This is a genomic window from Acidimicrobiales bacterium (genome assembly GCA_035316325.1).
Taxonomy (GTDB): Bacteria; Actinomycetota; Acidimicrobiia; order Acidimicrobiales; family VFJN01; genus DASXTK01.
Genome location: DATHJB010000050.1, coordinates 1 through 57,671 on the forward strand (window position 1 = coordinate 1; position 57,671 = coordinate 57,671).

The 57,671-nt window shown below is 71.7% G+C and carries 53 protein-coding genes (1 of these 53 running past the window's edge); 42 read left to right on the plus strand and 11 right to left on the minus strand.

All coding sequences use genetic code 11. From position 1 onward, the window contains the following. Window positions 1-177: 177 nt before the first annotated feature. The 4 genes from VK611_06870 to lysA all read left to right on the plus strand — a co-directional run bounded on the left by VK611_06870 (window position 178) and on the right by lysA (window position 5,580). A complete protein-coding gene (locus tag VK611_06870; protein HMG41034.1) occupies window positions 178-2,022 on the plus strand; it encodes a protein kinase in 1,845 nt (614 codons plus the stop codon). 49 nt (window positions 2,023-2,071) lie between these two features. Beyond that, window positions 2,072-3,283, plus strand: coding sequence for an amidohydrolase family protein (locus tag VK611_06875; GenBank protein HMG41035.1), 1,212 nt, complete (start codon window positions 2,072-2,074; stop codon window positions 3,281-3,283). A gap of 86 nt (window positions 3,284-3,369) precedes the next feature. After that, a complete protein-coding gene (locus tag VK611_06880) occupies window positions 3,370-4,230 on the plus strand; it encodes a methyltransferase domain-containing protein (GenBank protein ID HMG41036.1) in 861 nt (286 codons plus the stop codon). 78 nt (window positions 4,231-4,308) lie between these two features. Continuing rightward, window positions 4,309-5,580, plus strand: coding sequence for a diaminopimelate decarboxylase (gene lysA, locus VK611_06885; protein HMG41037.1), 1,272 nt, complete (start codon window positions 4,309-4,311; stop codon window positions 5,578-5,580). Window positions 5,581-5,634: 54 nt separating this feature from the next. Here lysA and nadE read toward each other — a convergent pair whose 3' ends face one another. The 3 genes from nadE to VK611_06900 form a co-directional block, all read right to left on the minus strand. After that, window positions 5,635-6,639, minus strand: a complete 1,005-nt coding sequence (gene nadE, locus VK611_06890; protein ID HMG41038.1) for an NAD(+) synthase — start codon at window positions 6,637-6,639, stop codon at window positions 5,635-5,637. Next, window positions 6,636-8,663 (minus strand): asparagine synthase (glutamine-hydrolyzing), encoded by a 2,028-nt coding sequence (gene asnB / locus VK611_06895; protein HMG41039.1) that lies wholly within the window; start codon window positions 8,661-8,663, stop codon window positions 6,636-6,638. The genes nadE and asnB overlap by 4 nt, the downstream gene beginning before the upstream one ends. Before the next feature lie 177 nt (window positions 8,664-8,840). Beyond that, complete coding sequence (locus VK611_06900; GenBank protein HMG41040.1) at window positions 8,841-9,140, minus strand: acyl carrier protein; 300 nt, start codon at window positions 9,138-9,140, stop codon at window positions 8,841-8,843. Between the two features lie 166 nt (window positions 9,141-9,306). Between VK611_06900 and VK611_06905 the strand changes: the two genes are divergently transcribed. The 10 genes from VK611_06905 to VK611_06950 all read left to right on the plus strand — a co-directional run bounded on the left by VK611_06905 (window position 9,307) and on the right by VK611_06950 (window position 19,625). Beyond that, window positions 9,307-10,599, plus strand: coding sequence for a homoserine dehydrogenase (locus VK611_06905; protein ID HMG41041.1), 1,293 nt, complete (start codon window positions 9,307-9,309; stop codon window positions 10,597-10,599). An 8-nt stretch (window positions 10,600-10,607) separates the two neighbouring features. Beyond that, a complete protein-coding gene (thrC, locus tag VK611_06910) occupies window positions 10,608-11,972 on the plus strand; it encodes a threonine synthase (GenBank protein ID HMG41042.1) in 1,365 nt (454 codons plus the stop codon). Next, entirely contained in the window at window positions 11,965-12,477 is a 513-nt protein-coding gene (locus tag VK611_06915; protein HMG41043.1) for a hypothetical protein, read from the plus strand. The genes thrC and VK611_06915 overlap by 8 nt, the downstream gene beginning before the upstream one ends. A gap of 31 nt (window positions 12,478-12,508) precedes the next feature. Beyond that, window positions 12,509-13,669: a cofactor-independent phosphoglycerate mutase gene (locus VK611_06920; protein ID HMG41044.1), complete on the plus strand. Its 1,161-nt coding sequence runs from the start codon at window positions 12,509-12,511 to the stop codon at window positions 13,667-13,669. Between the two features lie 242 nt (window positions 13,670-13,911). After that, the gene (rho, locus tag VK611_06925) at window positions 13,912-15,834 is read left to right on the plus strand and encodes a transcription termination factor Rho (protein ID HMG41045.1); all 1,923 of its coding nucleotides are present in this window, start codon (window positions 13,912-13,914) and stop codon (window positions 15,832-15,834) included. A gap of 35 nt (window positions 15,835-15,869) precedes the next feature. Further along, on the plus strand, window positions 15,870-16,079 hold the full coding sequence (rpmE, locus tag VK611_06930) for a 50S ribosomal protein L31 (protein ID HMG41046.1): 210 nt from the start codon (window positions 15,870-15,872) through the stop codon (window positions 16,077-16,079). Window positions 16,080-16,272: 193 nt separating this feature from the next. After that, window positions 16,273-17,085, plus strand: coding sequence for a hypothetical protein (locus tag VK611_06935; protein ID HMG41047.1), 813 nt, complete (start codon window positions 16,273-16,275; stop codon window positions 17,083-17,085). Window positions 17,086-17,104: 19 nt separating this feature from the next. Beyond that, window positions 17,105-18,166, plus strand: coding sequence for a peptide chain release factor 1 (prfA, locus tag VK611_06940; GenBank protein ID HMG41048.1), 1,062 nt, complete (start codon window positions 17,105-17,107; stop codon window positions 18,164-18,166). Continuing rightward, window positions 18,163-19,026: a peptide chain release factor N(5)-glutamine methyltransferase gene (gene prmC / locus VK611_06945; GenBank protein ID HMG41049.1), complete on the plus strand. Its 864-nt coding sequence runs from the start codon at window positions 18,163-18,165 to the stop codon at window positions 19,024-19,026. The genes prfA and prmC overlap by 4 nt, the downstream gene beginning before the upstream one ends. Beyond that, on the plus strand, window positions 19,023-19,625 hold the full coding sequence (locus tag VK611_06950) for an L-threonylcarbamoyladenylate synthase (protein HMG41050.1): 603 nt from the start codon (window positions 19,023-19,025) through the stop codon (window positions 19,623-19,625). The genes prmC and VK611_06950 overlap by 4 nt, the downstream gene beginning before the upstream one ends. Here VK611_06950 and VK611_06955 read toward each other — a convergent pair. Then, the gene (locus tag VK611_06955; GenBank protein HMG41051.1) at window positions 19,603-21,024 is read right to left on the minus strand and encodes an acetyl-CoA acetyltransferase; all 1,422 of its coding nucleotides are present in this window, start codon (window positions 21,022-21,024) and stop codon (window positions 19,603-19,605) included. The two genes, VK611_06950 and VK611_06955, sit on opposite strands and share 23 nt — an antisense overlap. A gap of 132 nt (window positions 21,025-21,156) precedes the next feature. Between VK611_06955 and VK611_06960 the strand changes: the two genes are divergently transcribed. The 15 genes from VK611_06960 to VK611_07030 all read left to right on the plus strand — a co-directional run bounded on the left by VK611_06960 (window position 21,157) and on the right by VK611_07030 (window position 32,730). Beyond that, window positions 21,157-21,765 carry a hypothetical protein gene (locus VK611_06960; protein ID HMG41052.1) on the plus strand — a complete coding sequence of 203 codons (609 nt, stop codon included), beginning with the start codon at window positions 21,157-21,159 and terminating at the stop codon, window positions 21,763-21,765. Next, window positions 21,743-22,186: a ribose 5-phosphate isomerase B gene (gene rpiB, locus VK611_06965; protein ID HMG41053.1), complete on the plus strand. Its 444-nt coding sequence runs from the start codon at window positions 21,743-21,745 to the stop codon at window positions 22,184-22,186. Before VK611_06960 ends, rpiB begins: the two co-directional genes overlap by 23 nt. Window positions 22,187-22,236: 50 nt before the next feature. Then, entirely contained in the window at window positions 22,237-23,481 is a 1,245-nt protein-coding gene (glyA, locus tag VK611_06970) for a serine hydroxymethyltransferase (protein ID HMG41054.1), read from the plus strand. 25 nt (window positions 23,482-23,506) lie between these two features. Continuing rightward, entirely contained in the window at window positions 23,507-24,631 is a 1,125-nt protein-coding gene (locus tag VK611_06975) for an MraY family glycosyltransferase (GenBank protein HMG41055.1), read from the plus strand. A 151-nt stretch (window positions 24,632-24,782) separates the two neighbouring features. Then, window positions 24,783-25,070, plus strand: coding sequence for an AtpZ/AtpI family protein (locus tag VK611_06980; GenBank protein ID HMG41056.1), 288 nt, complete (start codon window positions 24,783-24,785; stop codon window positions 25,068-25,070). Further along, window positions 25,067-25,525 (plus strand): ATP synthase subunit I, encoded by a 459-nt coding sequence (locus tag VK611_06985; GenBank protein ID HMG41057.1) that lies wholly within the window; start codon window positions 25,067-25,069, stop codon window positions 25,523-25,525. Before VK611_06980 ends, VK611_06985 begins: the two co-directional genes overlap by 4 nt. After that, window positions 25,522-26,280: a F0F1 ATP synthase subunit A gene (gene atpB / locus VK611_06990; GenBank protein ID HMG41058.1), complete on the plus strand. Its 759-nt coding sequence runs from the start codon at window positions 25,522-25,524 to the stop codon at window positions 26,278-26,280. Before VK611_06985 ends, atpB begins: the two co-directional genes overlap by 4 nt. A 48-nt stretch (window positions 26,281-26,328) precedes the next feature. Further along, window positions 26,329-26,583 (plus strand): ATP synthase F0 subunit C, encoded by a 255-nt coding sequence (gene atpE, locus VK611_06995; protein ID HMG41059.1) that lies wholly within the window; start codon window positions 26,329-26,331, stop codon window positions 26,581-26,583. Between the two features lie 16 nt (window positions 26,584-26,599). Further along, on the plus strand, window positions 26,600-27,280 hold the full coding sequence (gene atpF / locus VK611_07000) for a F0F1 ATP synthase subunit B (protein ID HMG41060.1): 681 nt from the start codon (window positions 26,600-26,602) through the stop codon (window positions 27,278-27,280). Between the two features lie 12 nt (window positions 27,281-27,292). After that, window positions 27,293-27,820, plus strand: coding sequence for an ATP synthase F1 subunit delta (atpH, locus tag VK611_07005; protein HMG41061.1), 528 nt, complete (start codon window positions 27,293-27,295; stop codon window positions 27,818-27,820). Between the two features lie 19 nt (window positions 27,821-27,839). Then, window positions 27,840-29,381, plus strand: coding sequence for a F0F1 ATP synthase subunit alpha (atpA, locus tag VK611_07010; GenBank protein HMG41062.1), 1,542 nt, complete (start codon window positions 27,840-27,842; stop codon window positions 29,379-29,381). 14 nt (window positions 29,382-29,395) lie between these two features. Further along, on the plus strand, window positions 29,396-30,364 hold the full coding sequence (locus VK611_07015; GenBank protein HMG41063.1) for a F0F1 ATP synthase subunit gamma: 969 nt from the start codon (window positions 29,396-29,398) through the stop codon (window positions 30,362-30,364). 24 nt (window positions 30,365-30,388) lie between these two features. Continuing rightward, window positions 30,389-31,852 (plus strand): F0F1 ATP synthase subunit beta, encoded by a 1,464-nt coding sequence (atpD, locus tag VK611_07020; protein ID HMG41064.1) that lies wholly within the window; start codon window positions 30,389-30,391, stop codon window positions 31,850-31,852. A 10-nt stretch (window positions 31,853-31,862) separates the two neighbouring features. Next, entirely contained in the window at window positions 31,863-32,303 is a 441-nt protein-coding gene (atpC, locus tag VK611_07025; protein ID HMG41065.1) for an ATP synthase F1 subunit epsilon, read from the plus strand. A gap of 58 nt (window positions 32,304-32,361) precedes the next feature. Next, entirely contained in the window at window positions 32,362-32,730 is a 369-nt protein-coding gene (locus VK611_07030) for an RNA-binding S4 domain-containing protein (GenBank protein HMG41066.1), read from the plus strand. 64 nt (window positions 32,731-32,794) lie between these two features. On the opposite strand, the gene VK611_07035 is transcribed toward VK611_07030, so the two are convergent. Then, window positions 32,795-33,595, minus strand: a complete 801-nt coding sequence (locus VK611_07035; GenBank protein HMG41067.1) for an alpha/beta fold hydrolase — start codon at window positions 33,593-33,595, stop codon at window positions 32,795-32,797. Window positions 33,596-33,639: 44 nt separating this feature from the next. Here VK611_07035 and VK611_07040 point away from each other — a divergent pair, with 44 nt between their 5' ends. Next, window positions 33,640-34,443 (plus strand): SDR family oxidoreductase, encoded by an 804-nt coding sequence (locus VK611_07040; protein ID HMG41068.1) that lies wholly within the window; start codon window positions 33,640-33,642, stop codon window positions 34,441-34,443. Between the two features lie 57 nt (window positions 34,444-34,500). Here the strand turns inward: VK611_07040 and VK611_07045 are convergent, their stop codons facing one another. Together VK611_07045 and glpX are read right to left on the minus strand one after the other, a co-directional pair. Beyond that, complete coding sequence (locus VK611_07045) at window positions 34,501-35,766, minus strand: ATP-binding protein (protein HMG41069.1); 1,266 nt, start codon at window positions 35,764-35,766, stop codon at window positions 34,501-34,503. A gap of 138 nt (window positions 35,767-35,904) precedes the next feature. After that, a complete protein-coding gene (glpX, locus tag VK611_07050) occupies window positions 35,905-36,897 on the minus strand; it encodes a class II fructose-bisphosphatase (protein HMG41070.1) in 993 nt (330 codons plus the stop codon). A 67-nt stretch (window positions 36,898-36,964) separates the two neighbouring features. Between glpX and VK611_07055 the strand changes: the two genes are divergently transcribed. From VK611_07055 to VK611_07065, 3 genes are read left to right on the plus strand one after another with little or no spacing between them, the layout of a single operon-like run. Continuing rightward, on the plus strand, window positions 36,965-37,747 hold the full coding sequence (locus tag VK611_07055) for a hypothetical protein (GenBank protein ID HMG41071.1): 783 nt from the start codon (window positions 36,965-36,967) through the stop codon (window positions 37,745-37,747). 21 nt (window positions 37,748-37,768) lie between these two features. Next, window positions 37,769-38,470, plus strand: coding sequence for a J domain-containing protein (locus tag VK611_07060; protein ID HMG41072.1), 702 nt, complete (start codon window positions 37,769-37,771; stop codon window positions 38,468-38,470). A gap of 7 nt (window positions 38,471-38,477) precedes the next feature. Further along, entirely contained in the window at window positions 38,478-39,044 is a 567-nt protein-coding gene (locus VK611_07065) for an alpha/beta family hydrolase (GenBank protein ID HMG41073.1), read from the plus strand. A gap of 3 nt (window positions 39,045-39,047) precedes the next feature. On the opposite strand, the gene VK611_07070 is transcribed toward VK611_07065, so the two are convergent. Beyond that, window positions 39,048-39,827, minus strand: coding sequence for a L,D-transpeptidase (locus tag VK611_07070; protein HMG41074.1), 780 nt, complete (start codon window positions 39,825-39,827; stop codon window positions 39,048-39,050). A gap of 12 nt (window positions 39,828-39,839) precedes the next feature. Further along, complete coding sequence (locus VK611_07075) at window positions 39,840-41,405, minus strand: MFS transporter (protein ID HMG41075.1); 1,566 nt, start codon at window positions 41,403-41,405, stop codon at window positions 39,840-39,842. 203 nt (window positions 41,406-41,608) lie between these two features. Between VK611_07075 and VK611_07080 the strand changes: the two genes are divergently transcribed. Beyond that, window positions 41,609-41,887: a NifU family protein gene (locus tag VK611_07080; GenBank protein ID HMG41076.1), complete on the plus strand. Its 279-nt coding sequence runs from the start codon at window positions 41,609-41,611 to the stop codon at window positions 41,885-41,887. Then, the gene (meaB, locus tag VK611_07085) at window positions 41,887-42,846 is read left to right on the plus strand and encodes a methylmalonyl Co-A mutase-associated GTPase MeaB (GenBank protein ID HMG41077.1); all 960 of its coding nucleotides are present in this window, start codon (window positions 41,887-41,889) and stop codon (window positions 42,844-42,846) included. Before VK611_07080 ends, meaB begins: the two co-directional genes overlap by 1 nt. On the opposite strand, the gene VK611_07090 is transcribed toward meaB, so the two are convergent. Next, window positions 42,836-45,223, minus strand: coding sequence for a hypothetical protein (locus tag VK611_07090; protein ID HMG41078.1), 2,388 nt, complete (start codon window positions 45,221-45,223; stop codon window positions 42,836-42,838). The two genes, meaB and VK611_07090, sit on opposite strands and share 11 nt — an antisense overlap. Before the next feature lie 120 nt (window positions 45,224-45,343). Here VK611_07090 and VK611_07095 point away from each other — a divergent pair, with 120 nt between their 5' ends. Then, window positions 45,344-46,129 (plus strand): enoyl-CoA hydratase-related protein, encoded by a 786-nt coding sequence (locus VK611_07095; GenBank protein HMG41079.1) that lies wholly within the window; start codon window positions 45,344-45,346, stop codon window positions 46,127-46,129. 70 nt (window positions 46,130-46,199) lie between these two features. Here the strand turns inward: VK611_07095 and glgP are convergent, their stop codons facing one another. Beyond that, window positions 46,200-48,731 (minus strand): alpha-glucan family phosphorylase, encoded by a 2,532-nt coding sequence (gene glgP, locus VK611_07100; GenBank protein ID HMG41080.1) that lies wholly within the window; start codon window positions 48,729-48,731, stop codon window positions 46,200-46,202. A 121-nt stretch (window positions 48,732-48,852) separates the two neighbouring features. Between glgP and VK611_07105 the strand changes: the two genes are divergently transcribed. The 6 genes in view from VK611_07105 to glgB are tightly spaced (at most 48 nt apart) and all read left to right on the plus strand, a layout consistent with a single transcriptional unit that may run on beyond the window. Further along, window positions 48,853-49,665: an ABC transporter substrate-binding protein gene (locus VK611_07105; GenBank protein HMG41081.1), complete on the plus strand. Its 813-nt coding sequence runs from the start codon at window positions 48,853-48,855 to the stop codon at window positions 49,663-49,665. Continuing rightward, window positions 49,662-51,620: a cation:proton antiporter gene (locus VK611_07110; GenBank protein HMG41082.1), complete on the plus strand. Its 1,959-nt coding sequence runs from the start codon at window positions 49,662-49,664 to the stop codon at window positions 51,618-51,620. The genes VK611_07105 and VK611_07110 overlap by 4 nt, the downstream gene beginning before the upstream one ends. Window positions 51,621-51,643: 23 nt before the next feature. Beyond that, window positions 51,644-53,593 (plus strand): alpha-1,4-glucan--maltose-1-phosphate maltosyltransferase, encoded by a 1,950-nt coding sequence (locus VK611_07115; protein ID HMG41083.1) that lies wholly within the window; start codon window positions 51,644-51,646, stop codon window positions 53,591-53,593. A 39-nt stretch (window positions 53,594-53,632) separates the two neighbouring features. Continuing rightward, entirely contained in the window at window positions 53,633-55,327 is a 1,695-nt protein-coding gene (gene treS, locus VK611_07120; protein ID HMG41084.1) for a maltose alpha-D-glucosyltransferase, read from the plus strand. A 48-nt stretch (window positions 55,328-55,375) separates the two neighbouring features. After that, entirely contained in the window at window positions 55,376-56,695 is a 1,320-nt protein-coding gene (locus VK611_07125; GenBank protein ID HMG41085.1) for a hypothetical protein, read from the plus strand. A 10-nt stretch (window positions 56,696-56,705) separates the two neighbouring features. Beyond that, window positions 56,706-57,671: the 5' portion of a 1,4-alpha-glucan branching protein GlgB gene (glgB, locus tag VK611_07130; GenBank protein ID HMG41086.1), read on the plus strand. It continues 1,197 nt past the right edge of the window; the window shows 966 of its 2,163 coding nt (coding positions 1-966); its start codon is at window positions 56,706-56,708; its stop codon lies beyond the right edge, outside the window.

Sequence of the window (57,671 nt, forward strand, 5' to 3'; positions counted from 1 at the left end):
CGCTTCGCCTACGTGCACATCGTCGCCATCGACTACGAGGCGCAGACGATCACCCTCGACCTGATCGTCTGGGAGTGACCAGGAACACAGTGACTCCGCTTCGTAACCTCGCCACGACCCAACGGCTACGGTGGCCGGTGAGGCAGGCCGGCAGTTCCCGGCGACGAAGGTGGGGCATTGGGCGAGGCGGAACGGCTTGGCCCGTGGTTCTGCGGCCCGGCAGCGGACCGCCGGGCCTACGTGGTCGACGATGTGGAGGGTGTCGAGGGGGGAGAGGGGCTGGTCGTGCGGGCCCAGCGCCGCACGTTCGCCGGCGACCCCGTGGGCTACGAGGGCATCGTCTCCCTCAAGCTGCTGACCGGCACCTCGCCCCAGCGGGCCGGGGCCCTGCGGCGCCGTTGGGAGCGACTCGCTGCCATCGACCACCCCAACCTCGCCCGCCCGCTGGAGTCGTTCACCGGACCGGGTCTGTCGCGCCGCCCCGATCGGGCAGCACCGCCCGAGGCGAGCAACGACGTCTGCTACGTCGCCACCGTCTGGGTGGACGGCCGGGGCCTCCGCGAGGTCGTCCCCCTCGATCCTGCGACGACCTTCGCGTACGTCCTCGGCATCGCCCAGGGCTTGTCGGCGCTCCACGAGCGCGACCTCATGCACCGCGACCTGCACCCGGGCAACGTCGTCGTCGACGGGTCGGGCCAGGCGGTGCTGATCGACTTCGGCTCGACGCGGCCGGCCGACGGCCCGATGACCACCACGGTCTCGGGCGTCATGGGCTTCATCGCACCGGAGTGCCTGCACGGCCGGGAGAGCCCGGCCACCGACCGTTGGGGCCTCGGGACGCTCACCGTCCTGATGCTGCTGGGCCATCCGCAGGGGCAGGTCCGTGAGGACCAGCTCCGCTCCGAGCTGGACAACGCCTTGAAGGGCATCGGCCAGCGGCGTCGGGCCGTCGACCTCATCTGCCGGATGGTCGACGCCGACCCCGACGCGCGCCCGGAAGACGCCGTCGACTGGGCCCGCGAGCTCCAGGACTGCCTCGCCCGGCGGCAGCAGCGACGGCGACAGGTGATCGCTCTCGTGGCGGCCGGCGTCCTGCTGCTGGGCGCGGAGTTCGGCCTGCGTGCGCTCGGGGACGACCCGGACGGCGCCGACGACGACACCACGGCCGACGCCTCGGCTGCGCCGGCCCCCGCCGACCCCGACCCGGCAGCGGCCCCGTCCCCCACGCCTCCGCCGTGCGACCACAGCGTCGCCGGCCGCACGCCGATGGACGAAGCGGTGGCCCAGCTGGCGCCCGAGGCCTGCCTGTCCGGCGAGCCGGAGGCCGTCGGCGACGCCTCCTTCCAGGCGCTCCTCAGCTCCCAGGGCGACCCGGCGGGCGTCGTCGTCCTGCCCCCCAACGGCGAGGCGGTCCGGCTGACGCCGACGATGTGGACGTCGTTCCGGGAGATCTCCGGCCCCTCCGCCCCCGACAACGCGATCCGCTTCGGCGGCTATCCCGTGGGCGTGCGGCGCATCGGCGGATCGGTGATCGTCCAGCTCAGCGGCCCCGGCATCCTCGTCGGCCCGCGTGAGGACACGCAGCTGTTCTGGGTGCCCGGCCAGGTGATGCCGATGTGGATGGACGACGGCGGTGGCGCGAGCGAGATCGGGTTCCCCATGTCGAACCCCTACAGCGACGACCGTGGCCTCCACCAGGACTTCGAGCGTGGCTCCATGCACGCCTACGCCGACCCGGCCCAGGTCGCCGAGATCCTCGCCGGTGGGCCCTTCACCTCGGTGATCGAGCCCGAGGTCAGCAGCATCGACCCGACCGGCGACGGCGCCCCGGAGCTGGCCGGCCGCATCGTCCGGCAGTTCAACGGCACCGCCTGGTGGGTCGACGACGACGGGGTGCGGCACTGGCTCCCCGACGACGCCACCTGGCGCTGCCTGGGCGGCGACGACGAGCCGGCCCACGACGGCCTCCACGGGTGGGACGTCGCCGTCCTGCCACTCGGCCCGGTCGCCACCTGCCCCTGACCACGGTGCGCGCTGGTTTTTAGAACCTGTTCCAGTCACACTGGGGGGCATGGACGCCACCGGGGACAACGAGCGCTACACGATCATCTCCGCCGACTGCCACGCCGGCGGCAGCCACGCCCAGTACCGCGAGTACCTCGACCCCGCCTACCTCGACGACTTCGACGCCTGGCGCGGCAGGTACAAGAACCCGTTCAAGGACCTGGGCGACCAGCGGCGCTACCGCAACTGGGACAACGACATGCGCAACTCCCAGCAGGAGGCCGACGGCATCGTCGCCGAGGTGGTGTTCCCCAACACCGTGCCGCCGTTCTTCCCGAGCTTCGTGCTGTTCGCCCCGCCGGCCCGCCCCGAGGAGTACCCGCACCGCCTCGCCGGCATCCGGGCCCACAACCGCTGGCTGGTCGACTGGTGCGGCCAGTACCCCGAGCGCCGCGCCGGCATCGGGCAGATCTTCCTCAACGACGTGGACGACGCCATCGAGGACGTCCGCTGGATCAAGGAGCACGGGCTGCGGGGCGGGATCCTGCTGCCCAACGTCGGCCCCGACGTCGACTGGGTCAAGCCCCTCTACGACCCGATCTACGACCCGCTGTGGGCCGAGCTGGAGGCCCTCGAGGTGCCGGTCAACGTGCACGGCGGCACCGGTGCCCCGAACTACGGCCCCTACCCGTCGGCCATGCTGCTCTACATCACCGAGGTGAGCTTCTACTCGCAGCGCCCCTTCGTGCACCTGCTGCTCTCTGGCGTGTTCGAGCGCTTCCCCCGGCTGAAGTTCGTGATGACCGAGGCCGGCTGCTCCTGGGTCCCGCCGCTGCTGGAGCGCCTCGACGCCACCATCGCCCGCATCCGCGACACCGGGTCGACCGGCGAGATCCGCTACGGGCAGGAGAGCGTGCTGCCCAAGCTGGCCAGCGAGTACTTCGAGCAGAACTGCTGGATGGGCGTGAGCCAGCCCCGCCCCGCCGATGCCGCCGCCCGCCACAAGATCGGCCTCCACAAGTGGATGTGGGGCAGCGACTACCCCCACGACGAGGGCACCTACCCGTTCACCCGGGAGCACCTGCGGGCGCTGTTCCACGACGTCGACCGGGCCGAGATGCAGCAGCTCCTGGCCGGCAACGTCGCCGAGCTGTACGGCTTCGACCTGGCCGCTCTGGCCCCGGCCGCGGCGCAGCACGGCCCGACGGCCGCGGAGATCGCCACGCCGCTCGACGCCATGCCCGACGAGCCCAACGAGGCGTTGCTGGCGTCGGTCTGACCATACGGGCGCGGGTGGTACCTTCGTCCGATCACGTGGGGTGGTCGGACGGTCACCAGTGGGCACAGAGCGAAGCGAGGCCCACCATGCGACTCACCCCCAGCGCCGTCCTGGCGAGAGCCGGCCGGGCTGTCGGTCGGCCCCGCGCCGACGAGGCCGCGCCGGCGGGGACCGACATCCTCGACGCCTACGTGCGCGTCGCCCCCTCGCCGCAGGTGGCGGTCGACGTGTTCGCCGGCGAGTGGTCGTCGGTGCTGCCCGGGCAGCTCGGCGTCGACGCCGGCCACGTCCCCCTGTTCGCCGACCCCCGCATCTCCTGGCTGCTCGACCAGGTGGAGGACGTCGACGGCTACGACGTGCTGGAGCTCGGGCCCCTCGAGGGCGGCCACACCTTCCAGCTGACCGCGGCCGGCGCCAAGGTCACCGCCGTCGAGGCCAACACCCGCGCCTACCTCAAGTGCCTGGTCACCAAGGAGCTGCTCGGGATGACCGACTGCCGCTTCCTGCTGGGCGACTTCGGCGCCTTCCTGGCCGAGAACCCCGACGAACGCTACGACCTCGTGGTGGCCAGCGGCGTCCTCTACCACTCGAACGACCCGCTGCGGCTGCTGGAGCAGATCGCCCGGGCCGGCGACCGGCTCGCCCTCTGGACCCACTACTACGACGCCGCGGTGATCGAGGCGAACCCGACCCACGCCCGCCACTTCGCCGCCGAGCCCCGCACCGTCACCCACGGGGGCCGCGAGATCCGGCTGCACCGGCGTGACTACCTGGAGTCGCTGCAGAGCAACGGCTTCTGCGGCGGCCCCGAGGTCCACGCCCTGTGGATGGAGCGCGACGATCTGCTCGACGCCCTCCGCCGGGTCGGCTACACCGACGTCCGCGTCGGCGGCGACGACCCCGACCACGTCAACGGCCCCAGCATCCTCCTCTACGCCGAGCGCTGACCACCGACCACCGACACCGACCGCGCCGGGTAACCGGTTGAGGCGGCCGGCCGGGTGGTCACTACGCTGAGCGGCCGTATGAGCGTGCTGCCCCGCGACCTCCTGCCCGACAACGCTGCGTACCTGGCCGACGGGTCGCTGTCGATCGCCGGCTGCCGCCTGGACGAGCTGGCCGGCGAGTTCGGAACCCCGCTGTTCGTCTACGACGAGGCCCACCTGCGGGCCCGCTGCCGGGAGGCCGTCGAGGTGTTCGGCGACGGTGTGGCCTACGCCACCAAGGCCTTCCTGTGCCTGGCCATGGCCCGCCTGGCCCACGAGGAGGGCATGTGCCTCGACGTCGCCACCGGCGGCGAGCTGCACGTCGCCCTCGCCGCCGGGGTGCCGGCCGAGCGCCTGGTGCTGCACGGCAACAACAAGAGCGTCGACGAGCTGCACCACGCCCGCCAGGTCGGGGTCGGGCGCATCGTGGTCGACAGCTTCGACGAGCTCGACCGGCTCGACCGCCTCCACACGATCGACGGCATCGTCCCGAAGGTGCTGGTCAGGGCCACCCCTGGGGTCGAGGCGCACACCCACGAGTTCGTCCGCACCGGCCAGCTCGACTCCAAGTTCGGCTTCGGGGTCACGTCGGGCGACCTGGCCAAGGCCGTCGAGCGGGCCGCCGGCTCGCCCTCGGTCGACCTGGTGGGCGTGCACGTGCACATCGGCAGCCAGGTGTTCGTGGTCGACTTCTTCCACCAGGCCGTCGACGTGATCGCGCCCTGGGTGAACGACCTGGGCCTGCCCGAGCTGTCGATCGGCGGGGGGCTCGGCGTGGCCTACGTGGAGGGCGAGGAGGCGCCGACGATCTCCCAGTGGGGCCGTACGATCATCGACTCCTGTCGCTCGGCCGGCATCGAGACCCGCATCTCCGCCGAGCCCGGCCGGGCCGTCGCCGCCCAGGCCGCGGTCACCCTCTACACGGTCGGCACCATCAAGGAGGTGCCGGGGGTGCGCACCTACGTGTCGGTCGACGGTGGCATGAGCGACAACCCGCGCCCGGTCCTCTACGGCAGCGGCTACGAGGCGTTCCTACCCCGGGCCGCCGACGCCGACCGCCCCCGCACGGTCACGCTGGTGGGCAAGCACTGCGAGTCCGGCGACGTGCTGGTGCGCTCCGCCCAGGTGCCCGCCGACCTGCGGGTGGGCGACGTCCTGGCCACCCCGGTCACCGGTGCCTACGGCCACTCCATGGGCTCCAACTACAACAAGGTGCCCCGCCCGGCGGTGGTGTTCGTGCGCGACGGCGATGCCCGCCTGGTCGTCCGCCGCGAGACGCACGACGACCTCCTCCGCTGCGACGTCGGCTGACCCGTTCTGTCTTCGCTCAGCCGGCTATGCCGGGCTGAGCGAAGACAGAAGGCCCTACAGCCGGGCGTCGGCGAGGGGGACCTTCTCCACCGTCTCGGCGTCGCGGGCCAGGCGCTCGGCCATGCGGCGCTTGCCGACGATGTCGCGGTACACCCGCTCGATCTGCTCCGCCTCCAGGCCCATCACCGCGCCCGCTTCGGCGGCCGGCACGCCCTCGTGCCAGGCCCACAGCAGCAGGTCCATCTCGTGGTACGGGAGGGCGAAGTAGAACTCCTCCTGCGTCTGCGGGAGGGAGTAGGTGTCGGTGCTGGGCAGCTGCGACTGGATCGACTCCGGCAGCCCGAAGTGCTTCGCCAGCGCGTACACCTGGGTCTTGAAGATGTGGGCGATCGGCTTGAGGTCGGCCAGCCCGTCGCCGCCCCGCACGAAGAAGCCGAGCTCGTACTCCAGCCGGTTGGGCGTGCCGAGCACGGCGAAGTTCCGGGCCTCGGCGTGGAAGTACTCGACCAGCTTGCGGGTCCGCTGCTTCATGTTCGTGGCGGCGACCACCTCGAGGTACACGTCGGTGGGCATCCGCTTGGTCTGCAGCTCACCGTCGGGTGACGCCACCGTGAGGTTGAAGTAGCTCACCCGGTCGGTGTCGAGCAGGCCCTCGGCCAGCGTGATCTTCTGGCGCCAGTCCTCGCCGTACTCGGGGAACACCCGCCGGATCGCGGCGTCGCGACGCCGGTAGCACCCGGCCGCGGCCAGCGTCGGGGCGATGTCCTCGAACTCGTACTTGAGGCCGAGCTGGTCGCACAGCTCGCGGCCGCGGGTCGTGGAGTCGGGGTCGCTGTCGGCCTCGGGCATCAGCAGGGCGACGACGCGGTCGGGGCCCAGCGCCCGGGTGGCCAGGGCGGCGCACACCGCCGAGTCGATCCCGCCGCTCACACCGACGGCGATGCCGCGGCGCTTCAGCTCGCGGCCCACCAGGCGGGTCACGGCCGACTCGATGCTGGCGGCCAGCTCGTCGAGCTGCGCGCTGTCCAGGTCGAGCACGTCGCGCGTGAAGGTGGTCATCGGTCTCCTCCCACGGTCGCCGCGGCCGAGGCGATCCGGTCGACCTGTACGGTCGGTTCCACACCGTCGAGCCGGCGGCGGGCCGCCGTGGCCCGCTCCCGAAAGTCCACCAGGTACGCCTGGGCCAGGCCCTGCAACGTCAACGCGCCCACGAGCGCCATCTCCTCTCGTTCGCCTGCCATCTGTCCCTGCCGGTCGAACGCCCTGGCGGTGAGCACCCGGGTGGCCTTGGGGTCGAGCACGCCGAGGCGCTCGACCGCGGTCTCCGACAGCAGGTCACGTACGTAGTCGGGAGCCTTGGGGCCGAACAGCGCCGTGGCCATCGGGGCCCGGTACGGCTGCTTCGGCCGGTTCCAGATCTCCTCGGGGAGCGTGCGCGACGCCAGCCGCCGCAGCGTCACCTTGTCGCGCAGGCCCGGCATCTTCAGCCGGCCCGGCAGCCGCCCGCACCAGGCGATCATCTCGGGGTCGAGGAACGGGTACCGCACCTCGATGCCGTGCGCCATCGCCACCCGGTCGCCCTGGTAGGACAGCAGGTACGACGACATGAACGTGGCGATCTCGATCCACTGTGCCCGGGCGAGCGGCTCCCAGTCGGACCAGCCGGGGGGCATGCTCGCCGCCAGGTCGCCCTCGTCGGGCGCGACCCGCCAGTCGGGCGCCAGCATCCGCTGCGACCAGGCGGTGTTCTGCCAGCGGATCAGGTGTGAGTAGAAGGGGTTGTCGGTGGCCTCGAGGTCTCGCCCGAAGAACCGGGCCCACATGTCGGTGCCGCGGGTGCCCTCGGCGCCGGCGATCTCGGGGTGGAGCCTGCCGGCGAGCGCCGGTCGCCACGACGACTTCGGGTCGCGGGCCCAGAACCGCCGCAGGGCGTCCTCCTTGAACACCGAGTAGCCCGACAGGAGCTCGTCGGCGCCCTCGCCGGTGAGGACCACCTTCATCCCCGCCTCCCGGACCAGGCCCGACAGCAGGTACAGCGGCACCGGCCCGGTCCTGAGCTGGGGCGCCTCGCAGTGCCAGACGACGTCGAGCAGCGCGGCGGCGATCTCGTCGGGACCGCACACGATCTCGTGGTGCTGCGTGCCCAGCAGCCCGGCCATGCGGCGCTGCTCGGCGGTCTCGTCGAAGGTGGGGTCGGCGAAGCGGACGGCGAACGTCTCCAGGGGTGCGTCGCCCTGGTCGACCAGCGAGGCGATCACCGACGAGTCGAGCCCACCGCTGAGGTAGGCGCCCACGGGGACGTCGGCCCGCAGCCGCAGCCGGACGGCCTCGCCCAGGCGGTCGCCGAGGAGGTCGGCGGCGTCGTCGAGGGAGAGGTCGGCGAGCGTCGGGTCGACCGTGAAGTCCGGCTGCCACCAGACGTGCTCGACGCAGCGCAGGTTCTCGTCGACGTCGACCCGCACGGCCGTGCCGGGGCGGACCGAGCTCACGCCTGCGAACACCGTGCGGGGAGCGGCTGCCGACCAGCGGGTGAAGACCTCGCCGAGGCCGACGGCGTCGAAGCTCGGCGTCAGGTGTCCTGACGCGAACAGCGCCTTGGCCTCGGAGGCGAACAGCAGCCGACCGTCGGCGATGGCGTAGTGCAGGGGCAGGATGCCGACGCGGTCACGGGCCAGCCACAGGCGGCGCCGCCGACGGTCCCACAGGGCGACCGCGAACTGTCCGTTGAGCCGGGCCCAGGTCGCCTCGCCCCACTCCTCGTAGGCGTGGACGATGACCTCGGAGTCGCCCTGCGTGACGAAGCGGTGGCCCCGGTCGCTCAGCTCGCGGCGCAGCTCCAGGTAGTTGAAGATCTCGCCGTTGAACGTGAGCCAGACCGTGCCGTCCTCGTTGGTGAGGGGCTGGTCGCCGGTCGAGAGGTCGATGATGCTCAGACGGGCGTGGCCCAGGCCGACGTGCTCGTCGCGGTAGAAGCCGTAGCCGTCGGGGCCGCGGTGCTGCAGCAGCGCCACCATCGACCGCAGCTCGTCGAGCTCCACCGGCGCCCGCCCCGGGCCGTTCAGCACCCCTGTGATCCCGCACATGGGCTGCCCCGGGGTTAGGGCCTGTCCTGTGGATCATGGCGCACGTCTCTCCGGCCAGATGACGCCGCTCGCCGCACCGTGCCGACATTGAAACCCTGGTGGGTTCCTGCGTCGTCCCGGCACGCCGAGCGACGCCCCTGACTCGGAGATCCGTACACCTGACCCACAGGACAGGCCCTACGTGCGCTTACGGGCGACGAAGGCGGCGAGTCGCTCGACGGAGTCGAGGTTGTCGGCGACCAGCTCGTCGTCGTCGACGACGATGCCGAACGACTCCTCCAGGAACGCCACGACCTCCATCACCCCGGTCGAGTCGACGATGCCGCTGTCGAGCAGCGACACGTCGGTCGCGAAGCCGTCGTCGTCGCCGAGCAGGAAGGTGTCGACGAGGAATGCCCGCACCCGCTGTGCGATCTCGCCGGTCGTGCCGCCGGTCTGGGTTGTCGCCGTCTCGGTGGAACCCGAGATCGAGGTCATTTCCGCCCTCCGCCTGGTGGTTGTCGTATTCCGCCCGCCCAGCTCGCCGCCAAGTCTGCCACCCGGCCGAGGAGCTCTCCAACAGTGCGGAGGAAGGGCGCACGCACTGTAGTGCCTGCCCGAAAGTCGCGGGACCGCCTTCCGCCGGCTCGTAGCATGACCCTCTGTGACCTCCCCTGCTCCTGTCCGTGTCGGCGTTCTGGGCTGCGGCAACGTCGGCGCGGCGTTGGTGGAGCTGGTGCGCGGTCGTGCCGACGACGTCGCCGCCCGCACCGGCCTGCACCTCGAGGTCACCAAGGTGGCGGTGCGGAGCACGACCAAGGATCGGGGCGTCGACCTGGCGCCGGGCGTCCTCACCCACGACGCCGCCGGCCTGGTGGTCGACCCGGAGATCGACGTGGTGGTCGAGGTGATCGGCGGCATCGAGCCCGCCCGTGAGCTGATCCTGGCTGCCATGAAGGCCGGCAAGCCGGTGGTCACGGCCAACAAGGAGCTGCTGGCCAACGTGGGGGCCGAGCTGTTCGTCGCGGCCGAGGAAGCCGGGGTCGACCTGCTGTTCGAGGCCGCGGTCGGCGGGGGCATCCCGGTGATCCGGCCGCTGCGGGAGTCGCTCGTCGGCGAGGAGATCCGCCGGGTGATGGGGATCGTCAACGGCACCACCAACTACATCCTCACCCGCATGACCGAGGCGGGCGTGGCCTACGCCGACGCCCTCGCCGAGGCGCAGAGCCTGGGCTACGCCGAGCGTGACCCCACCGCCGATGTCGAGGGCTTCGACGCCGCCGCCAAGGCCGCCATCATCGCCTCGATCGCCTTCGGGTCGCGGGTCGTGGCCGGCGACGTCTACCACGAGGGCATCTCCGGCATCACCCCGACCGACGTCGCCTACGCCGCCAAGATGGGCTACGTCCTCAAGCTGCTCGCCATCGCCGAGCGGACGGCGGGCGGGGCGCTCGGCGTGCGGGTGCACCCGGCGATGGTGCCGGTGTCGCACCCCCTGGCCGCCGTGCGCGACAGCTTCAACGCCGTCTTCGTGGAGGGCGACGCCGTGGGCGAGCTGATGTTCTACGGGCGGGGCGCGGGCGGGTTCCCCACGGCGAGCGCCGTGCTGGGCGACCTGGTCGACGCCGCCGTCAACCGTCACAAGGGCAGCCACGCCAGCATCGGCGCCCTGGCCAAGGCGGTGATCAGCCCGATCGACGAGGTGGAGAGCGCCTACTACCTCAACCTCGACGTGGTCGACCGACCCGGTGTGCTGGCCGCAGTGGCGGGGGTGTTCGGCGAGCACGGCGTGTCGATCCGCTCGATGGAGCAGGAGGGCCTGGGCGGGGAGGCCCGCCTGGTGTTCATCACCCACCTGGCCCGGGAGGCCGCCGTGCAGGCCACCCTGCGTGACCTCCACCACCTCGACGCCGTCGACCGCATCACGTCGGTGCTGCGGGTCATCGGGACCGACTGAGGGGCGTGATGAAGTACGTCTCCACTCGTGGGCAGGCGCCGGCGCTCGACTTCGCCGACGTGCTGCTGGCGGGGCCGGCCGTCGACGGCGGCTTGTACGTGCCGGAGTCGTGGCCGTCGCTGCCGGCCGACTGGGCGACGCCGCGGCCGTATCCGGCGCTGGCGGCCGACGTGGTGTGGCCCTACGTCGAGGGCGCTTTCGGGCGGGCCGACTTCGACGCCATGGTCGACTCGGCCTACGCCACCTTCGCCCACCCCGACGTGGTGCCGCTGGTCGAGGTGGAGCCCGGACTGTTCCTGATGGAGCTGTTCCACGGGCCGACGCTGGCGTTCAAGGACGTGGCGCTGCAGCTCGTCGGCCGGATGTTCGACGCCGAGCTGTCCCGGCGGGGGGAGCGGGCCACGATCGTGGTGGCGACGTCGGGCGACACGGGCTCGGCTGCCATCGCCGCCTGCGCCGGCCGCTCGACCCTCGACATCGTGGTGCTGCACCCGGCCGGCCGGGTGTCGGAGGTGCAGCGGCGGCAGATGACCACGGTCGACGCCCCCAACGTGGTGAACATCGCCGTCGAGGGGACGTTCGACGACTGCCAGGACCTGGTGAAGGCCCTCTTCGCCGATGCGGGGTTGCGTGAGCGGCTGCGGCTGTCGGCGATGAACTCCATCAACTGGGCGCGCATCGCCGCCCAGATCCCCTACTACGTGGCCGCGGTGGCGGCGCTGGGGCCGTGCCGGGTGGCGGTGCCGAGCGGCAACTTCGGCAACATCCTGGCGGGCTGGATCGCCCGGCGGGGCGGAGCGCCGATCGAGCAGCTGATCGTGGGGTCGAACCGGAACGACATCCTGGCCCGGTGGGTGACGACCGGAGCCCTGGTGGCCGAGACCGTCGAGCCGACGCTCAGCCCGAGCATGGACATCCAGGTATCGTCGAACCACGAGCGCCTGCTGTTCGAGCTCTCGGGGCGTGACGGTGCGGCCACGGCCGAGTGGATGACCCGCTTCCGTCAACTGGGCTCGGTGGAGGTGCCGGTCGACCCGGTGTTCGCCGCCGCGTCGATCGACGACGCCGCCACCATCGCCGAGATGCGCGACCTCCACCGCCGCACCGGCTACCTGGCCGACCCCCACACGGCGGTCGGCGTGGCCGCGGCCCGCGCTGCTGGCGCCTACCCCGGCGACCTGCCGGTGGTCTGCATGGCCACCGCCCACCCCGCCAAGTTCCCCGACCCCGTCGAAGCCGCTACCGCCACCCGCCCCCGGTTACCCGACCACCTTGCCGACATCCTGACCCTCCCCGAGCGCTACGACGTCCTCCCCGCCGACCTCGAGGCGCTCAAGTCCTTCCTCGCGGCCCGCCTGACCCCCCGTGAGTGACCGGCTCACCGCCCGGCTGATGCCCACCTCATCGAGCCCGGACGAGCTGACGCGAGGGTGGGAGGCGGCATTCGACCTGGTGGTCGACCTCATGGCGTTCGCGCACATCGGCCTCGTCGGGAGCCGGAAGGTGGACGTCGACCTTCGAGCCGACTTCCGCCTGCTCCGGCAAGCTGCGGTGACGAGCGCTCCCGAGCAGCTACCGGCGCTCGACGGTCCCCGGCCGCTAGGGACCCATGTCGAGCTCGACGATGCGCAGGTCATCGCCGCTCTGCGTGGACTCGGACCCCACGTCCTGAACGTGTGCATCTACTCCGAGCCGGACCGAGCCCTCATCCAGGCCTCAGGCATCGCCGCAGCGTCACCGTTGGTCGACTTCGACGATTTCGGCGACGTCCTGCATCTCGACGTCCCCCGCGGCGTCGTCACTCGATCGCTCGGTGGTGAGTGGACCTCGCCGGCTCTCCAAGTGTGGCTCGACCGGGCTGCTGTCGGGACTGTCTGAGGTCGGCGTGCGAGCTGCGAGACTGCGGAGCGTGAAGTACGTGATCTGTGTGCCGGACGGGTGTGCGGACGAACCGATCGAGGAGCTGGGTGGGCGGACGCCGTTGGAGGCGGCGGCGATGCCGAACCTGGCGAAGCTGGCCGCCCGGGGGGAGGTCGGACGGGCCGCGGTGATCCCGGAGGGGATGCCGCCGGGGAGCGACGTGGGCAACATGTCGATCCTCGGGTACGACCCCGCCGGCTACCACACCGGCCGGGCGCCGATCGAGGCCGCCGCCATGGGCCTTCGACTGCGCCCCGACCAGGTCGCCTACCGCTGCAACCTCGCCACCGTCGACGCCGCCACGGGCACCATGGTCGACTTCGCCGGCGGCCACCCCTCCACCGAGGCCGCCGCCGAGGTGGTCCGGGCGCTCGACGCCGAGATCGGCCAGGGCGCCGGCGCCGAGGTCGCCTTCCACCCCGGCGTCCAGTACCGCCACATCATGGTGGCGCCCGCCGCGCTGGGCGACGCCGAGTGCGTCCCGCCCCACGACCTCACCGGCAAGCCGATCGTCCTCCCCCAGGGCCCCGCCGCCCCCCGCCTCACCGAGCTGATGGACGCCAGCCGCCCGGTCCTCGAGCGCTTCGACCTGGCCGCCAACCAGATCTGGCTCTGGGGCCAGGGCGCCCAGCCGCAGCTCCCGTCGTTCGCCGAGGCGAACAGGGGCCTGACCGGGGCGCTGTGCACCGCGGTCGACCTGATCCGGGGCCTCGGCGTGCTCACCGGCATGGAGGTGGTCGAGGTGCCGGGCGCCACCGGCTGGTTCGACACCGACTACGAGGGCAAGCGCGACGCTGCGCTCCGCACCCTGGCCGACGGCGCCGACGTGTTCCTCCTCCACGTCGAGGCCACCGACGAGGCCGGTCACGCCGGCAACCTCGAGGAGAAGGTGGCGGCGCTCGAGGCCTGGGATCGGCGCATCCTGGCGGGTCTCGTCGAGGGCCTCGACGACCTGGGGGAGTGGCGTCTCCTGCTCCTTCCCGACCATCCGACGCCCGTCCGGCTGCGCACCCACACGTCCGATTCCGTCCCGTATCTGTTGGTGGATCGCGACCTCGACGGCCCCGGCGGGGTGTATTCCGAGCCCGCCACGGCATCGGCGGAAACGGTCCCCGGTCACCACCTCCTGGGGCGGTTGCTGGCGCGCTGAGTGGGGTACCGAGGCTGATGCGAATGTTTCGACGTCGAGGTGGGTCGCGCTACAGTGCTGATGTTCTGCCGGGGGGCACCGCTCCTGACTCAATGATGAGCGGGTAACCGAGCGCTCGCCCTCGGACGTGGAGCAGCCCCTCTTCCGGACCCCCGTTAGCGGCTGCACAGGTTTCCCGTTCCCAGCAGCTCACCGGCGTCCGAAGTCGGTTCCCCACAAAGCCAAGTGAGGTACGTCCCCTGATGAGCGTGGAGTCCACGACGCTCGAACGGTCGGCCCTTGAGGGCAAAGACCGTGATGAGCTCACGACCATCGCCCAAGCGCTCGGTGGCCAGATCCGGCCGAGAGCGCGCAAAGCCGAGATCGTCCAGTTGATCCTCGAGCTGACCGGCGTCGAGTCCCGCGCCGCCGCGCCCGACGGAGGTACGCCTGTGCCCCAGGACACCGCTCCCGACAGCCCGGCCGAGGCGACACCCACCGAGGCGTCGACCACGGCCGACAGCGCCGAGACCTCGTCCCCGGCACCTCCCGAGGCGGCTGCACCGGCCGAGCCCGATGCCGCCGACGCGGAGACGCCGGACGCGGGCGACGAGAAGGCCAACGGCAAGACCGAGGTCGAGGCCGACAACCCCGCTCCCGCCGACGCCAACCTGTTCAGCGACGCCGGGGCGAGCGACAGCGACAGCGACACCGCCAATGAAGTCGACGCCGGCACCGCCAGCGAGGCCAAGCCCACCGAGCGGAAGCCCGAGGGGCGCAACGGAGGCCGGGCGGAGCGCAACGGCCAGGGCCAGAAGGCCGAGTCCCAGAAGCCCCAGGGCGCCCAGCCCCAGCCGCAGTCCCAGAGCCAGCCGCAAGGCCGAGGCCAGGGTCAGAGCCAGGGCGGCGACCAGGGTGGCGACCAGGGCGACGGGGATCAGGGCAACCGCCGTCGCCGTCGCCGGGGACGCAGCCGGGGTGAGACGGGTAGCGGTGGTGGCAGCGGCAGCCCGCAGGTGGAGGAGTACTCGGGCGAGCCGGTCGAGGTCGAGGGTCTGCTCGACCTGCGCGACGACGGCTACGGCTTCCTGCGGGTGAAGGGCTCGCTGCCCTCCAAGGACGACATCTACGTGTCGGTCAAGCAGGCCCGCCAGTTCGGCCTGCGCAAGGGCGACCAGCTCAAGGGCGCCAGCCGCCCGGCGCTGCGCAACGAGAAGAACCCGGCGCTGCTGCGGATCGACCAGGTGAACGGCGTCGATCCCGAGCAGGCCAAGAAGCGGCCCAAGTTCGAGGACCTCACGCCGCTGTTCCCCGACGAGAAGCTCAGCCTCGAGCTGTCCGACGACCCGGGCAACATGACCGCCCGCATCATCGACCTCATCTCGCCCATCGGGAAGGGCCAGCGCGGCCTCATCGTGTCGCCCCCCAAGGCCGGCAAGACGCACATCGTCAAGCAGATCGTCCGCTCGATCGAGGTGAACAACCCCGAGGTCAAGCTGATGGTGCTGCTGGTCGACGAGCGGCCCGAAGAGGTCACCGACATGCGTCGCTGGCTGCGCAACCCCACCAGCGAGGCCGTGGCGTCCACGTTCGACCGCCCGGCCGACGAGCACACCCAGATCGCCGAGCTGACCATCGAGCGGGCCAAGCGCCTGGTCGAGGACGGCAAGGACGTCGTCATCGTGCTCGACGGCATCACCCGCCTGGCCCGGGCCTACAACCTGGCGGCCCCGGCGACGGGCCGGATCATGTCCGGCGGCGTCGACTCGGGCGCCCTCTACCCGCCGAAGAAGTTCTTCGGTGCGGCCCGCAACGTGGAGGAGGGTGGCTCGCTCACCATCCTGGCCACGGCCCTGGTGGAGACCGGCTCGAAGATGGACGAGGTGATCTTCGAGGAGTTCAAGGGCACCGGCAACATGGAGCTGCGGCTCGACCGCCGGCTCGCCGAGCGACGGGTGTTCCCGGCCATCGACGTCGACGCCAGCTCCACCCGCCACGAGGAGCTGCTCTTCCAGCGCAACCAGCTCCAGCTGGTGTGGGCGCTGCGCCGGGTGCTGTCGGGGCTCGCCTCGAGCGACGGCGGGAATTCGGCGGCGTTGGAGCTGTTGAAGGACCGGATGAACACGTTCCGCACGAACGACGAGTTCCTCGCCGAGGTTGCGAAGAACCGCCTGGCAGCGGGATAACCTGCGAGACCCCTGTAGATCGAAAGACGGACATCATGAAGGCTGGCATCCATCCCAACTACGTGGTCGCAACCGTGAAGTGCTCCTGCGGCAACACGTTCGAGACCCGCTCCACCCAGGCCGACCTGCACGTCGAGCTGTGCAGCGAGTGCCATCCCTTCTACACCGGCAAGCAGAAGCTGGTCGACACCGGCGGTCGCATCGACCGCTTCGAGCGTCGCTACGGCAAGCGCAAGTCGGCATAGTCGTCAGTTCGTAGAAGTTCCTTCGCTGAACACCGAGCTGAAGCTCCAGGCGCTGGTTGCAGCGCGCTGGGGTGCGGGCAACCGGCGTAGCGAGTCGTTCCCCCTGGGTGCGGCCCTGCTGGAGCTCGCCGACGACGAGTACGAGACGGCCGCCTGGGTCTACCTCGCCGAGTCCCCCGACCGGGGGCTCGGCATGGCGCTGGCCTGGGCGGAGCGTCACGACATCGACGACCTGCACGTCGTCGCCGACGCCGAGGCCGGCCTCCTGGCCCGCCGCGCCGCGCTGTTCGCCGAGAGCGTGCCCGTCGTGTGGCAGGTCACGAAGACGGGCCTGGTCGAGGCCGAGCCGTCGCCACCCGAGCCGCGCAAGCCGTCGTCGGCCGCGCCCGAACTGGTCGACCTGCTGATCGACCAGGGACTGGAGCTGGTGGTCGAGCAGGGCATCGTGCGGGGCGAGGTGAACGGCCTCGAGCTCGCCCGCATCACCGGCGACCGGCTGGAGGTGGGCGTGGGCGCCGCCGACCGGGAGCTGACGTCGATGGTCCACGGCGACTCGCCGCTGTCCGACCAGCTGGAGCGGGTGGCGAAGCTCGTGCGCGACCTGCGGCGCCCCGACGCCGACCGGCACCCGCTCAACCAGCTGGTGCCCGAGCGCTGGCTGCGGGCCGAGCTGTGCCGCACCCCGAAGGCGATCGGGCTCACCAACCTGCGCCCTACCGAGAGCGCCCGTCCCCGCCGGGGGCTGCGGGAGCTCGACATCGCCGTCGCCGTGGGTGAGTCCGACGACGACGGCCGCCCGGTCGTGATCGCCTGCTCGGTCGGCATCGACCTCGACCTGGTCCCCGCCGCCGCCGACGCCCGCGCCGCCCTCGACCCCGACGCCGACCTGTGGCTGGTCCTCCCCGAACGCGACGACCACCCGTCGTCCCTGCGCATGGCGGCCCGCCTCCACGACCCCGCCCGCATCCTGAGCATCCCCGACACCTGGCGTTCCGGACTGGGTTGACCCGGTACCGTGGCGCGTTGTGCTTGAACGACTCGACGAGCTGGAACGGGAGTACGGCGACGTCGAGGCGCGCCTGGCCGACCCGGACCTGATCGCCGACCAGGCGCGGTACCGGCCGCTGGCGAAGCGCTTCCGGGAGCTGGAGGCGATGGTCACCCGCATCCGGGACCTGCGCCAGAGCGAGGACGACCTGGCGACCGCCCGGGAGATGCTGTCGAGCGCCTCGGGCGACGACCGGGAGACGATGCGGGCCGAGGTGGAGGAGGCCGAGGCCGCCATCGCCCGGCTCACCGACGAGATCCGCCTGCTGCTCCTCCCCAAGGACCCCAACGACGAGCGCAACGTGATCGTGGAGATCCGCGGCGCCGAGGGCGGCGAGGAGGCCAACCTCTTCGCCCGCGACCTGTTCGAGATGTACCGGGCGTTCGCCGGCCGCCAGGGCTGGAAGGTGGAGGTGCTGGGCACCGACGCCTCGGAGCGGGGCGGCTTCAACGAGGTCGTCTTCCTGCTGCGGGGCGACGGCGTGTGGTCGCGCATGCAGCACGAGGCCGGGCCCCACCGGGTGCAGCGGGTGCCGGTCACCGAGAGCCAGGGCCGCATCCACACGTCGTCGGCCACGGTGACCGTGCTGCCCGAGGCCGAGGAGGTCGACGTCGACCTCGACCCGAACGACCTGCGCATCGACGTGTATCGCTCGTCGGGTCCCGGTGGTCAGAGCGTGAACACCACGGATTCGGCGGTCCGGGTGACCCATGTGCCTACCGGTTTGGTCGTAGCGATGCAGGACGAGAAGAGCCAGATCCAGAACCGGGCCAAGGCACTGCAGGTGCTGCGCTCCCGGCTGCTCAAGCTGGCGCAGGACGAGCAGGCGGCCGAGGCGTCGGCGGCCCGCCGGGGCCAGGTGGGCGGCGGCGGGCGCTCCGAGAAGGTGCGCACCTACAACTTCAAGGAGAACCGGGTCACGGACCATCGCATCGGCCTCACCCTCCACAAGCTCGACAAGGTGCTCGCCGGGGAGCTCGACGACGTCAGCGACGCCCTCGTCGCCGACGACCAGGCCCATCGTCTGGCGGACGCATGAACGCAGTGACCACGTGGCGGCAGCTGCTGCGGGAGGTGACCGCCCAGCTGGCCGGCGGCGACAACGCCGACCAGGAGGCCCGCTGGATGCTCGAGCGGGCCACCGGGTTCGACGCCGGCGAGCTGCAGGTCGCCCTCGACCGGCCGGCGACCGTGCGGGGCGCCACCCACGTCAACCACATGCTGGAGCGCCGGGTGTCGGGCGAGCCGCTGCAGTACGTGCTCGGCCGCTGGGGGTTCCGCAGCCTCGACCTCTACGTCGACCGCCGGGTGCTGATCCCCCGCCCCGAGACCGAGGTGCTGGCCGAGCTGGCCCTGGCCGAGGTCGACCGGTTGGGCGCCCAGATGGCGATCGACCTGGGCACCGGCTCCGGCGCGATCGCCCTGGCCCTGGCCGTCGAGCGGCCCAAGCTCGACGTGTGGGGCACCGAGCTGTCGCCCGAGGCCCTGGCTGTCGCCCGGGCCAACCTGGCGGGGCTGGGTCGGGCCGCCGTCCGGGTGCGGCTGGCCGAGGGCGACTGGTTCCGGGCGCTGCCGACCGACCTCCGCGGCCGGGTCGACGTGATCGTGTCGAACCCGCCCTACGTCGCCCAGCACGAGGTGCCCGACCTGCCGCCCGACGTGCGGGAGTGGGAGCCGGAGCTGGCGCTGGTGTCGGGCGGGCCCGCGGGGCTCGACGACGTGGCGGCCATCGTCGCCGAGGCGCCGTCGTGGCTGACCCGGCCGGGCTCGCTGCTGGTGGAGATGGCCCCGCACCAGACCGACGCCGCCCGCGACCTGGCCCGGGCCGCCGGCTTCACGTCGGTGTCCGTCTGGCCCGACCTGACCGGCCGCGACCGCATCCTCCAGGCCCGCCTGTGACCCTCGCCTCTGTCGACGACGCCGTGGCGGCGTTGCTGGCCGGCGAGGTGGTGGTGCTGCCCACGGAGACCGTCTACGGCCTCGCGGCGCTCCCCACTGCCACCGAGCGGATCTTCGCACTGAAGGGGCGAGGCCCCGACGTCCCGCTCGCCGTCCTCTGCGCCGACGGCGACCAGGCGCTGGCGCTCGTGGACGACCCGAGCGACGCCGTGGCCCGGGTGGCCAAGGAGCTGTGGCCCGGGCCGTTGACGCTGGTCCTGCCCCGTCGACCCGGCCTCGGCTACGAGCTGGGCGAGCCGGCGACGACGATCGGTGTCCGCTGCCCCGACCACGCGTTGGTGCAGGCGATCACCGCCCAGGTCGGACCCATCGCCGCCAGCAGCGCCAACCTCCACGGCCAACCGACGCCCGACACCGCCGCCGAGGCCGCCCGGGTGTTCGGCGACGGCGTGGCCGCGGTGGTCGAAGGGGGCCCCTGCAAGGGCGAGCCGTCGACGGTGGTCGACGCCACCGACCCCGACCCGGCCCGCTGGCGGGTCCTGCGCCAGGGGGCCCTGACGATCGACGACGTCCTGGCTACAGGTCGAGACCGCCCGTAGGGGTGATCTTCACCGAGCGGCCGATCTGCTCGGCCCCGGAGACCAGCTCGGCCAAGGCCTCGGGCACCGTCGAGTCGGCCCAGGCGCGGCGGCCGTCGTCCAGCAGCACCGTGGCGATGGCCCGTTCGGGCGCCCCGGCTCGGTCGTGCGCCACCGACCACGACTCCACCAGGCCCGACACGCCCGACGGCCCCGGGTCCTCGCACAGCTCCCGGGCCGGGAGGGCGTCGACCTCGGCCTGCACCGACGACAAGCGGAACTCGCCCGCCGGCGGCGGCTCGGTGGAATAGAGCCCCACGGCGTGCTTCGTGAGGTAGCCGCCGTTGGCCGACACCAGCCCCAACGACCCCGGATCCGACCGCAGCACCCCCACCATCGCCGCCAGCGAGTGGCTCACGTAGTTGTTCCACGGGCCCCCGGCGAACGACAGCCCGCCGGTGACGGTCAGGTCACGACCGGTCGACAGCCCCAGCTCGGCGGCCGCCACCTCCACCGCCGAGGGGAAGCACGAGTACAGGTCGGCGTGGGCCACGTCGTCGGCGCTCCGTCCCGCCAGGCCGAACAGCGCCCGACCCGCCAGCCGTATCGCCGGCGACGACGCCAGGTCGGCCCGGTGCGAGACGGCGTAGTGGTCGTGGGCGTCGGTGACGGCCCACGGGAACACCCAGCGATCCGACGGCACCCCCAGCGCCCGGGCCCGCTCGACCGACGTGAGGATCAGCCCGGCGCCCTGGTCGACGGCGTTGTTGGCGTTCATCACCTTCGTGTACGGCCACGAGATCCAGCGGTTCGACTCCGACGGCGTGCGCACCTCGGAGGGCGTCAGCGCCTGCTGCACCCAGGCGTGCGGGTTGGCGGCGGCCACCTCCGAGAACCGGGACCACAGCCGGCCGACGTGGTCCAGGTGCTCGTCCACCGACCGTCCCAGCCGGTGCCGGAAGGCCTGCTCGAACAGCGGGTAGACCTGCGTCGGCATGACGACGCCCCGGGCCACCTCGCCCGGGTGGTTGAGCTGCATCTCGTCGGCCGTCCGCCGGGCCGGAGCGTCGTCGGCGGACCACGGCGTCCACCCCAGCTCCTTGCCGCCCCCGAACGCGGACCGCGACCGCCACGCCTCGGCACCCCCGATCAGCACGAGGTCGTGCGCCCCCGAGGCGATGTCGCGGCACGCCTGGGCCACCAGCGCCTGCGGCTCGTTACCGCCCATCGGGCTGAGCGCGGTGTCCCGCGGCGACGCCCCCAACCGGGCCGCCACCAGGGCCGCGGGGTCGGCGTAGCGCCACGACAGCAGCTGGACGACCCACACCGCGTCGGCCTCGGTCAGGAGCCGGTCGCCCGCCGCCCCCGAGTCCGTCGCGGCCCGTCGCAACGCCTCCGTGAGGAGGTCGACGGGTTCCACAGGTGACTCTCCGCGGTCGACCCGGTTGCTCCACTGACCCCCGCCGACGATGACGGGGAGACGGGGATCCAGTGCCACGCGGCCTCCCGAATGCTTGCGATCTGGTGAACTTGACCCGGCGGTCAACTGTAGGTGGGGCACTTCACCCCTACAATCCCGAGCATCAAGATCCTCCTGGTCTGCACGGCCAACCAGTGCCGCTCCCCCATGGCCGAAGGCCTCCTCCGCGCGCAGCTCGCCGCGGCGGGCATCGGCGCGCAGGTGGGCTCGGCCGGTCTGCTGCCCGGCGGATCCCCCGCCCAGCCCGAAGCGGTGGCGGTGATGGCGGAGCGTGGCATCGACATCACCCGCCACGTGAGCTGCCAGCTCACCCCCGAGATCGCCCGGTCGGCCAACCTGGTGCTGGGCATGGCGCGGCAGCACGTGCGGGAGGCCTGCGTCGGTTACGGCGCCCTCCTGCAGCGGGCGTTCACGCTCAAGGAGCTGGTGCGCCGGGGCGAGGACGTCGGCCCCCGCCGGGTGGACGAGACCCTCTACACGTGGCTCGGCCGCGCCGGCAGCGGCCGCCGCCCCAACGACCTGGTGGGCGATTCCGAGTTCGACGACATCGCCGACCCGATCGGCAAGTCGCGGGCCTTCTACGAGCAGACGGCCGAGGAGCTGGACGAGTTGCTGCGACGCTTCGTGGATCGGGTGGTGGGCGCGGAGAGGCGCAGCGGTGCGGGTCAGCATCGGTTCTGACCACGCCGGGTTCCTGCTCAAGCAGCATCTCGTCGAGACACTGACGCAGCTGGGGCACGAGGTGGTCGACATCGGCACCGACAGCGAGGCGTCGGTCGACTACCCGCCGATCTGCGCCGCGGTGGGCCGCATGGTCGCCAAGGGCGAGGTCGAGCGGGGCATCGTGCTCGGCGGCTCCGGTCAGGGCGAGCAGATCGCGGCCAACAAGGTGCACGGCGTGCGGGCGGCCCTGTGCAACGACCTGTACCTCGCCCGGATGTCGCGCCAGCACAACGACGCCAACGTCCTCTCGCTGGGCGGGCGCATCGTCGCCCCGGCCCTGGCCGACGAGATCGTGCAGCTCTGGCTGGACACGCCGTTCGACGGCGGACGCCACGAGCGTAGGATCGGCCAGATCGCCGACATCGAGCGCGAGTCCTGAGCCCTCCGGGCCACGCACCGCGCGCGACACGTACCACCGAGGAAGCCGCCATGCCCTGGCCCACCGTCAACGACGACGAGCTGTTCGGCTTGATCGACCGCGAGGTCGAGCGCCAGAACACCACGCTCCAGCTGATCGCCAGCGAGAACTTCACCTCGCCGGCCGTGCTGCGGGCCACCGGCTCGGTCCTCACCAACAAGTACAGCGAGGGCTACCCGTCGAAGCGCTACTACGGCGGCAACGAGGTGATCGACCAGGTGGAGGAGCTGGCCCGCACCCGGGCCCGCGAGCTCTTCGGCGCCGAGCACGCCAACGTGCAGCCCCACTCCGGCGCCAACGCCAACATGGCGGTGTACATGGCGCTGCTGGAGCCGGGCGACACCGTGCTGGGCCTGCGCCTCGACCAGGGCGGCCACCTCACGCACGGCTCCCCGGTGAACGCCAGCGGCCGGCTGTACCACTTCGTGTCGTACGGGGTGACCCCCAGCGACGAGCGCATCGACGTCGACCAGATCCGCGACCTGGCGCTCGAGCACCGGCCCAAGCTGATCGTCACGGGGGCCACGGCGTACCCCCGGATCATCGACCCCGAGCCCTTCCGGCAGATCGCCGACGAGGTGGGCGCGCTGTTCATGTTCGACGCGGCCCACATCGCCGGGCTGATCGCCGGCGGCGTCCACCCCAACCCGGTGCCGTTCGCCGACGTCGTCACGTTCACCACCCACAAGACGCTGCGGGGACCCCGTTCCGGGTGCATCCTGTCGACGGCGGCGCTGGGTACCCAGATCGACAAGGCCGTGTTCCCCGGCTTCCAGGGTGGTCCGCTCGACCACGTGATCGCCGCCAAGGCCGTGGCCTTCCACGAGGCCGTCCAGCCGGAGTTCAAGGTCTACGCGCAGCAGATCGTGGCCAACGCGGCGGCGCTGGCCGAGGCGCTGGCGGGCCAGGGGCTGCGGCTGGTGTCGGGCGGCACCGACAACCACCTGATGCTGGTCGACCTGCGCAGCTTCGACCCGGAGCTGTCGGGCAAGAAGGCCCGCCTGGTGCTCGACCGGGCCGGCATCAGCCTCAACGAGAACACCGTGCCCGACGATCCGCGGCCGCCCTACATCACCAGTGGCCTGCGCATCGGCACGCCGGCGGTCACCACCCAGGGCCTGCGCGAGGCCGAGATGGCGGACGTCGCAGCGCTCATCCACCGGGTGCTGACCCACCGGGACGACGATGCCGAGCTGGCCGCGGTGCGCGACGAGGTGCTGGCGCTCTGCTCCAAGTTCACGCCGTACCCCTCCTGAGCCTGAGTTCGAGTCCGAGTCGTAAGTGGAAGGGCTGACGGAGAGCGGGTACCTGCCTGTCGTCGGGATCGCGTTCGCCGTCTCGTTCCTGAGCATGCCGCTGTTGCGGGCGCTGTCGTTCCGCTGGGGCGTGGTCGTGAACCCCGACCCCCGCCGGGTCCACAAGCACCCGACGGCGCTGCTGGGCGGTGTCGGCATCCTGGGCGGCTTCCTGGCAGGGATGGTCGTGGCGTGGGCGGGCGGCGACTTCGACGCCACCTTCCAGACGATCACGCCGCCCCTGGGCGTGGCGCTGGCGGCGATCGCCATGTACCTGGTGGGCCAGCTCGACGACCTGCGCGACGTGTCGGCCCCCGCCAAGATGGCCGGGATGGTGCTCTCGGGCAGCATCCTGTCGCTGGCCGGCGTCACCATCCTGTTCTTCCGGGTGCCGTTCTTCGGCCTGTTCTCGCTGTCGCCCGACCTGTCGGCCTTCGTCACCGTGGTGTGGGTGGTGGGGATGGCCAACGCCATCAACCTGATCGACGGGCTCGACGGCCTGGCGGGCGGGATCGTGGCGATCGCCGCCGGCGCGTTCCTGCTCTACGGCGAGCGGCTCAACGACCAGGGGATCATCGACAGCGGCAACATCGGCCCGCTGATCGCCGCCTGCGTGCTGGGGACGTGCCTGGGCTACCTGCCCTGGAACGTCCACCCCGCCCGGATCTTCATGGGCGACGCCGGGGCGCTGCAGCTGGGCCTGCTGATGGCGGCGGCGACGATCGCGGTGGGCGGCAACACGCCTCCGGACGTGGAGTTCTCCGGTCAGGCCTTCTTCTTCTTCGCCCCGCTGTTCCTGCCGCTGGTGATCCTGGGCGTGCCCATCCTCGACACGCTGTGGGCGATCCTGCGCCGGGCGTCGAAGCGCTCGGGCGTGTCGGTCGCCGACAAGGGCCACCTGCACCACCGGCTGATGGCCCTGGGTCACGGCCAATGGCGCAGCGTGCTCATCCTGTGGACGTGGACCGCCCTCCTGTCGGCCCTGGTGCTGTACCCCGCCTACACGGGCCGGGGCAACGCGGCGGTCCCCATCGGGATCGCCGCCCTCGCGCTCCTCCTGTTCACCCTGTTCGCCCCCGGGATCCGGGCCCGGCGGACGAACGGGGAGTGACGGTCGGGTGGCGATCTTTCGCTGGGGAGAACTCTTGCTCGCGAGGTTGCTAACCTCCGGCGCCGACCGGTGACGACGGGGAATTTGCCCACGCACATTCCTGTTCCCTAGATTGGGAAACAGTTCACAAGCTCGCCAGACGGGGACAACGGTGTTCGATCTCACTGCGAGGCAGAAGCTGAATCGGGGTTACTCCGACGGACTGGCGCGGGCCCTGGAGATCGTGGTCACGCCCCTGCTCCTCGGCTTTCTCGGCCGGGTGGTCGACGGCTGGCTGGGTACGGAGCCCTTCCTGATGATCGCCTTCGGCTCCTTCGGTGCCGCCGGCATCGTCGTCAAGCTGTGGCTCGGCTACGACCGTGAGATGCGCAAGCACGAGGCCGCGCTGCCCGGCGCCCGCCCGCCGAAGGAAGGCAGCCTGAAGGAAGGCACGACATGAGCGCGGCCTACTTCACCGGCGGCCCTCCGGGCGACGCCGAGGCGCCCGAGCGTCAGGTGGCGCTCGACATGACGAAGCGGGCCCTGCCGTTCGCGCCGCTCCCCGTCGCCGTGTGCGCCCTCGTGTGGGGCACGGCCGGTGCCGCCTCGGCGCTGTTCGCCGTGGTGCTCGTGCTGGTGAACTTCGCGGCGGCGGCCTGGTCGCTCGGCGTCGCCGCCCGCATCAACTACGCCCTTTTGATGGGCGTGGCCCTCTTCGGTTATCTCTTGCGGCTCGCCCTGATCTTCGCCGCGGTCTTCGCGGTGAAGGATGCGTCCTGGGTCGAACCGACGGCGCTCGGCGTCACGCTGGTCGTCACCCACCTCGGGCTCCTGGTCTGGGAGACCCGCTACGTCTCTGCATCGCTCGCCTTCCCGGGCCTGAAGCCCGCCGCCAAGGAGAACGCATCCCGGTGATCCTCGGACTCGACTTCCCGCCGCTCAGCCACATCGTCAACTGGCCGGAGCTCTTCGGCGACGACACGTACGGGATCAACAAGGTCATCCTCGTCTACGCGGCCGCCGCCGCCCTGACGATGGCGATCTTCATCGTCGGCAACAAGAAGCAGCTCGTACCGAGCGGTGCTCAGAACCTCGCCGAGATGTCGGTGGAGTTCGTCGAGGAGCAGATCGTGCTCCCGACCATCGGCCCCAAGGGCCTGCGCTACGCGCCTCTGTTGACGTCGTTCTTCTTCTTCATCCTCTTCTGCAACATCTTCGAGATCGTGCCGTTCATCCAGATGCCGGCCACGGCCCGCATCGCCCTGCCGGCGTTCCTGGCGATCCTTGCCTACGTCATCTACCACGGCTCCGGGTTCAAGGAGCACGGGCTCGGCTACATCAAGCACGCCCTGGTGGTGCCCGACCTGCCGCTGCCGATGCACATCCTCGTGGTGCCGATCGAGTTCATCTCGAAGTTCCTGGTGCAGCCCTTCTCGCACGCCGTACGACTCTTCGCCAACCTGCTGGCGGGCCACATCCTGCTGGTCACCTTCGGCATCCTCAGCGCCTCGCTGTGGACGCTCGACTGGTATGCGATCTTCCTGCCGCTCCCGGTGATCGCGGTGGTCTTCTTCACCGCCTTCGAGATCCTCGTCTCGTTCCTCCAGGCCTACGTGTTCGCCCTGCTGGCCGGCGTGTACATCGGCTCCGCCATCAGCCACGAGCACTGATCCCAAGCTCTCCAATCCACGTCATCCGTAACAGGAGAAGAAACCACAATGCTCGCCACCTTGTCCCTCCTGGCTCAGGCCTCTGGAGGCATCGACAACACTGGCCTCGCCGCTCTGACCTACGGCCTGGGCGCCATCGGCCCCGGCATCGGCATCGGTTACCTCGTGGGCCAGTCGGTCCAGGCCATGGCCCGCCAACCTGAGGCCGCCGGCATGGTCCGCACAACCATGTTCCTGGGCATCGCGTTCGTCGAGGCGCTTGCGCTCATCGGCTTCGTGGTGTTCTTCCTTGGCCAGGGCTGAGAGGGAGACGCATCCCATGCGACGTAGACGACTTCGCCTGGTGCTGTTCGCCGCCCTCGCCGGGGCGCTGCTGTTCGGGCTCGCCCGTCCGGCCAGCGCTCAGGAGGGCGAGGAGGGTGGGGACTTCGCCGACCACGCCACCGAGGAGTGCGCGCACCTGCTGGAGGAGGGCGGCGCGATCGACGACTGCCAAGAGGCGCCGAACCCGCTGCTCCCCGAGACCAACGAGATCATCTGGGGCGCCATCGGCTTCGGTGTGGTGTTCTTCTTCCTCGCCAAGTTCGGCATGCCCGCCATCAAGTCGACGATGGACGCTCGCACCGAGCGCATCCGCAGTGACCTGGCGTCGGCCGAGGAGCAGCGCGGCGAGGCCGAGCACATCCTCGCCGAGTACCGGGCGCAGCTGAACGACGCCAAGTCCGAGGCCGGGCGCATCATCGAGGAGAGCCGCCAGGCGGCCGACCAGATCAAGCGCGACCAGGAGGTCCGCCTCCAGGAGGAGCTGGCCGACCTGCGGACCCGGGCGGTCGCCGACATCGACGCCGCCAAGAACCAGGCGATGTCCGACCTGCGGGGCGAAGTCGCCCAGCTGGCCATCGGCGCCGCCGAGGCGATCGTGCAGCGCAACCTCGATGCGTCGACGCAGCAGCAGCTCGTCGACCAGTACATCGACCAGATCGCGACCCGACGGTCGTAAGGGGAGATCGCCATGGCAGACGATCGCATCGAGGCCTACGCCGAGGCTCTCTTCGGCGTGGCGCGGGCCGAGGGCTCGCTGGGCGAGGTCGAGGACGAGCTGTTCCGCTTCTCCCAGACGCTGCAGGGCTCCGACGAGCTGCGGGGTGCGCTCACCGACGAGCACATCCCCGCGGCGCGCCGCCAGCAGATCGTGGAGGACCTGCTCGACGGCAAGGCGTCGCGGGTCACCACCGCGCTGGTGTCGCTCGTGGTCGGCACGGGCCGGGCGCGTGACCTGCCGGCGATCATCCGCCAGCTGGTCGAGCGCAGCGCAGCCGAGGCCAACAAGGAGGTGGCCGAGGTGCGCACCGCGGTCAACCTCACCGCGGCGCAGCGCAAGAAGCTCACCGCGGCCCTCAACCAGGCCACCGGCAAGCAGGTCGAGCTGAAGGTCGTGGTCGACCCCTCGGTCCTGGGCGGCATCGTCGCCCAGGTCGGCGACACGGTGATCGACGGTTCGGTGCGCTCGCAGCTCGAACAGCTCAAGCAGGCTCTCTAAGGACGACTGAGGAACCGACATGGCAGAGCTGACCATCAACACCGCCGACATCACGGCGGCGCTCCGCAAGAACCTCGACGACTTCAAGCCCGGCATCGAGACCGCCCAGGTCGGCCGGGTCAAGGAGGTCGGCGACGGCATCGCCACCGTCGTCGGGCTGCCCGAGGCGGCCGTCAACGAGCTGCTCGAGTTCGAGTCGGGCGTGCTCGGCCTGGCCCTCAACCTGGACGAGGAGTCGATCGGCGCCGTGGTGCTGGGCGAGGCGTCCGAGGTCCGCGAGGGCGAGGCCGTCAAGGCCACCCACCGCATCCTCGAGGTGCCGGTGGGCGACGGCCTGCTCGGACGGGTCGTCGACGGCCTCGGCCAACCGGTCGACGGGAAGGGTCCGCTCGCCAACACCCAGCCGCGCCGCATGGAGATCCAGGCGCCCGGCATCATGGGTCGCAAGCCGGTGCACGAGCCGTTGCAGACCGGCATCAAGGCCATCGACTCGATGACCCCCATCGGCCGGGGCCAGCGCGAGCTGATCATCGGCGACCGCAAGACCGGCAAGACCACGATCGCCATCGACACGATCCTCAACCAGCGTGGCCTGGGCGTGAAGTGCATCTACGTGGCGGTGGGCCTCAAGGAGTCGACCGTCGCCAACACGGTCGCCACCCTCGAGGAGCACGGCGCCCTGGAGTACACGGTGGTCGTCGTGGCCGGTGCGTCCGACCCGTCGCCGTTCAAGTACCTGGCGCCCTACGCCGGCTGCGCCATGGGTCAGCACTGGATGGAGAACGCCGAGCACGCCCTGGTCGTGTACGACGACCTGTCCAAGCAGGCCGAGGCCTACCGCCAGATCTCGCTGCTGCTGCGCCGCCCGCCGGGCCGCGAGGCCTACCCGGGCGACGTGTTCTACCTGCACAGCCGGCTGCTGGAGCGGGCCGCCAAGCTGAGCGACGAGCTGGGCGCCGGCTCGCTCACCGCGCTGCCGATCATCGAGACCAAGGCCGGCGACATCTCGGCCTACATCCCGACCAACGTGATCTCGATCACCGACGGCCAGGTCTTCCTGCAGGACGACCTGTTCAAGTCGGGTGTGCGCCCGGCCTTCGACACCGGCCAGTCGGTGTCCCGCGTGGGTGGCGCCGCCCAGATCAAGGCCATGAAGAAGGCCGTCGGCACGCTCAAGGGCGACCTGTCCCAGTTCCGTGAGCTGGAGTCGTTCGCGGCGTTCGGCTCCGAGCTCGACAAGGTGTCGCAGGCCCAGCTCGACCGCGGCTATCGCCTGGTCGAGCTGCTCAAGCAGCCGCTCAACAGCCCGATGCCGGTCGAGGAGCAGGTGGTGTCGCTGTACGCGGCCACCAACGGCTACCTCGACCCGGTGCCGGTCGACGAGGTGAAGCGCTTCGAGGCCGAGCTCATCGACTGGTTCCGCGGCCGTCACCGCGGTCTGCTCGACGGCATCAAGTCGTCCGGCGACATCGCCGACATCCCCGCCTTCGAGGCCGCGATCAAGGAGTTCGGCGAGTCGTTCTCCTGGGAAGAGACCGCTGACGCCGAGGCACAGGGCTAGGGAGGGATCGTCCCGTGGCTGGAGGTCAGGAGAGGACGCTGCGCCGGCGGATCAAGTCGGTGCAGTCGACCAAGAAGATCACCAAGGCGATGGAGCTGATCGCCGCGAGCCGGATCGTGAAGGCCCAGCAGCGGGTGGCCGCGGCGCGGCCCTACAGCGAGCGCATCACCGCGGTGATCCGCAACCTCGCGGCTGCCGGCGCCGGTGGCGGTTCGCCGCTGCTGGTCGAGCGGGAGACCGTGTCGACCATCGCCTACGTGGTCGTGTCGGCCGACCGGGGTCTGTGCGGCGCCTACAACTCGTCGGTGATCCGGGAGGCCGAGCGCGAGATGCTGGCCCGCCGGGCCGAGGGCGTCGAGACCCGGCTGATCACGGTCGGCAAGAAGGCCGCCGGCTACTTCCGGTTCCGGGGCTGGCACATCGACGAGGGCTTCCAGGGCTTCGCCGACCAGCCCGCCTACGAGGACGCCCGCCGCATCGCCGAGTTCGTCGTCGAGCGGTTCGAGGCCGGCGAGTACGACCAGGTCCAGCTCGTCTACACCCAGTTCCTCTCCGCGGCGTCGCAGCGGGTGGTCACCCGGCGGTTCGTGCCGCTCGACCCCTCGATGCTGGAGCAGGCCTCCGACGGGCCGGCCGCCGACTACGAGTTCGAGCCGAGCCCGCAGGAGATCCTCGACAGCCTGCTGCCCCGCTACGCCGAGGCCCGCCTGTACGCGGCGCTCCTCGACGGTGCGGCGTCGTTCCTGGCCGCCCAGCAGCGGGCCATGAAGTCGGCCACCGACAACGCCGAAGATCTGATCACCAAGTACACCCGGGCGATGAACCGGGCCCGGCAGGACGCCATCACCACCGAGATCATGGAGATCGTCGGTGGTGCCGAGGCGCTGCGGGCCGCCCAGAGCGGTCGCGGCGACCTGCTCATCGACCACGCCCTGACGTCCGCCGACGTCCTGTCCGCCAACCTCGACCCCGCGCGCCGGTAGCGGCTGCCCCCTGAGGAGAGAACCATGACCGTCACCGAGACCCCCTCGACCAACCACGAGGAGACGTTGAAGGACGGCCGCGTCGTCGCCATCGCCGGCCCGGTCGTCGACGTGGAGTTCCCGCCCGACGCCGTGCCCGCCATCAACATGGCCATCGAGATGACCCTCCAGGTCGACGGCGAGGACCTCGTCGTCCGCGCCGAGGTCGCCCAGCAGATCGGCGACAGCCGGGTGCGGGCCATCTGCCTGCGGCCCACCGACGGCCTGACCCGGGGCGCCACGGTGCGCAACCTGGGCATCGGCCTCACCATGCCGGTGGGCGACGGCGTGCTCGGCCACGTCATCAACGTGATGGGCCAGCCGCTCGACGTCCCCGAGCTGGACCAGTCGAAGATCGACGGCTACTGGCCGATCCACCGCCAGGCGCCGGCGTTCGACACGCTCGAGCCCAAGAAGGAGATGTTCGAGACCGGCATCAAGGTCATCGACCTCCTCACGCCTTACCTGCAGGGCGGCAAGATCGGCCTGTTCGGCGGCGCCGGCGTGGGCAAGACCGTGCTGATCACCGAGATGATCCGCCGCGTCGCCCAGAACCACGGTGGCGTGTCGGTGTTCGCCGGCGTCGGCGAGCGCACCCGTGAGGGCACCGACCTGTTCCTGGAGATGGACGAGTCGGGCGTGCTCGACAAGGCCGCGCTGATCTTCGGCCAGATGGACGAGCCCCCCGGCGTGCGCCTGCGGGTCGCCCTGGCGGCACTGACCGTCGCCGAGTACTTCCGCGACGAGCGCGGCCAGGACGTGCTGCTGTTCGTCGACAACATCTTCCGGTTCGTGCAGGCCGGCTCCGAGGTGTCGACCCTGCTGGGCCGCATGCCCTCGGCCGTGGGCTACCAGCCCACGCTGGCCGACGAGATGGGCGAGCTGCAGGAGCGCATCACCTCCACCCGGGGGCGGTCGATCACCTCGCTGCAGGCCGTGTACGTGCCCGCCGACGACTACACCGACCCGGCGCCGTTCACCACCTTCACCCACCTCGACGCCACCACCGAGCTGTCGCGTGACATCGCGTCGCTGGGCATCTACCCGGCGGTCGACCCGCTGGCGTCCACGTCGACCATCCTCCAGCCCGACGTGGTCGGCGACCGGCACTACGCCGTGGCCCGCCGCGTGCAGGAGATCCTGCAGCGCTACAAGGAGCTGCAGGACATCATCGCCATCCTCGGCCTCGACGAGCTGTCCGAGGAGGACAAGGTCACGGTGTCCCGGGCCCGCAAGATCCAGCGGTTCCTGTCGCAGCCGATGTACGTGGCCAAGGCCTTCACCGGCCTCGACGGCGTCACCACCCCGGTCGACGAGACGGTCGAGTCGTTCGAGGCGCTGTGCCAGGGCGAGCTGGACGACCTGCCCGAGCAGGCGTTCCTCAACGTCGGCGGCGCCGAGGATGCCAAGCGCAAGGCCAAGCAGCTCACCGAGCAGGCCGGCAGCTGAGGTCGTTGCGATGACTCTGCAGGTCGAGCTGGTGTCGCCCGAGCGGATCCTGTACTCGGGCGAGGCCGAGTCCGTGCTGTGCCGGACGGTGGGCGGTGGCGACATCGCCTTCTACGGCGGCCACTCCCCGTTCGTGGGGGCGCTCGACGTGGGCGTCGTGGTGGTCCGCACGCCGGAGGGCGCCGCCGACGAGACCGTCGCCGTCCACGGTGGGTTCGTGGAGGTGTCGTCCTCCGCCGGTTCGGGCGACGAGGGCCCTGCCACCACGGTGACGATCCTGTCGGACGTGGCCGAGCTGCGCAGCCAGATCGACGTCGACCGGGCCCAGGCCGCCAAGGAGCGGGCCGAGGCCGCCCTGCGCGACGGCGACGACGCCGAGGTGCGGGCGGCGCTCAAGCGGGCCGAGGTACGCCTGTCGGTGGCCGAGGCCGGCACCGCCGTCACCCACTGATCTCCCACCCTCCCGACCTCCCGACCTCCCGACCTCCCGACCCTGGCACGATGGTGCCGTGGAGGTGACGAGGGTCGACCGGTGGCTGTGGGCGGTCCGGGTGTACAAGACCCGGTCGGCGGCCACCGACGCCTGCCGGGGTGGGCACGTGCGGGTGAACGGGTCGTCGGCCAAGCCGGCGACGTCGGTGCGGGTCGGCGACCGGGTCGACGCCACCGTCCCCGGTGGCCGGCTGCGGATGCTGGAGGTCGCCCGGGTGATCGACAAGCGGGTCGGCGCCCCGGTGGCGGCCGCGTGCCTGGTCGACCACAGCCCGCCGCCGGAGCGTGAGGACGGCCCCCGGCTCGTCCCGTTCGCCCGTGATGCGGGCACAGGACGTCCGACCAAGCGCGACCGCCGCCGCCTCGACCGCTTCCGCTCGAACTAGAGCGACCGACCGAAACTTCGACGGAGATGGCGCCATAGCGACGCGCTCTGTCGAGGTTTCGGGATCAGGCGAGGCCCATGAAGCCGCTGACCAGGCGGGGCCAGTCGCGGATCTGGCGCAGGGTGCGGGCGACGTGGAGGTCGGCGCGGGGGAGGATCTCGGCCAGCGCCTCGGCGGTGCCCAGCGGGTGGGCGGGGTCGGTGTCCCAGGCGAGGATCAGCGCCGGCTGCTGCAGCTGGGCCAGCTGGTCGGCCGACGGCAGGTCCGACGCCGCCGCGCCCCGCAGCACCGCCGGCAACAGGTCCGGGTGGACCGCCGGGAGGTTCGAGCCGCTGTTGGGCATGCTCATCAGGATCGGCGGGCGGACGTCGACGCCCACCGCCAGCAGGCCCTCGTCGTCGCCCTGGGAGCGGACGTAGGCGGCGTTGGTGCGGTAGTGCTCGGCCACGGCGGCGTGGTTCTCCCAGGCGGCCGGGGGTGTGACCAGCACGAGCCGGTCGATGCGGTCGGGGGCGGCGAGCGCGGCCTCGATCACGGTGGCGCAGCCCATCGAGGCGCCCCCGGCGGCGAAGCGGGGGATGCCGAGGGCGTCGGCCAGGCCCACCAGGTCGCGCCCCAGCTCGCCCCACGAGTACGCCGCCACGTTGTTGGTGCCGCGCGACTCGCCGTGGCCCCGGGCGTCGTAGCGGACCCAGCGCCAGCGCTGCTCGACCACCGCGCTCCAGTCGAACAGCCCGTCCTGGTCCTCATGGGCGCGGCTGCTCATCAGCCCGTGGCACCACACGAAAGCGGGACCGTCTGCGCCGATGATCTCGACCATCAGGTCCGCGCCCCGCACGGCGACTCGCCCAGCATGAGCGGACATGCTGCTCCCCGCGGCAGCCATAGCCGGGAGTTTATGCTCACGCAATGCCCAGGACGTGGTCTTCTGCGTTGGTGACCGGAGCTTCGTCGGGGATCGGGCGGGCGATGGCACGTCAGCTCGCCGCCGAGGGCACCGGGCTCGTGGTGGTGGCGCGCGACACGGCGCGGCTGGAGGAGCTGGCCAAGGAGATCGCCGGCGCCTCCACGACAGCGCCGTCGGTCGACGTCGAGGTCGAGGTCCTGACCGCCGATCTGGCCGACCCCACCCAGCTGGCGGACGTCGAGGCCCGGCTGCGTGACGCCGGCCGTCCCGTCGATCTGCTGGTGAACAACGCCGGCTTCGGCACCTACGGCCCGTTCGCCGACCTGTCGATCGACGGGGAGGAGCGGGAGATCCGGGTGAACGTGCTGGCCGTGGTGCGGCTGGCCCACGCCGCCTTGGGTGCGATGCGGGAACGGGGGAGCGGCACGATCCTCAACGTCTCGTCGGTGGCGGGCCTGCAGGCGACGCCGGGCAATGCCACCTACGGCGCCACCAAGGCGTTCGTCGCCAGCTTCAGCGAGGCGCTGCACGAGGAGACGTTGGGCTCCGGCGTGCAGGTGAGCATGGTGCTGCCGGGCTTCACCCGCACCGAGTTCCAGGAGCGGGCCGGCATCGGGGGCCGGAAGATCCCGTCGTTCGCCTGGCAGGACGCGGAGACCTGCGCCCGCCAGGCCCTCGACGCGGCCCGCTCCAACAAGCCCTTCTTCGTCCCCGGCCTCCTCAACCGCACCGCCGCCGCCACGCTCGACCTGCTCCCCCGCGGCCTCACCCGCCGCGCCGCCGCCCGCTTCGCCCAACGCCTCTAACCCGAAACTTCGACAGAAACGGTCGCTATAGCGCTGTTTCTGTCGAAGTTTCGTCGTCTAGGCGAGCTCCCAAAGAGCGCTCACCGGCATCGCCCGGAGACGGGGGCCGAAGGAGAGGGTTTCGGGCCCGGTGTAGAGGACGACGCCGACGACGAGATCGTCCCCGATGCGGTCGGCGAGGTGGCGGAGGCCGGCGAAGTCGTCGGAGCGAACGGTGGATGACGCCTTGACCTCGATGCCGACGACCTGCCCTCGCCGGTTCTCCAGCACGGCGTCGACCTCGACCTTGTCCTTGGTGCGGTAGTGGAACAGCTCGGCCCGCTCCTCCGACCACGTCAGCTGGCGCGCCAGCTCCATCAGGACGAATCCTTCGAGGAGCGGGCCGAACTGACCTCCTGGTCGGACGAGGGCGCGATCGTCGGCGCCGAGGAGGTTCGTCGCGACGCCCGAGTCGACGAAGGCGACCTTCGGGGTCGCAACGGAGCGACGACTCACGTTGCGCGACCACGCCGGGATCCGCTTGATGAGGAAGACCTCCTCCAGGAGGCTCAGATAGCGACGCACCGTGCTGGCGGAAAGCCCGATGTCGCTGCCCAGAGGATGCTCCACCAACAGTTGGCCGGAGCGTGCCGCGACCAGGCGCAGCAGTGCCTGCATCTCCCGGGTCCGCTCGATCTCCGACAGCTGGCTCACGTCACGGGCGATGAGGTCCGTCGTGTAGGCGTCGAAGAACCGCTCCCGCCGCCGGGCGTTCGTTCGTGCCACGGCCTCGGGGAAGCCACCGCGCACGACACGCTCCGCATACTCGTGCCGCGTCACCGACGACGAGTGCCGGAGCTTCTCGCCGTCGGAGAACAGGGCGTCGACGAACCTCTCCGGCCGACCGTCGATCTCACCCTGGGAGAAGGGCCAGAGCTCGATCGTCTCCATGCGGCCCGGTAGAGCGTCGGGGAGGGCTCGCAGGCCGAGGACGCGTGCCGAGCCGGTCAGGAGGAAGCGCCCGGGCCGTATGTCGGTGTCGACCTGCTCCTTGATCGCCAGCAGTAGCTCCGGCGCCCGCTGGATCTCGTCGATCACCATGAGGTCGGAGAAGGCGACGAACCCGGCTGGGTCCGATTGGGCGGACTGGAGCGTCGCCGACCGGTCGAGGTTGCGCCACTCGGCGTCGTCCCCCTTGGCGACCTGGCGGACCAAGGTGCTCTTGCCGGACTGCCGTGCCCCGGCCACCAGCACCACGCGCGTGTCGGCCATGGCGTCGGCGACGAGCTGCTCGGCGCGTCGAGGGACGACCCTGCCGAGCGGGGTGGTGGCGTCCGGCTTCACCTCGTCAGGATGGCACGGGACCGTGATGTGGTGGTGAATTGGTCGCCATGTCGCTGACGAATTGGTCGCTGGTCCGTCGGCGACTTGGACGCCGAGTTGGCGTCTGCGCTGCGGCGGCGTTGCGGTAGGGGTTCTCTGTCAGGCGAAGTCGATGGAGGAGAAGTTGGCGAGCTTCGCGAGGCGGTGGGTGGCGCTCACGAGGCGGACGGTGCCGGACTTCGAGCGCATGACCAGCGACTGCGTGGTGGCGCTGTCGGCGGCGTAGTGCACGCCCTTGAGCACCTCGCCGTCGGTGATGCCGGTGACGGCGAAGAAGCAGTTGTCGCCCGCCACCAGCACGTCGGTGGTGAGCACCTGCTCGAGGTCGTAGCCGGCGTCGAGGGCGGCCCGGCGCTCGCCGTCGTTGCGGGGCCACAGCCGCCCCTGGATCTCGCCGCCCATGCACTTCAGCGCCGCCGCGGCGATGACGCCCTCGGGGGTGCCGCCGATGCCGAAGAGGACGTCGGCGCCGGTGTCGGGCCAGGCGGTGGACACGGCGCCGATCACGTCGCCGTCCTGGATCAACCGGATCCGGGCCCCGGCGGCCCGTACCTCCTCGATGAGCGGCTGGTGGCGCTCGCGGTCGAGGATCACGGCGGTGACGTCGCGCACCGACTCGCCCTTGGCCTTGGCCACCGCGTGCAGGTTCTCGGTGGGCGTCTTGGCGATGTCGACGGAACCCACGGCCTCGGGCCCGACGGCGATCTTCTCCATGTAGACGCACGGGCCGGGGTTGAACATCGTGCCCCGCTCCGACACGGCGATCACCGAGATGGCGTTGCCGCGCCCCAGCGCGGTGAGCGTGGTGCCCTCCACCGGATCGACGGCGATGTCGGTGGCCGGGCCGGTGCCTCCACCCACCTGCTCGCCGTTGAACAGCATCGGGGCCTCGTCCTTCTCGCCCTCGCCGATCACGACGATCCCGTCCATCGGCACGCTGTCGAGCACGATGCGCATCGCGTCGACGGCGGCCCCGTCGGCCCCGTTCTTGTCGCCCCGCCCCATCCAGCGTGAGGCGGCGAGCGCGGCTGCCTCCGTCACCCGGACGAGCTCGAGGGCGAGGTTCCGGTCCGGGCGCTGCTTGTCGGTCATGCCCTCGGACCCTAGTTGCGGGCGCGATGCTCTCCCCAGTGGTCCGAGGCTGCTTGAATGAACCCCCGTGGGCCAACTCTCCGACCCGTACGACGAAGACGCCGAGAACAACCTCGGCATCTCCATCTCCGGCCTGCCCGACGAGCCCGAGGAGCCGGACGACGTCGTGCAGACCGGCCCCGAGGAGCCCGAGGGTGACTTCGACGCCGAGGCGGTGGAGCTGGCCGCCGGCGACATCGTCCCGGTGGAGGGCACCGGGCTCGACACCGAGGAGACCGACGAGACCGACCTCGATGTCGACGACTCCGACGCCGACGACCCCGACCTCGACGACGAGGACGACGAGGACGCCGACGACGAGGGCGGCGAGTCACCCGGCGACGAGGTCGCCTACGACCTCACCGAGTGGGACGACGACCAGCTGTCGAGCCTGTTCGACAAGCTGACCGACGGCGGCATCGACTACCTGTGGGACGGCGAGGAGCTGTTCGTCCGGGCCGAGGACGAGGTGGCCGCCGACGTGGTGATCGAGCAGGTCACCTTCCCCGACCAGCTCGACGAGGAGGACGACGACGGCGACGCCGGAGCGACCCTCCTGGGCGACCTCTACATCGCCGCCGACCGCCTGCAGCACGACCCGGAGGAGCACGAGGCCGTGGCGTCGCTGCTCACGCTGGCCGACACGGCCGACGACGCCTCGGTGCCGTACGGCCTGTCCGACGAGGAGTGGAAGCACCTCCACGAGAAGGTCGACGTCCTCGCCGTCCTGCTCGAGGCCGAGAACATCGCGATCGACGAGTCGATCGAGGCGGCGCGGGACCTCCGCAACGCGATCAGGCCCTACGTCTGACCCGGCGTTAGCCTGACGGCGATGATCCTGGCCGAGCTGGAGCTGTTCCATTCTCGGCCGATCGCACCCACCCGGCGGGTGGCGCTGGGGCACCTCGACCTCCCGGTCGACTCGGCTCCCGGCTTCGGTGGGCTGCTGCTGGGAGGGGTCGTCGCCGCCAAGGTGGGCGACCTCGACCCGGACCTGTTCGACGACCTGCACACCCTCACCGTGCAGCTCGAGCGGGGCCAGCGGGTGCCGCAGCCCCGGCTGCGCCACCGCCTGCAGTCCGACCGGGTGGGCCTGCAGCGCAGCGTCCACCGGCTCGTCGGCGAGGGCGAGCGGCTGTCGTTCGAGCTGGAGGACGAGAGGGGCTCGGCGGCCCAGCACATCCTCGCCGCCGTGTACGCCGCCTCGCTGCTGCCCCACGGCCCCCGGAGCCCGGTGATGGCCGTGATCCGCAAGGCGATGCGGTGGGCCGGCGCCATGGACCACAGCCTGGTCACCTACCTGTCGGGGCTGACGCACGACCAGGCGTGGTCGGTGCAGGCCCACCAGGACCCCGTCGGCTGGGCGCTCCGGGTGCTGGAGCTCGAGGCTCGGTGCAGTCGCCGCACGGTCCAGCGCCGCTTCCGCGACCTGGTGCGCCGGGCCCATCCCGACCACGGCGGCGAGACGGTGGGCGCCGCGGCCCGCATCGCCGAGCTGACCGAGGCCCGCCGGGTCCTCCTCCAGAGCCGATGAGCGGCCGATGACGTCGCCGCAGGCCGTGCTGCTGTTCCCCGGGGCGGGGAGCGACCGGAACCAGAAGTCGTTGGTGCTCCTGGAGGAGACGTTGGCGCCGCTGCCGGTGGCCCGGGCCGACTTCTACTACCGGCGGGAGGGCCGGCGAGCGCCGGACCGGCCGCCGAAGCTGGTCGCCGCGGTGGAGGAGGAGGCGGCGGCACTGGTCGAGCGGACCGGGGTCGACCCGGCGAGCGTCGTCCTCGGCGGTCGGTCGATGGGCGGGCGCATCTGCTCGATCGTGGTGGCCGACGGACTGCCGGCGGCGGGCCTGGTGCTGATCGCCTATCCGCTGCACCCGCCGGGCAGGCCGGAGAAGCTGCGCATCGAGCACCTGCCCCGCATCGAGGTGCCGTGCCTGTTCATCTCGGGCACCCGCGACCCGTTCGGCTCGCCCGACGAGCTGGAGGCCCACACCGAGGTCATCCCCGGCCCGGTCACCCACGTGTGGGTCGACAAGGTGGGCCACGAGCTCAAGAACTCCGACCAGCTCATCGCCGAGACCGTCAAGAGCTGGCTCGCCGACCTGGGCTAGCGGTCAGTCGACGATGTCGACCGGGGTGCCCAGGGGCAGGGTCATGCCGGAGGTCAGGCGGGCCAGGATGGCCGGGTCGATGCCGATCGAACCGGCCAGCGCCGGCTTGCCCAGGGTCGTCACGTCGACCGGGTGGATCGCGACCACGCCCTTGCCGGCCTTGAAGTCCTCGGCCTTGTTGGCCGCACCCGCCAGCCCGTAGACGGGGCTCCCGTAGAGGTTCATGAACTCGGGCGCCCGCAGCTCCTTGATGAACGTCGCCGTGCCGGCCGGCGGGGCGTCGGGGCCGAGCGCCACCGGCGCCCTCAGCGCTTCCAGCGGGCCGGCGTAGACGGTCATCTCGTGCTTCGAGAGGGACACCTCGATCCGGAAGCGGTGCCGGCTGAGGAACACGTCCTCCGTGTGGACGAAGCCGGTGCTGCCCGCGGGAGCGGTCGGCAGCAGGACCTCCAGCCAGCCGTCGTCCCGGCGGTCGATCACCAGGAAGGTGAGCAGCTCGCTGCCCTCGTCGGTCGACGACAGGGTGGTCGACTCCGAGCTGTTCGCGTGCTGCCAGACCTTCACGTCGCCGCGCACCTGGGCCACGTACGACGTGCGGGGTGGTGGTGCGCCGTCGGCGCCCGTCGTGGTGCTGGTCGTCTCGGCCGAATCGGGGGCGATGGTCGGCCCCGTCCCGGGCGACTCGTCGTCCGAGCAGGCAGCAACAGCGCCGCCGCCGATCACCACGACGAGCGCCACGAGGAACGCAGCAGGGAAGGGACGCCTGACCCCCCAGGAGAACATGGCGGCGCGACCTTAGCCAGAATCCCGCACGGGACTCGTCTTCTCCTGTGGCGAAGCTGTTGCGATCGCAGGACTTTTGTCGTCCGGGTTCAGGTCCTCCAGCTCGCGCCGGGCCGTCTCGGGGAACCGCAGGGCGATCAGCAGCGCCATCGCCAGGGGGGCGATCGCCAGGAGCGTCATCGTGGTGCCGAACGAGTCGTACCGGTCGACCAGCACCCCGGCTGTCACCAGCCCGACCACGCTGCCGGCCATGGCGGTGATGCTGACGATCCCGTTGGCCCGCCCCCGCAGCGACGTGGGGAACAGCTCGGGGCCGTAGACGGTGACCGACGGGACGTGCGCGGCGAAGATGATCGCCCCGACCGTCGCCGCCACCCACATCCACAGGCCGGTCACGTCGAACTGGAGGGCGATCAGCGCCGTCCCGGCCGCCGTGGCCACCGCGCCCACGACGCGCCGGCCCACCGTGTCGGCCAGGCGGCCGCCGGCGATGATGCCGAGGCCCGCCGGCGTCGACGTGAGCACCGCGAACAGCGACAGGCCCGCGGCCGAGAAGCCCCGGTCGTCACGCAGGAACTCGGCCCGGAGCTGGGTGACCGGCCCGATGAAGATGTTGAGCAGGAACGCGCTGCCGGCCAGCAGGGCGAGCCGGCGGTAGTGCCCCCGCATCGACAGCGCCGCGTGGGCCCGCTCGAAGCGGCGGCTCTCGGGCAGCCGCCGGCAGCACCGCACCACCAGCGGCAGCATCAGCAGCGGCACCGCGTAGAGGATCCGCCAGGCCCGCAGGCCGGTGTCGGCGACGGGGAGGACCCACAGGGCCATGCCGGCACCCAGGGCCCCCGTCATAGACAGCAGGCTGATGGCGTAGGCCCGGGCGCCGGCCGGCATCTCCTCGGCGACCACGATGCCCAGCAGGATGGCCGCCGCCGCCCACGCCCCCCGGTTGACGACCTGGCTCAGCGTGAGGCCCAACAGGTTCGGGGTCACCGCGGCGAGCGCGTCGGACCCGATGCAGATCAGCAGCGTGAGGCGCAGGAGCTTGCGGCGGCCCCGCCGGTCGGCGAGCGCCGTGAGGGCGATCGACAGGATGCCGCCCACCCGGGCGGTGGCCAGCACGTTGCTCTGGGTGGCGTCGCTGATGCCGAACTCGTCGGCGGCGAAGGTCATCGTCTGGCTGAGCAGGGTGCCGACGTAGCCGGTCACCATCGCCAGGGCGGCGCAGAGGCCCAGCACCTGGGCGGCCCGCGGGTCGGGGCGCTGCGACGGCGCCCACCAGGGCATCCGGCCGCCGGCCCGGGGTGGGCGCCGCAGGGTGGAGCGCACCGCGGCGTTGAGCAGGAGTCGCCAGGTGCCGGGCGGGAGGAGGAAGTCGACGGACTCGCGCACGGTCCCGTCGGCGAGGGGGACGACCCGGCGCTCGTAGTGCTCGAAGGGGCCCTCGACCTGGACGAACTGCCGCTCGTCCTCGTGCTCGCCGTTGGTCGACTCGAGGTGTTCGAGGACGATGTCGTTCCGGGGTGTGAGCAGGACGGCCAGCTCGTCGGCGTCGAGTGATCTCGTGCGTGTGAACCCCGCCATCGCCGCCGCGGCCTCAGCGCCGGTTGGCGAAGGCGAGGAGCGCTGCGAACGCGGCCACCGGCACGAGCACGAACAGCGCCTCGTCCCAACCGCCCTGGTGTGCCAGCAGCATCATGGGTGGGAAGGTTACGTCGGTGGCTGTTGTTGCCCTGAGAGCGGCTGGTCCGCGAGCATGCCCTGATGTGCCACGAGCGAGGAGTCACGTGGTCGAGACAGTGAAGGTCGAGATCGAGAAGGTCGAGCAGGTCATCGAGGTCATCCGTCCGGCCATCCAGGCCGACAACGGTGACATCCACCTGCGGGGCGTCGACGTCGACACCGGCGTCGTGAGCGTCGAGCTGGTGGGGGCCTGTGTGTCGTGCCCGGCGTCGACCGTCACCCTCAAGGCCGGCATCGAGCGGATCCTCAAGGACCGGGTTCCGGGCGTGACCGAGGTGGTCGACGCGAGCGCGGGCGTCGAGACAGCCGTCTCGCTGGGGTAGTGGCCGTCGCCAGCCGCCGTTCGCCGTCGGAGCTCCTGGAGGCGGCGCGGGACGGCGACCGGGCGTCGCTGGCGCGGGTGCTGTCGCTGGTCGAGCGGGGTGGCGAGCCCGCCCGTGAGATCGGCCGGCTGGTGGTGCGGTCGCCGGGCGACGCCGCCACCGTGGGCATCACCGGCGCTCCGGGGGCGGGGAAGTCGACGCTGACCAACGCCCTGCTCGACGTCATCCGGGCGCAGGGCCAGCGGGTGGCGGTGCTGGCGGTCGACCCGTCGTCGCCGTTCACCGGCGGCGCCATCCTGGGCGACCGGGTGCGCATGGGCGACCACGCCCTCGACGACGACGTGTTCGTCCGCTCGATGGCCACCCGCGGCCACCTGGGCGGCCTGGCCGTCGCCGCTCCCGAGGCGGTGCGGGTGCTGGGCGCGGTGGGCTTCGACTGGGTGCTGGTGGAGACCGTGGGTGTCGGGCAGGTGGAGGTCGAGGTCGCCGGTCAGGCCGACTGCACGGTCGTGGTGGTGAACCCGGGCTGGGGCGATGCGGTGCAGGCCGCCAAGGCCGGACTGATGGAGATCGCCGACGTGTTCGTGGTCAACAAGGCCGATCGTCCGGGCGCCTCGGAGACCCGTGGCGACCTGGAGCGGATCCTCGACCTGTCGGTCACGTCGCACGACGAGGCGGCGCGGCCGCCGGTGCGGCTGTCGGTCGGGACGACCGGCGAGGGCGTGGCCGACGTGTGGACCGCGGTCGGCGCTCGCCTCGACCACCTGCGGACGTCGGGCGAGCTGGACGAGCGCCGCCGACGCCGGGCGTCCGAGGAGATCACCCGCCTCGTGGCCGTGCGCCTCATGGAGCAGGCGCACGCCACCACGTCGGGCCCCCGGGCCGCGGCGCTGGCCGCCGACGTCGCCGCCGGCAAGATCGACCCCTGGACCGCGGCCGACGACCTGCTCAGCTCGTAGTGGCCAGCTCCGGGACGGCGTCGGGCTCGTCGGGCTCGTCGGTGTCGCCGGGCGGCTCAGCCTCCACCGACTCCGACCAGCGGCCGGTGGCGGAGTGGACCAGGGCGAACACGTAGCAGGCGGCGGCCACCAGCGAGGCGACCACGTAGCCGAAGTTGAGGGCGATCGTGACGCCCAGCACCGACGCCAGCACCGAGGCGATGCCGTTGACGCCCCAGGCGTAGGGGATCGACGACGGGTACAGCGCCGAGAACCGGGTGAGCCCGATCGGCATCGGCATGCCCAGGATCAGCCCGGTCGGCGCCAGCAGCACGATCGTCAGCAGCACCCGCACCGAGAACGGCTGGTCGATCAGCACGCGCACCAGCGGCTGCAGGGCGAAGGCGCTCACCACGATCAACGCCACCGCCCCGCCCAGCACCGCGGTCAGCGACCGCCGGGTGTGGGCCAGCCGGCCGGAGATGGCCGAGCCGATGCCGGTGAAGATCAGCAGGGCGAACAGCACCACCGACAGGGCGTAGGTCGGGAAGCCGAGGAACAGCACGAACCGCTGGATGAGCACGGTCTCCAGCAGCATGAAGCCCATGCCGATCGCCGCGAAGTAGAAGAGGCTGGGCAGGCGGGGCCGCTCGGTGCCCCGGGCCAGCCACAGCGGCAGCATGAACCCCACCACCGACAGCACGGCCAGGATCAGCAGCGTGACCATCAGCAGCTGGTAGGGATCGACGCCGTAGTGGTAGCCGCTGTTCTCGCCGACGATGTCGCCCGGGCGCCGCATGTTGAAGAAGAACGGCTTGTTGTCGGTGGGCGGGCAGACGTCCAGCTCGTAGCCCTCGCAGAAGGACTTCCAGCCGTCGGCGTCGGCGAGGTCCTGCCAGGCGGAGTAGTAGGGGCCGCCGGGGGCGTAGGCCACGCCGTCGCCCCGCTCGTCGGCCAGCCGGCGGATGTCGTCCAGCTCGGCGTCGGTCCAGGGCTCCAGCCGGGCCAGCACCGTGGCGTAGGGCGCCGCGATCGCGGCCGCCGGGTCGATGCCCCGGATCACCACCACGTTGCGGTACGGGTCCTCCACGCCGTGGTTCTCCAGGGCCGCCATCGTCAGGACCGTCGCCCGGATGGCCTCGTCGCCCACCAGCCGCTCCAGGCGCGACACGTTGAGGACGCCGCCCGGCTCCAGGTGGTCGAGGTACTCCTCGAACGCCTCCAGCGTGTACAGGTTGTTCTCGGTGAGGGCGAAGCCCTGGGCCGAGTTGGCGCTCAGCGTGTCGGTGAACCCGATGTGGATCTGGTCGTAGGTCGTGTCGCGGCTCGCCAGGATCGCCCGGCCGTCGCCGATGGTGGTCGACACGCCCTCGCGGCTGTACGGCGACCCGGACAGCTCGCCCAGGCCGTCGTCGACCACGTCGCGGATGGCGGAGTTCAGCTCGATCACGTCGACGGTCTGGTCCGACGTGAGGGCGTTGTAGATGTCGCGGCCGCCGCCCCCGCCGATCACCAGGGCGTGGCCGGGGCCGGTCATCTCGTAGCCGATCGACGCCGGGCCGAGGCTGAGCTGCTCCCAGGTCGGCAGGTCGTCGCCGTCGGCGACGGCGGGCACCGGGGCGTACACCCGGTCGTAGAACAGGAGGCCCTGGCCGCCGCCCGCGGTGAAGCCCTGCACCCGGCTGAGGGGGTGCCAGGTGTCGGCGACCTGGCCGTCGTGGATCTCGTAGCCGGAGGGCAGGTACAGCAGCGACGAGAGCGAGGCGACCGCCAGCAGCGCCACGGCGCCCCCGGTCAGGATCGCGCCCACGCGACGGACGCCGGCGTCGGACCAGGCGAACAGCACCGCGGCGAACAACGCCAGCACGCCCAGGCCCACGAGGAGCTCGGGCGCCGGGAAGCGCAGCAGCGGGACGACGGCGAGCGCTCCGATGCCGGCGCCGACCAGGTCCCAGGCGTAGACCCGGCCGACCCAGGGGGCGTAGCCGCGGATCGCCAGGGCGACCACGGCACCGGCGGCCAGCGACGGCGCCGCCGCCAGGATGCAGACGGCCGTGAGGCTCAGGGCGAAGTGGAGCGTGATGCCCCGGTCGATCGAGTAGTCGAGCTGCACCAGGCCGAAGGGGCTGGCCACCAGTAGCACGCCGTAGGCCGCGGCCCAGCGGGCCAGGTTGACCTCCAGCGGCCGGCCGTCGAACCACTGCGGGCGCACGTAGATCAGCAGGGCGCCCGCCCCCGTGCCCAGCAGCGCCAGCGATACCGCCAGGAAGCTGAAGTGGTACGCCATCACCGAGGAGATCAGGCGCGTGAAGATGACCTGGAACCCCAGCGTGCACGCAGTTACGAGGCCCAGCGCGAGCAAAACACGCGAGGCCGGCGGTCTGTCCACCCCCAGCATGGAAGGGAACCGTAGTCCGTGGACTATTGCGCCTGCCCGGCCGCCGGATACCCCATGCCAACCACCCCGCCGCCGCCCCAAGCGGTCTCGGGCTTCGCCGAGCCGATACTTTCTCTGACGATGACCTCTGACGAGAGCGCCCTGGTCCACCTCGAACGTCGTGACGACGGTGTCGCCGTGCTGCGACTCGACAACGGGAAGGTCAACGCCCTGTCGACGGCGCTCCTGGCGGAGCTGGAGGGTGCGGCGACGGCGCTGCACGACGACCCGCCGGGCGCCGTGGTGCTCACCGGCGGCGACCGGATCTTCGCCGCCGGCGCCGACATCAAGGAGTTCGGTGGCCGGGAGGAGGCCCGCCGCGTCGGCCGGGCGTTCAGCCAGGCCCTCGACGCCGTGAGCGCCATCCCCCGGGCGGTGATCGCGGCGATCACGGGGGCGGCCCTCGGCGGTGGCTGCGAGCTGGCCATGGCCTGCGACCTGCGGATCGCCTCCGACCGGGCCAAGCTCGGTCAGCCCGAGATCCTCCTGGGGATCATCCCCGGCGGTGGCGGCACGCAGCGGCTGCCCCGGCTGGTCGGGGTCTCCCGGGCCAAGGATCTGATCCTGACGGGGCGTGCCGTCTCGGCGGAGGAGGCGCTGCGCATCGGTCTGGTCGACCGGGTGGTGCCGCACGACGAGGTCAACTCGGCGGCGTTGGCGCTGGCCGCCGAGCTGGCGCAGGGGCCGCTGGCCGCCCACAGCATGGCCAAGCTGGCGATCGACGAGGGCCTCGAGGTCACGCTCGCCAAGGGGCTCGCCCTGGAGCAGGACCTGTTCGCCGAGATCGCCGGCACCGAGGATGCCGGGATCGGCGTGCGGTCGTTCCTCGAGCACGGCCCCGGCGAGGCGAAGTTCGTCGGCCGTTAGGCCGGGAACCGCCGAAATGTGCACCGAAACGCACGGAATCCGTGCATCCCAGTGCACATTTCGTTGAGAGTCAGGCCCAGGAGGCCACGCCGAGCTCCGACGGGCCGACGAGGTCGGGGTGGTGGGGGACCACCCGGACCGTGAAGCCGTAGCGGCCGGCGCGGGCGGCGGCGAACGTGCCGCGGTAGCGGGCGTGGTGGTCGTCGACGGCGCCGACGTGCTCCATCGACACCGCCGCGGCGTAGGCCAGCTCGTCGTCCTGGCCCACGGGCCCGTGCAGCAGCTGCACGTCGACGTCGTCGGCTGACAGCTCGCCCAGCGCCACCGACGCCTCGACCGTGCGCGACGCGCCCAGCTCGGCGACCGTGTCGTCGGCCTCGATCCACTCGATGTGCACCTGGTGCCAGGCGGCCGACACCCGCTGCTTCCACGCCGCCAGCGCCTTCGCTCCACCCGCCCCGTCGCCGAGCAGCTTCGTGGCGCGGGCGGCCGTCGGCTCGTAGAGCTCCTCGACGTAGTCGCGCACCATCCGCGCCGCGCTCACCTGGGGCCCGAGGGTGGCGAGCGAGTGCTTCACCTTGCCGATCCAGCGCCGCGGCGCGATGTCGTCGCCGTTGCGGTCGTAGAACAGCGGCACCACCTGGTGCTCCAGGATGTCGAACAGCGAGCTGGCCTCGATCTCGTCGCGCCGCTCCAGGTCGTCGACCATCTCCGCCGACGAGATGGCCCAGCCGTTCTCGCCGTCGAACATCTCGTCCCACCAGCCGTCGAGGATCGACAGGTTCAGGCCGCCGTTGAGCGCCGCCTTCATGCCGGAGGTCCCACACGCCTCCTGGGGGCGCCGCGGGTTGTTCAGCCACACGTCGGCACCGTGGTAGAAGGCCCGGGCGACGGCGATGTCGTAGTCGTCGACGAACACGAAGCGGTGGCGTATCTCCAGCTCGGCGCAGGCGGCGACGATCTGGCGGATCATCTCCTTGCCGGCCTCGTCGGCGGGGTGGGCCTTGCCGGCGAACAGGAACTGCACCGGCCGGTCCGAGTCGAGGAGGAGCGCCCGCAGGCGCTCGGGCTGCGACAGCAGCAGGTTGGCCCGCTTGTAGGTGGCGAAGCGGCGGGCGAAGCCGATCGTGAGGATCCGCGGGTCGAGGGCGTCGTCGACCCACGACACGCTCGACACCGACGCACCCCGGGCCAGGGCGCTGTCACGCAGGCGGCGCCTGACGAAGGACACCAGGCGCTCGCGGCCCTGCTCCCGGGCCCGCCACAGGTCGTCGTCGGGGGCCTCGACGATGCGGGCCCAGGCCTCGGCGTCGGCCTCGGACCACTCGGGCCGCACGTAGCGGCGCAGGCAGTCGGCGATCTCCGGCGACGTCCACGTGTCGGCGTGGACCCCGTTGGTGACCGACGTGATCGGCACCTCCTCGGCCGGGAAGTCGGGCCACAGGTCGCCGAACATCTCCCGGCTGACCTCGCCGTGCAGCTTGGCCACGGCGTTCGACCGGCCGGCCAGGCCCAGGCCCATCACCGCCATGTTGAAGCGCTCCTCGCCGGCGTCCGACGGGCGGTGGCCCAGGGCCATCAGGTCGTCGAAGGAGATGCCGACGTCGTGGCACCAGCCGCTGAAGTACTTCTCCATCAGCTCCCGGGGGAAGCGGTCGATGCCGGCCGGCACCGGGGTGTGGGTGGTGAAGATGCAGCCGGACCGCACGGCCTCGATGGCCTCGGGGTACGACAGGCCCTGCTCGGTGACCAGGTTGCGGATGCGCTCCAGGCCCAGGAAGCCGGCGTGGCCCTCGTTGGTGTGGAACACCTGGGCGTCGACGCCCGCGGCGAGCAGCGCCTTCACGCCGCCCATGCCGAGGAGGATCTCCTGGCGCAGGCGGTGCTCGGAGTCGCCACCGTAGAGGCGGTCGGTGACCGACCGCATGCTCTCGTCGTTCTCCTCCACGTCGGCGTCGAGGAAGTACAGCGGCACCCGGCCCACGTCGGCCCGCCACACCTGGGCGACCAGCGGGGCGCCGGCCAGGTCGACGCTGATCCGCACGCCGTCGACGGGCGTGAGCGCCATCACGTGCGGGTCGAGCAGCGGGTAGCGCTCCTCCTGCCAGCCGTCGAGGTTGAGGCTCTGGCGGAAGTAGCCGTGCCGGTACAGCAGGCCCACGCCCACCAGCGGGACGCCCAGGTCGCTGCACGACTTGAGGTGGTCGCCGGCGAGGACGCCCAGGCCGCCCGAGTACTGGGGCAGGGCCTCGGCGATGCCGAACTCGGGGGAGAAGTAGGCGACCAGGTTCAGCGGGCTCTCCTGGCGCGCCTGGAACCAGCGGTCGCCCTCCTGGTAGCGGTCGAGCTCGTCCCACACCTCGCCGAGGAAGCGTCGGAAGCCGGTGTCGGCCGCCAGGGTGGCGAGCCGGTCGTGGCTGACCAGGCCCAGGAGGCGGACGGGGTCGTGGATGCTGGCGTCCCACAGGTCGGGGTCGACCCAGCGGAACAGGTCACGGGTCTGGTCGTCCCAGGCCCAGCGGAGGTTGATGGCGAGGTCCTCCAGGGCCGACAGCTCGGCCGGGAGCGACGGGCGGACTGTGAAGCTGCGCAAGGCCTTCATCGTCCGCGCACCGTAGCGACTGCGCAGAGGCCTCCGTGTCAGCCCGACAGTCTTCCGCAAGGCTGCGGCCCCTCGACCGCGTTACGCAGTGTCGTCACCACGGAGTGTCATGATGCGATCGATGCTCCGTCTGCTCGCCGCGGTTGCGCTCCTGCTGGGGGCGGTCGGGCTGGTGGTGTGGGCGATCCGTGACGAGGACCAGGGGATCGAGACGGTGACGCCCGACGTGTTGACGGTCGCCACCGCCTTCCCCGCCCCCGGGTTCTGGGAGGGGCGCGACGTCCGGCACGTCGACGGTGGCTTCGAGGCCGAGTTGGCCAGGGAGCTGGCCGACCAGCTGGGGCTCGACCGGGTGGCGGTGGTGTCCCGGCCGTTCGACGAGCTCGTGGAGGGCGACGCTGCGGGCTTCGACCTGGCGCTGGCCCAGGTGTCGATCACCCGGGAGCGGGCGAAGGTGGTCGACTTCTCGCGGCCCTACCTCACGACGCCGGTCGGGGTGGTCGGCCGGGCCGGCGCCGACCCGCTGCCCGACCTGGCCGACGCCCGCGAGCAGCGCTGGGGCGTGGCCGAGGCGACCACGCAGGTCGACGTGGTCGACGACCTGATCGAGCCCGACACCGATGCCGTCGTGTACCCGACGGTGGCGGCGGCGCTGACGGCGGTGGCCCGGGGCGCGGTCGACGTCGCCGCGGTCGACTTCCTGCGGGCCCTGGCCGAGGTGGACGAGCAGCCGGCCCTCGCCGTCGCCGCCCAGGTCACCGCCCCGCAGCACTTCGGCGCTCTGTTGCCCGACGGCTCCGACCTCCTGTCCGACGTCGACGCGGCGCTCCGGGCCCTGGAGGCCGACGGCACCCTCGACGACCTCCGCGACGACCTGTTCGACCGCTACGACACCGACCTCTCCGACCTCCCCACCATCCGGGTGACGCCGTGACCGTGATCGCCACGTTCACCGCGCCCCACGGGCCGGCGTGGCTGTTCTTCGGCATCGGGGCGGCGCTGGTGGTCGGGCCGGCGCTGGCGACCCGGGTGAAGCTGCCGGCGATCGTCGGGCTGCTCGCCGGCGGCCTCGCCATCGGCCCGTCGGGGCTGGGGATCGTGACGGCGACCGACACCACCCTGTCGGCCCTCGGGCAGCTCGGCCTGCTGTACCTGATGTTCACGGCCGGCGCCGAGCTCGACCTGGCACTGTTCAGCCGCTACCGGCGGGCCGCCGCCACCTTCGGCCTCACCACGTTCGCCGCCCCGATGGTGCTCGGGTTCACCGCCGGCCGGCTGCTCGACTACTCGTTCGCGGCGTCGCTGCTGCTGGGCTCCCTGTGGGCGTCGCACACGCTGGTCACCTACCCGATGGTGCGGGAGGCGGGCCTGTCGGGGAACCGGGCGGTCGCCACCACCGTCGGCGCCACGGTGATCACCGACACCCTGTCGCTGATCGTGCTGGCCGGGGTCGCCGGCTCCGTGAAGGGCGACTCGAGCCTGGTGGTCCTGATCGGCAGCCTCCTCCTCGGGCTGGTGCTGCTGGGGGCCTACGCCGGCATGGTGGTCCCGACGGTCACCCGCTGGGCGTTCACCCACGTGGCCCACAGCCGCACCGAGCGGTTCGCCTTCCTGCTGGCGGCCATGCTGTCGACCGCGGTGCTGGCCGAGGTGGTGGGCATCGAGGGCATCGTCGGCGCCTTCTTCGCGGGCCTGGGGCTGAACCGCCTGGTGCCGGCGGGCAGCGCCCTGATGGAGCGGGTGGAGTTCTTCGGCTCGGCCCTGCTCGTTCCGGTGTTCCTGGTGTCGGTGGGCGTGCTGATCGAGCCGTCGGTGGTGGTCGACCCGTCGACGCTCGGCCTCGCCGCCGTGTTCTGCGCCGCGGTGATCGGCGGCAAGTCCATCGCCGCCTGGTCGTCCGGACCGCTGCTGGGCTTCACCCGCGGCGAGTCGGAGGTGATGTTCGGCCTCTCCCTGTCGCAGGCGGCGGCGACGCTGGCCGCCACGTTCGTCGGCTTCGACGTGGGCCTGTTCGACGAGCAGGTGGTCAACGCCGTGCTGGTGGTGATCCTGGTGACGCTGCTGCTCGCGGCGGTGACCACCAGCCGGGCCATCGAGCGGGTGGAGCCGACGGTCTCCGAGTCGGACGCCGCGCTGGGCCGCAAGGCGGTGCTGGTGGCGGGGCGCGAGGACCGGCTGGCCGCCCTGGCGCGGGTGGCCCGGAGCCTGGTGGCGGTCGAGGGCGGCGTGGTGGTGCCCACCCGGGTGTGCGTGCGGGGCGAGGGCGTCGAGGCCGACCGGGCACTGCTGGCGCTGGCCGAGGGCGTGCTGGCCAAGGCCGGGCTCGACGCCGAGGCCAAGCTCCGCATCTCCGACAACCCCGTCTCCGCCGTCGTCTACACCACCATCGAGGAGGGCGGCACGGTGGTGCTGATGGACTGGTCGGCGTCGAACCGGGCCCAGCCGGCGCTGCGGGGCGAGCGCGACGACACCCTCCTGGCCGCCTCGCCCGTCCCCGTCCTCCTGGCGGCCCTGAGCGACACGCCGCACGAGCGGGTGGTCCTCGCCCTCGACCGGGTCGACGTGGTCGAGGACAGCGCTGCCGACCTGGCCCTCGCCGTCGACGTCGCCGCCCGGCTCGCCGACGGCGACGTCACGCAGCTCACGGTGGACGAGGACCGGTTGACCTGGGTGATCGAGCAGGCGCAGCCCGGCGACCTGGTGGTGATCCCGGCGCACCCCGTGTGGGCGGCGTTCGGGCCGACGGCGGTGCGGGCGTCGGCCCACGCCGGCGTGTCCGTGGTGGTCGTGGCCGGGTCGCGGCGCTGGGCGAGCCAGGGCTCGGTGGTCGACCGGAGCCTCGGCGCCCTGGTCGGCGGTACCAAGGCCGCCGACGTCCGCTGGGGCTGAAGCGGCGTGCGTACCCTGACGGGGTGCCTCGAACGGAGCTGGCCCGGATCACCATCGAGAACCTGACGCCGACCACGCCCTCGGGTCAGTTCCCGGCCAAGGCGGTGGTGGGGGAGCAGGTGACCGTCGCCGCCGACGTGTACGCCGACGGGCACGACATCCTCAAGGCCCGGCTCCGCTGGCGCCTCGGGAAGGGCCGCAGCTGGCGCACCGCCCCCATGCGGGAGGTCTACGAGGACCACTGGGAGGCCACCATCCAGCCCGACCTCGCCGGCGCCCACGAGCTGGTGGTGGAGGCCTGGCGCGACCGGTTCGCCACCTGGCGCCACGACATCGAGGTGAAGGCCGGGGTCGGCGACGACGTGACCGTCGAGCTGGAAGAGGGGGCGGCTCTCCTGGAGGACCGAGCCGCCCAGCTCAAGGCCACCAAGCAGCGCCAGCGGGTGCTCGCCGCCGCCGCCGGCCTCCGCCGCACCGAGTGCAGCCTCCACGTGCGCCTCAACGCCGGGCTCGACGACCAGGTCGCCGCCCTGGTGGCGCCGCTGCCCGACGCCGACCTCACTCCGGCCGTCCTGCCGCTGTGGGTCGACCGCCCCCGGGCCGGCTTCAGCGCCTGGTACGAGCTGTTCCCCCGCTCCGAGGGCGGCTTCGTCGGCGCCACCAAGCGGCTCGCCGCCGCCGCCGAGATGGGCTTCGACGTGGTGTACCTGCCGCCCATCCACCCGATCGGCACCACCGCCCGCAAGGGGGCCAACAACACCCTGAAGGCGAAGCCGGACGACCCCGGCAGCCCCTGGGCGATCGGCTCGCCCGAGGGCGGCCACACCGCCGTCGACCCTGACCTGGGCACCATCGAGGACTTCCGCCGCTTCTGCACCGAGGCCAGCGACCGCGGCCTCGAGATCGCCCTCGACTACGCCCTGCAGTGCTCGCCCGACCACCCCTGGGTGCACGACCATCCCGAGTGGTTCAAGCGGCGGCCCGACGGCACCATCAAGTACGCCGAGAACCCGCCCAAGAAGTACCAGGACATCGTCAACATCAACTTCTGGCCCGAGGCCGAGGCCGACCGGGTGGCGCTGTGGAAGGCGTGCCGCGACGTGCTGCGGCACTGGATCGCCGTCGGCATCCGCATCTTCCGGGTCGACAACCCGCACACCAAGCCGATCGCCTTCTGGGCCTGGGTGATCGAGGAGATCCACCGCAAGCACCCCGACGTCATCTTCCTGTCGGAGGCGTTCACCAAGCCCCGGGTGATGGCGAAGCTGGCCGAGGTCGGGTTCACCCAGAGCTACACCTACTTCACCTGGCGCAACTCGGCCTGGGAGCTGCGGGAGTACGTCGAGGAGCTGGCCTACGGGCCGACGTCGAGCTACCTGCGGCCGAACTTCTGGCCCAACACGCCCGACATCCTCGGCGGCCCGCTGCGCAACGGCCCGCCGGCGGCGTTCAAGCTGCGGTTCCTCCTGGCGGCGACGCTGGTGCCGAACTACGGGGTCTACAGCGGCTACGAGCTGTACGAGAACGAGCCGATGAGCGACGAGAACGAGGAGTACCTCTACTCGGAGAAGTACGAGCTCAAGGACCGCGACTGGGACCGGGCCGACTCGCTGGCGCCGTTCATCACCCGGGTCAACGACATCCGCCGTCGCCACCCGGCCTTCCACCGGCTGAAGAACATCCGCTTCCACCAGAGCGACGACGACCGCTTCCTCGTCTGGTCGAAGGGCCACCGCGACGAGGGCGACCTGGTGCTGGTGGTGGTCAACCTCGACCCCCACGAGGCGCACGGCACCACGCTGAGCCTCGACCTCGGGGCCATGGGCATCCCCGGCAGCGGTCCCTACCAGGCGCACGACGAGCTGACCGGCGACGTGTATACGTGGGACGGCGCGCGGCCTTACGTCCTACTCGACCCCGACGTTGGACAGGTTGCCCATGTCCTCGCTCTGTCGTCCCCTCGGAACAAGTGACATGCGCCACAGGTTCACGCGTGTGCCACATTGTGGGTGATGCCAACCCCCATCGATCCGGACGACGCCCGTTGGTACCAGAGAGCCGTGTTCTACGAGGTCGCCGTACGCGGCTTCTACGACTCGGATGGTGATGGCTTCGGTGACTTCGCCGGCCTGACGCAGCGCCTCGACTACCTGGAATGGCTGGGTGTCGACTGCTTGTGGCTGCTGCCCTTCTACCAGTCGCCGTTGAAGGACGGGGGCTACGACATCAGCGACTTCCTCACGGTGCTGCCGGAGTCCGGGTCGATCGAGGACGTCGGCAAGTTCCTGCAGGAGGCGCACCGCCGGGGCATCCGGGTCATCGCCGACATGGTGATGAACCACACGTCCGACCAGCACCCGTGGTTCGTCGAGTCGCGCCAGGACCGCACCAACCCGAAGGCCGACTGGTACGTGTGGGGCGACGACCCTGACCGGTGGTCGGAGGCCCGGGTGATCTTCCTCGACTCGGAGCCCTCCAACTGGACCTACGACGCCCAGCGCGAGCAGTACTACTGGCACCGCTTCTTCCACCACCAGCCCGACCTCAACTACGACAACCCCGCCGTGGCCGACGCCATGCTCGACGTCGTGCGGTTCTGGCTGGAGATCGGCCTCGACGGGTTCCGGCTCGACGCCGTGCCCTACCTGTTCGAGCGCGACGGCACCAACGGCGAGAACCTGGCCGAGACCCACGAGTACCTCAGGAAGGTCCGCAAGACCGTCGACGCCGAGTTCCCCGGCCGGGTGCTGCTGGCGGAGGCCAACCAGTGGCCCAGCGACGTGGTCGACTACTTCGGCACCGGCGACGAGTGCCACATGTGCTTCCACTTCCCCCTGATGCCGCGCATGTTCATGGCGGTGCGCAAGGAGCAGCGGCACCCCATCACCGAGATCCTGGCGCAGACGCCCGACCCCCCCGACGGGGGCCAGTGGGGCATCTTCCTCCGCAACCACGACGAGCTCACGCTCGAGATGGTCGACGACGAGGACCGGGACTACATGTACACCGAGTACGCCACCGACCCCCGGATGAAGCTCAACCTGGGCATCCGGCGTCGCCTGTTCCCGTTGCTCGACAACGACGAGCACAAGGCCGAGCTGTTCCACGCCCTGCTGTTCTCCATGCCCGGCAGCCCGATCATGTACTACGGCGACGAGCTGGGCATGGGCGACAACGTCTACCTCGGCGACCGCGACGGCGTGCGCACACCGATGCAGTGGAGCCCGGACCGCAACGGCGGCTTCTCGTCGGCCGACTTCGCCCAGCTCTACCTGCCACCGCTGATGGACCCGGTCTTCGGCTACCAGGCCGTCAACGTGGAGGCGCAGCGTCGTGACCCGTCGAGCTTCCTGCACTGGCTGCAGCGGATGCTGTCGGTGCGCAGGCAGCACCCGGTGCTGGCCACCGGCAAGTTGGAGGTCCTCCACGCCGAGAACCCCTCCGTGCTGGCGTACCTACGGAGAGACCCGGTTGAGGACGACCCCGACGGTGAAGACATGGTGCTGTGCGTGAACAACCTGTCGCGGTTCCCGCAACCGTGCGAGCTGATGCTGGAGCAGCTGGCGGGCAAGGTGCCGATCGAGCTGACCGGCCGGGTGCGGTTCCCCCGCATCGGCAAGCTGCCCTACTTCGTCACCCTGGCCCCCTACGGCTTCTACTGGTTCGAGCTGATCGACCAGAGCGACGAGGAAAACGCAGGCGGATGAGGCAGATGAGGCGACTGCCGCGACGCGTGCTAGGCAGTGTTGGTGCCGTTGGTTGAGGACCTAGCCGCGAACCTGGCGCCACTGCTCGGCGACTTCCTGCCGCGGCAGCGGTGGTTCGCCAACGAGGGGACGCCCGAGAGCGTCACCGTGACCTCGGTCGAGGTCCACCGCAAGGAACCCCTGCTCGTGTGGGTGATGGTCGACGTGCTGTCGACCGGCGGCGAGGTGGCGACCTACCAGATGGTGCTCGGCGGTCGTCCCGTCGACGCCCAGCCCGACTTCCTGCGGGGCAAGGAGCGCGTCACCATCGGGATGGTCGACGGCGTGATCTTCTACGACGCCCTGGTCGACCCGACGCTCGCCCTCGACGTGCTGGGCGTGGTCGCTCCGGGCGAGCCGGCCGACGTCGCCCGGCCGCTGGTGGTGGAGCAGTCGAACTCGTCGGTGGTGTACGACGAGCGGCTGATCCTCAAGCTGTTCCGGCGGCTGCACCGCGAGCCGAACCCCGACGTCGAGGTGAACCGGGTGCTCGGCAACCGCGGGTTCCCGCACGTGGTGCCGCAGCGGGCCGAGCTGCGCCGCGACGGCATGGACCTCGCCGTGGTCCGCGACTACCTGCTGGGCTCCACCGACGCCTGGCAGCTGGCGCACACGTCGCTGCGCGACCTGCTGGGCAGCCGCCTGCCGCCCGAGGAGGCCGGTGGCGACTTCGGCCCCGAGGCCCTGCGCCTGGGCGAGGTCACCGCCGACCTGCACATGGCGCTCGCCGACGCGTTCGGCACCTTCGACGCCGACCCCGAGGCCTGGCTGGGCGACATGCGCGCCCAGCTGGCCCGCACCCCCGACGGTGTCCTCGACAACGACCGGATCGAGGTGGTGCTGGCCGGCCTGCTGAAGGTCGCCGACCCGGGTCGGGCCATCCGCATCCACGGCGACCTGCACCTGGGCCAGTTCCTGCGGGCCGACGCCGGCTGGTTCGTGATCGACTTCGAGGGCGAGCCGGGGCGTCCGGTGCCCGAGCGGGTGCGTCCCTCGTCGCCGCTGCGAGACGTGGCGGCGATGGTCCGCTCGTTCCACTACGCGGCCCGGTCGGCCCTGGTGGAGCGGGGCCGCGACATCGACCCGGAGCTGGCCGACCTGGCCGGTGAGTGGGAGGCCCGGGCGGTCGACGCCTTGTGGCACGGCTACACCGGCGGCACGGGGACGTCGTCGCTGTGGCCCGCCGACGAGTACGACCGGCGGGCGGTGCTGCAGGCCTTCGAGCTCGACAAGGCCGTGTACGAGGTCAGCTACGAGCTGGCCCACCGACCGACCTGGGTGACGATCCCGACGTCGGCCATCGAGCGCGTGCTCGGCCGCGTCGCCTAGCGGGGTCGTGGTGGGCACGCCGTTCGACGCCCTGGCGTCGGGGCTCCACACCGACCCGCACAGCGTCCTCGGGTTGCACGAGGAGGCGGGCCGGCGGGTGCTGCGCGCCTGGTGGCCCGGTGCCCGGCAGGCGCGGTACCGCGACCGTCCGATGCGGCGCGTCCACCCGGGCGGGGGGTTCGAGCACGAGCTCCGGTCCGACGACCCGGCCCCGGCCCGGGGCTACAGCGTGACGTTCACCCTGGGCGAGGGCTACGACATCACGTCGGTCGAGCCGTGGGGCTTCTGGCCGACGCTGGGCCCGCTCGACCTCCACCTCATCGGCGAGGGCCGCCACGAGCGGCTGTGGGAGGCACTGGGCGCGCATCCCCGCACCCACGAGGGCGTCGAGGGCACCAGCTTCTCCGTGTGGGCGCCCGCCGCCCGGGCCGTGCGCGTGGTGGGCGACTGGAACAGCTGGGCCGGCACCGCGCACCCGCTGCGCACGCTGGGCTCGTCGGGCGTGTGGGAGCTGTTCGTCCCGGGCGTCGGGTCGGGCCAGCGCTACAAGTTCGAGGTGCTGGGCGCCGACGGCGTGACCCGCCTCAAGGCCGACCCGATGGCCCGGGCCACCGAGCGCCCACCGGCCAACGCCAGCGTGGTGTTCTCGTCGAGCCACGAGTGGAGCGCCGGCGACACCGAGTGGGTGGCACGGCGGGCGGCGTCGAACCCGATCGACGAGCGCCTGGCCGCGTACGAGGTGCACCTGGGGTCGTGGCGCCGGTTCGGCACGGGCCGGGGCGACTACCTCGACTACCGCGACCTGGCCGAGCAGCTGGCCGACCACGTCCTGGCGCTCGGCTTCACGCACGTCGAGCTGCTGCCCCCGACCGAGCACCCGTACGACCCGTCGTGGGGCTACCAGGTGTCGAGCTGGTTCGCCCCGACCGCCCGCCACGGCGACCCCGACGGCTTCCGGGCCTTCGTCGACCACATG

What these genes read in the sequence shown, in the direction of transcription:
- VK611_07095 (HMG41079.1), top strand. Translation starts at nt 45,344, where the DNA reads ATGACCTCTGACGAGAGCGCCCTGGTCCACCTCGAACGTCGTGACGAC.
- atpF (HMG41060.1), top strand. Translation starts at nt 26,600, where the DNA reads ATGCGACGTAGACGACTTCGCCTGGTGCTGTTCGCCGCCCTCGCCGGG.
- rho (HMG41045.1), top strand. Translation starts at nt 13,912, where the DNA reads ATGAGCGTGGAGTCCACGACGCTCGAACGGTCGGCCCTTGAGGGCAAA.
- lysA (HMG41037.1), top strand. Translation starts at nt 4,309, where the DNA reads ATGAGCGTGCTGCCCCGCGACCTCCTGCCCGACAACGCTGCGTACCTG.
- glyA (HMG41054.1), top strand. Translation starts at nt 22,237, where the DNA reads ATGCCCTGGCCCACCGTCAACGACGACGAGCTGTTCGGCTTGATCGAC.
- atpH (HMG41061.1), top strand. Translation starts at nt 27,293, where the DNA reads ATGGCAGACGATCGCATCGAGGCCTACGCCGAGGCTCTCTTCGGCGTG.
- asnB (HMG41039.1), bottom strand. Translation starts at nt 8,663, where the DNA reads ATGTGCGGGATCACAGGGGTGCTGAACGGCCCGGGGCGGGCGCCGGTG.
- VK611_06935 (HMG41047.1), top strand. Translation starts at nt 16,273, where the DNA reads ATGGCGCTGGCCTGGGCGGAGCGTCACGACATCGACGACCTGCACGTC.
- prmC (HMG41049.1), top strand. Translation starts at nt 18,163, where the DNA reads ATGAACGCAGTGACCACGTGGCGGCAGCTGCTGCGGGAGGTGACCGCC.
- nadE (HMG41038.1), bottom strand. Translation starts at nt 6,639, where the DNA reads ATGACCACCTTCACGCGCGACGTGCTCGACCTGGACAGCGCGCAGCTC.
- VK611_07070 (HMG41074.1), bottom strand. Translation starts at nt 39,827, where the DNA reads ATGTTCTCCTGGGGGGTCAGGCGTCCCTTCCCTGCTGCGTTCCTCGTG.
- VK611_07065 (HMG41073.1), top strand. Translation starts at nt 38,478, where the DNA reads ATGACGTCGCCGCAGGCCGTGCTGCTGTTCCCCGGGGCGGGGAGCGAC.
- VK611_06880 (HMG41036.1), top strand. Translation starts at nt 3,370, where the DNA reads ATGCGACTCACCCCCAGCGCCGTCCTGGCGAGAGCCGGCCGGGCTGTC.
- VK611_07060 (HMG41072.1), top strand. Translation starts at nt 37,769, where the DNA reads ATGATCCTGGCCGAGCTGGAGCTGTTCCATTCTCGGCCGATCGCACCC.
- VK611_07075 (HMG41075.1), bottom strand. Translation starts at nt 41,405, where the DNA reads ATGGCGGGGTTCACACGCACGAGATCACTCGACGCCGACGAGCTGGCC.
- atpE (HMG41059.1), top strand. Translation starts at nt 26,329, where the DNA reads ATGCTCGCCACCTTGTCCCTCCTGGCTCAGGCCTCTGGAGGCATCGAC.
- VK611_06985 (HMG41057.1), top strand. Translation starts at nt 25,067, where the DNA reads ATGAGCGCGGCCTACTTCACCGGCGGCCCTCCGGGCGACGCCGAGGCG.
- VK611_07105 (HMG41081.1), top strand. Translation starts at nt 48,853, where the DNA reads ATGCTCCGTCTGCTCGCCGCGGTTGCGCTCCTGCTGGGGGCGGTCGGG.
- atpA (HMG41062.1), top strand. Translation starts at nt 27,840, where the DNA reads ATGGCAGAGCTGACCATCAACACCGCCGACATCACGGCGGCGCTCCGC.
- atpC (HMG41065.1), top strand. Translation starts at nt 31,863, where the DNA reads ATGACTCTGCAGGTCGAGCTGGTGTCGCCCGAGCGGATCCTGTACTCG.
- glgP (HMG41080.1), bottom strand. Translation starts at nt 48,731, where the DNA reads ATGAAGGCCTTGCGCAGCTTCACAGTCCGCCCGTCGCTCCCGGCCGAG.
- rpmE (HMG41046.1), top strand. Translation starts at nt 15,870, where the DNA reads ATGAAGGCTGGCATCCATCCCAACTACGTGGTCGCAACCGTGAAGTGC.
- VK611_07035 (HMG41067.1), bottom strand. Translation starts at nt 33,595, where the DNA reads ATGTCCGCTCATGCTGGGCGAGTCGCCGTGCGGGGCGCGGACCTGATG.
- atpD (HMG41064.1), top strand. Translation starts at nt 30,389, where the DNA reads ATGACCGTCACCGAGACCCCCTCGACCAACCACGAGGAGACGTTGAAG.
- thrC (HMG41042.1), top strand. Translation starts at nt 10,608, where the DNA reads ATGAAGTACGTCTCCACTCGTGGGCAGGCGCCGGCGCTCGACTTCGCC.
- VK611_07090 (HMG41078.1), bottom strand. Translation starts at nt 45,223, where the DNA reads ATGCTGGGGGTGGACAGACCGCCGGCCTCGCGTGTTTTGCTCGCGCTG.
- VK611_07040 (HMG41068.1), top strand. Translation starts at nt 33,640, where the DNA reads ATGCCCAGGACGTGGTCTTCTGCGTTGGTGACCGGAGCTTCGTCGGGG.
- VK611_06900 (HMG41040.1), bottom strand. Translation starts at nt 9,140, where the DNA reads ATGACCTCGATCTCGGGTTCCACCGAGACGGCGACAACCCAGACCGGC.
- glpX (HMG41070.1), bottom strand. Translation starts at nt 36,897, where the DNA reads ATGACCGACAAGCAGCGCCCGGACCGGAACCTCGCCCTCGAGCTCGTC.
- treS (HMG41084.1), top strand. Translation starts at nt 53,633, where the DNA reads ATGCCAACCCCCATCGATCCGGACGACGCCCGTTGGTACCAGAGAGCC.
- VK611_06875 (HMG41035.1), top strand. Translation starts at nt 2,072, where the DNA reads ATGGACGCCACCGGGGACAACGAGCGCTACACGATCATCTCCGCCGAC.